This is a genomic window from Achromobacter sp. B7, from assembly GCF_003600685.1.
In the GTDB taxonomy this organism is placed as follows: Bacteria; Pseudomonadota; Gammaproteobacteria; order Burkholderiales; family Burkholderiaceae_B; genus Achromobacter; species Achromobacter spanius_B.
In genome coordinates this window covers 1197574-1254442 of sequence record NZ_CP032084.1, presented here as the reverse complement: position 1 = coordinate 1254442, position 56869 = coordinate 1197574, and the positions used below count along the sequence as shown (strand labels likewise).

Here is a 56869-nt window from a genome sequence, read left to right as displayed (position 1 = left end):
GTCAACGTTGATCGTGTTCAGGTTGCGGAACAGCAGCACCAAAATGGCCAGGCCGATCGCCGCTTCAGCGGCGGCCACGGTCAGGATGAAGAACACGAACACCTGGCCGGCGGTATCGCCGAACCAGCTGGAGAACGCCACGAAGTTCATGTTGACGGCCAGGAGCACGAGCTCGATGGACATCAAGAGAATGATCAGGTTGCGGCGGTTCAGGAAGATGCCGAAGATCCCGATGGCGAACAGGATCGCCCCAAGGATCAGATAGTGAGCCAGCGTCAGCGTCATTGTTTTTCTCCTTCGGGCGCAGCGGCGGCGGCGGACGTTCCGTCACGCTTGGCCTGGGCACGCTCGCTTTGGGCGGGCATGTTGACCATGCGGAAGCGGTCCTTCGAACGGACGCGCACGGCGGCTACCGGGTCGTTGTACTTCACGTCGCGGCGGCGGCGCAGGGTCAGCGCAATCGCGGCGACCATACCCACCAGCAGCAGCGCGGCGCCCACTTCAATGGCGTAGACATACTGCGTGTACATGACTTCGCCAAGCGCGCGAGCGTTGTTGTAGTCGCCGGCAACCGGGGCTTGCGGACCCGAACCGTACCAGGTGGAACCCAGCACGAAGGACATTTCCAGCACCAGCACCAGACCGATCACCAGGCCCAGCGGCAGGTAGGTCTTCATGCCCTGGCGCATGGTGTCCATGCGGATGTCCAGCATCATCACGACGAACAGGAAGAGCACCATCACGGCGCCCACGTACACCAGCACCAGCAGCAAGGCCAGGAATTCAGCGCCCAGCAGCATCCACAGCATGGCTGCGTTGGAGAATGCCAGGATCAGGTGAAGTACGGCGGTGACCGGGCTGCGCGCGGTGATCACGCGGAACGCCGCGATCACCAGCACGGCGGCCAGTATGTAGAAAAGGACAGTGGTAAAAGTCATGGATCAGACCCTGGGCTTCAACGGTAAGGAGCGTCGTCGGCCCGGCGGCGGGCGATGTCGGCTTCGTAGCGATCGCCCACGGCGAGCAGCATGTCTTTGGTGAAATACAGGTCGCCGCGCTTTTCACCGTGGTATTCGTGGATATGGGTTTCCACGATCGAGTCCACGGGGCAGCTTTCTTCACAGAAGCCGCAGAAAATGCACTTGGTCAGATCGATGTCGTAACGCGTGGTGCGGCGGGTGCCGTCCTCGCGCTGGTCCGATTCGATGGTGATCGCCAAGGCCGGGCACACGGCTTCACACAGCTTGCACGCAATGCAGCGCTCTTCCCCGTTGGGGTAGCGGCGCAACGCGTGCAGGCCGCGGAATCGCGCCGACGTCGGCGTTTTTTCCTGCGGGTAACGCAAGGTGACCTTGCGCTTGAAAAAGTACTTGCCCGTCAGGCGCATGCCCTTGAGCAACTCGGTCAGCATCAGGCTGCCGAAGAAATCTTTGATCGCTTCCATATCCTGCCTCTGCCTGGCGGCTTAGCGCCAAATGTTCCAGGGCGTCTGCATCCAGATCGCCACCACGACCAGCCAAACGCCGGTCAGCGGGATGAAGATTTTCCAACCCAAACGCATGATCTGGTCATAGCGGTAGCGCGGGAACGAAGCGCGGAACCACACAAACAACGAGACCACAACGAACGTCTTCAGACCCAGCCAGATCCAACCCGGAATCCAGGTCAGCGGCGCGATGTCGATCGGGGAAGCCCAGCCGCCCAGGAACATGATCGACGCCATGCAGGACAGCAGGATCATGTTGGCGTATTCACCCAGGAAGAACAGGGCGAAAGCCATACCCGAGTACTCGACCATGTGGCCGGCCACGATTTCCGATTCGCCTTCGACGACGTCGAACGGGTGACGGTTGGTTTCAGCCACGATAGCCACGACGTAGATCACGAACAGCGGCAACAGCGGCAGCCAGTTCCAGGACATGAACGTCAGGCCCTTGTCGGCAAACCAGCCGCGGTTCTGAACGTTGACGATCTCGGACATGTTCAGGCTGCCCGACACCAGCAGCACCGTGACAAGCACGAAGCCGATGGCCAATTCGTAGGACAGCATCTGTGCCGAAGCGCGCAGCGCGCCCAGGAACGCGTACTTGGAGTTCGACGCCCAGCCCGCCACGATCACGCCATACACGCCGATCGACGTAATAGCCATGATGTACAGCAGGCCGGCGTTGACGTTGGCCAGCACGACATCAGGACCAAAAGGAATCACGGCCCAGGCAGCCAGCGCGGGCATCAGCGTGACCACGGGGGCCACGACGAACAGCACCTTGTTGGCTTCGCTGGGGACGATGACTTCCTTGGTCAGCAGCTTGAACACGTCGGCAAACGGCTGCAACAGCCCCCTGAACCCGACACGGTTCGGACCCACGCGCACATGCATGGCGCCAATCATCTTGCGTTCCCAGTACGTCAGGTACGCAACGCACAGAATGATCGGCACGGCGATGATCACAATCTTGATGAGGGTCCAGAGGACCATCCAAACCGTCGGGCCCAGCAATTGCTGCCCGTGGCTCTCAAGAACATTAAGCCATTCCATCAGGCACGCTCCACGCTGAGTTGACCGAATGCGCCACCCAGGGCTGCGGTGTTTTCAAAGGCCGCGGAGATGCGCACGGCGCGGTCGGCCACGGCATCGTCCTGCACGGTTTCGAGTTCGACGGCGCCTTCGGCACCGGCCACACGCACCTTGACTCCGGCCCTCAGGCCGAGGCTGGCGAGCGTACGGCCGTTCATGGCGGCGGCGGGCTTGCGGGATGCCGGGGCCGCTTGCAGCGGTTCCGAGCGACGGACCATGGCGTCAGTGCGGTAGATCGGCACATCGGCCACGCGTTCCAGGCCGGTCAGCGCTTGGCCCAGGCCCAGCGGCGCCTTGACGTCGTTGGACAAGCGGCCTTCGATGCCGCCGGCCAGCGCGGCATCGCGCACCGATTCCGACGTTTCATCGTCAAAGCCGGCCAGATGCAGCACGTTGCCCAGCACGCGCAGGACCTTCCAGCCCGGACGCGTCTGACCCATCGGTGCAACCGTGCCCTTGAAGCTTTGGGCCAGGCCTTGCGCGTTGACGAAGGTGCCCGACGTTTCGGTGAACGGCGACACCGGCAGCATGACGTCGGCCCATTCGGCGGCTGCCGAACGGTACGGCGTCAAGGCCACGGCGAACTGCGCGCCGCGCAGCGCGGCGATGGCTTGCTGGCCGTTATCGGCGTCCAGCAGCGGTTCGGCGTGCAACACGATGTAGGCCTTGAGCGGCTCGGCCAGCATGGCAGCGGCGGTCTTGCCGCCCTTGCCCGGAACAGCGCCGGCCAGGTAACCACCGACGGTGTTGCCGCCAGAGGTCAGGAAGCCGAACTTGCCACCGGCCAGGTTCGCCACGGCGCGGCCGTTGGCGGCCAGCGTCGTCGCTTGCGCACTGGCCACGGCCATGTTGCCCAGCAGCACGGCGGTGTTGGCGCCGGAAGCCAGGCTGGCGGCGATGAGCTTGGCGTTTTCGCCCGGGGTGACCGAGGCGAATTCGGCCGGCACGCCTTGTTCCTTGGCTTGCGCCAGGGCAACGGCCACTTCGGCCAGCGCGCGCGGCAGCTCGGACGGCGCCACGGTGATGCGGGCGGCGACGGGCAGCAGGGGATCGTCAGCGGCGCTGTCGACCATCAGGATCTGCGTGCCGCGCTTGGCGGCCTGGCGCAGGCGTTGCGCCATCAGCGGGTGGTCCTTGCGCAGGAACGAGCCGACGACCAGGACGCGGTCCAGGTTGTCGAGTTCAGCGATGGGCATGCCCAGCCACGGTGCGCCGGTCAACGCGGCGTCAAAGGCCGGGTCGGTCTGGCGCAGGCGGAAGTCGATGTTCTCGGAACCCAGCGCGCGGACCAGGCGGCCCAGCAACGCATATTCTTCCGTGGTGGCGTATTCGGAAGCCAAGGCACCGATCTGGCCGGCGCCGAAGCTGTCGCGAACGCGCGACAGGCCTTGCGCCACGGCTTGCAGCGCGTCGGCCCACGAGGCTTCCTGCCACTTGCCGTCGGTGCCCTTGATCATCGGGGCGGTCAGGCGGTCGTCGCTGTTCAGGCCTTCGTACGAGAAGCGGTCGCGGTCGCTGATCCAGCATTCGTTGACGGCGTCGTCTTCGAAAGGCACCACGCGCATGACGCGGTCGCCCTTGACCTGAACCACCAGGTTGGCGCCCAGGCTGTCGTGCGGGCTGACCGAGCGGCGGCGGGCCAATTCCCAGGTACGGGCGCTGTAGCGGAAAGGCTTGGAGGTCAGCGCGCCCACCGGACAGATGTCGATCATGTTGCCCGAGAGCTCGGACTCGATCGAGCGGCCGACGAACGTCGTGATCTCGGAGTGTTCGCCACGGCCCAGCATGCCCAATTCCATGACGCCGGCAATTTCCTGGCCGAAGCGCACGCAGCGGGTGCAGTGGATGCAGCGGGTCATTTCCTCGGCGGAAACCAGCGGACCCAGGTCCTTGTGGAACACGACGCGCTTTTCCTCTTGGTACCGCGAGGAAGAGCCACCGTAGCCCACGGCCAGATCCTGCAACTGGCATTCGCCGCCCTGATCGCAGATCGGGCAGTCGAGGGGGTGATTGATGAGCAAGAATTCCATCACCGACTTCTGAGCGGCGCGAGCCTTTTCAGAGCAGGTGTGGACGACCATGCCGTTGGTCACGGGCGTGGCGCAGGCGGGCAGCGCCTTGGGCGCTTTTTCCACTTCAACCAGGCACATCCGGCAGTTGGCCGCGATGGACAGTTTCTTGTGGTAGCAGAAATGCGGCACGTAAAGCCCGACTTTCTGAGCGGCATGCATGACCATGCTGCCTTCGGGCACTTCGACCTGATTGCCGTCGACGGTTAGTTCAACCATTGCTGTTCCTGAGACCTACAGATATTGCGGGACCACACAAGACTTATGCTCGATGTGGTGCGCGAATTCGTCGCGAAAATGCTTGAGGAAGCCACGGACGGGCATGGCGGCGGCGTCACCCAGGGCGCAGATGGTGCGGCCCATGATGTTGCCTGCCACGTTGTCCAGCAAGTCCAGATCTTCCGGACGGCCGTGACCGTTTTCGATGCGATGCACCATGCGGTAGAGCCAGCCGGTGCCTTCGCGGCACGGCGTGCACTGGCCGCAGCTTTCCTCGAAATAGAAGTACGACAGACGCAGCAGCGACTTCACCATGCAACGCGTTTCGTCCATGACGATCACCGCGCCAGAACCGAGCATCGAGCCGGCCTTGGCGATGGAGTCATAGTCCATCGTGCATTCCATGATGATGTCGGCCGGCAGCACCGGGGCGCTGGACCCGCCAGGGATCACCGCCTTCAGTTTCTTGCCACCGCGCATGCCGCCCGCCAGTTCAAGCAGCGTCGAGAACGGGGTGCCCAGCGGGATCTCGTAGTTGCCGGGCCGTTCGACGTCGCCGGTGATCGAGAACAGCTTGGTGCCGCCGTTGTTCGGCTTGCCGACTTCCAGGTAGGCCTGGCCGCTGTTACGGATGATCCACGGCACAGCCGCGAACGTTTCCGTGTTGTTGATCGTGGTGGGCTTGCCGTACAGGCCGAAGCTGGCCGGGAACGGCGGCTTGAAGCGCGGTTGGCCCTTCTTGCCTTCCAGCGATTCCAGCAGCGCGGTTTCTTCGCCACAGATGTAGGCGCCGTAACCGTGGAACGCATGCAGCTGAAAGCTGTAGTCCGAACCCAGGATCTTGTCGCCCAGGAACCCGGCGGCGCGCGCCTCTTCCAGCGCTTCTTCAAAGCGTTCGTACACTTCGAAGATTTCGCCGTGGATGTAGTTGTAGCCGACGCTGATGCCCATGGCGTAGGCCGCGATCGCCATGCCTTCAATCACGATGTGCGGATTGAAGCGCAGGATGTCGCGGTCCTTGAACGTGCCGGGCTCGCCTTCGTCCGAGTTGCAGACGAGGTACTTCTGGCCGGGGAACGCACGCGGCATGAAGCTCCACTTCAGGCCGGTCGGGAAACCCGCGCCGCCACGGCCGCGCAAGCCCGATGCCTTGACTTCGGCGATCACGTCCTCCGGCTTCATGCCGGTGGTCAGGATCTTCTTCAGGGCTTCGTAGCCGCCGCGCTTGACGTAGTCTTCGAGGCGCCAGTTGGCGCCGTCGACGTCGGCCATGATCTGCGGCTTGATGTGCCGGCCATGCAGGCACATCGAATTGGACAGGTCGTTCAGCGGGTTGGGATCAAGCCCTTGCGCGAACTGCTTGTACAGGTCGGGCGCGTTCATGCCGACTCTCCTTGGACCTTGAGGGCCGCGACCAGCGCGTCCAGCTTCTCGTCCGTCATGCGCACGCACATATGCTTGTTGTTCACGATCAGCACGGGGGAATCGCCGCAAGCGCCCATGCATTCGCCTTCAACCAGCGTGAACTGGCCGTCGGCGGTGGTTTGACGGTAGTCGACACCCAGCTTGCGCTTGAGGTATTCGCCGGCACGGTCGCCATCGCGCAAGGCACAGGGCAGGTTCGTGCAGACGGCGATCTTGTTCTTGCCGACGGGCTTGACGTCGAACATGTTGTAGAACGTGGCGACTTCCTGCACCGCAATGGGCGGGACGCCAATGTAATTGGCCACATCTTCAATGGTTTCGGTAGCCAACCAGCCCTTCTCTTCTTGCGCGATGGCAAGCGAGGCCATGATGGCGGACTGCCGCTGGTCGGCCGGGAACTTCGCGAGTTCTCGGTCGATTTTCTGGTAGGCCTGTTCGGAAAGCAGCATAGTTTGAATCCGGGTTATGCGGGCGTGCTCGTGACTGTCTGGGCGGATCAGCGATCGATCTCGCCGAAAACGATGTCCTGCGTACCAATGATGGTGACGGCGTCGGCGATCATGTGACCGCGCGACATTTCATCCAACGATTGCAGGTGGACAAAGCCGGGGGCCCGAATCTTCAGGCGGTAAGGCTTGTTGGCGCCGTCCGACACCAGATAGATGCCGAACTCGCCCTTGGGATGCTCCACCGAGGCATACGCCTCGCCCGGGGGCACGTGGAAACCTTCGGTGAAGAGCTTGAAGTGGTGAATCAGCTCTTCCATGTTGGTCTTCATGGCGGTGCGCTTGGGCGGGGCGATCTTGTGATTCTCGATCATGACCGGGCCCGGGTTGTTGCGCAGCCACTCCACGCACTGGCGGATGATGCGGTTACTTTCACGCATTTCAGCGATGCGGACCAGATAGCGGTCGTAGCAGTCGCCGTTGACACCCACGGGGATGTCGAAATCGAGCAGATCGTAGACTTCGTAGGGCTGCGTCTTGCGCAAGTCCCAGGCGACGCCGGAGCCGCGCAGCATCGGGCCGGTAAAGCCCAGCGCCTTGGCACGGTCAGGGTCGACCACGCCGATGCCCACCAGGCGCTGCTTCCAGATACGGTTGTCCGTCAGCAGCGTTTCGTACTCGTCGACGCAGCCCGGGAAGCGGTTGGTGAAGTCTTCGATGAAGTCCAGCAGCGAGCCCGAACGCGCGTCATTCATGATGCGCATTTCTTTGTCGCCACGGTATTTGCTGGTGTCGCCGTACTGCGGCATCGTGTCCGGCAAATCGCGGTAGACGCCGCCCGGACGATAGTAGGCCGCGTGCATGCGCGCGCCCGAGACCGCTTCGTAGCAGTCCATCAGGTCTTCGCGCTCACGGAAGGCGTACAGGAACACCGCCATCGCGCCCACGTCCAGCGCGTGCGAACCCAGCGACATCAGGTGGTTCAGCAGACGGGTGATTTCGTCGAACATCACACGGATGTACTGCGCGCGCAGCGGGGCTTCGACGCCCAGCAGCTTTTCGATGGCCATGACGTAGGCGTGCTCGTTGCACATCATGGACACGTAGTCCAGGCGGTCCATGTAGGGCAGCGCCTGGATGTAGGTCTTGTGCTCGGCCAGCTTTTCAGTGGCGCGATGCAGCAGGCCGATGTGCGGGTCGGCGCGCTGGATGACTTCGCCGTCCAGCTCAAGCACCAGGCGCAACACACCGTGCGCGGCCGGATGCTGAGGACCGAAGTTAAGCGTGTAGTTCTTGATTTCTGCCATGATTTAACGCCCCAAGCCGTAGGAGTCTTCGCGGACCACGCGCGGAGTGATCTCGCGCGGATCGATCGTGACCGGCTGGTAAATGACGCGCCGTTGTTCGGGGTCGTAACGCATTTCGACGGTACCGGACAGCGGGAAGTCCTTGCGGAACGGATGGCCGATGAAGCCGTAGTCGGTCAGGATGCGGCGCAGGTCGGGGTGACCTTCGAAGACGATGCCGTACAGGTCGAACGCTTCGCGCTCGAACCAGCCCACGGCCGGCCAGCATTCCATCAGCGACTCCACGATCGGGAATTCGTCATCGGCGGCCCAGGTACGTACACGCAGGCGCCAATTGTGTTCGATCGACAGCAGGTGGATCACCACGGCGAAACGCGCGCGGTGCACCTTGGCGCTGGGTTCCTCGGGCAGCTGGCGCGTGCCGTTGCCCCAGGTCAGGTAGTCGACGCCACAGAGGTCGATACAGGTTTCAAAGCGCAGGCCGGCTTCGGTGCGCAGCTTGTTGCAGACCGAGAACCATTGCTGCGCGGGCACTTCGAGCGTGAGCTCGCCCAACGCCTCGGTCAGCGCAATATCGGCGCCGAGGGTGGTCTGCAAATTGTTTTTCAGGGTTTCGAGCCTGGTCATCATCTTGTACGCTTAGGTGAACCGATACGCTGGTATCGCAGGGCCGGCGGCAAGGGCTGCCGCGGACGGGGCGAGAGATCAGCGCGCAATCGTGTTGGTCAGGCGGATCTTGTTCTGCATTTGCAGCAAGCCGTAGACCAGCGCCTCGGCCGTGGGCGGGCAGCCCGGCACGTAGACGTCTACCGGTACGATGCGGTCGCAGCCACGAACCACCGAATACGAGTAGTGGTAGTAGCCGCCGCCATTGGCACAGGAGCCCATGGACACGACCCAACGCGGCTCGGGCATCTGGTCGTAAACCTTGCGCAGCGCCGGCGCCATCTTGTTGCACAGCGTGCCAGCAACGATCATCAGATCGGACTGACGCGGACTGGGACGGAAGATGATGCCGAACTGGTCCAGGTCATAGCGGGCTGCGCCCGCGTGCATCATCTCAACCGCGCAACAGGCCAGACCGAAGGTCATGGGCCACATGGAGCCGGTCTTCGCCCAATTAAGGAACTTGTCGGCGCTGGTTGTGATGAACCCTTGCTTGAGAATGCCGTCTATAGCCATATTCGTCTCTGATAGCGTGCGGTGAAGAAAAACCCGTGGGGGTTTATTCCCAGTCCAGCGCGCCCTTTTTCCATTCGTAGATGAAGCCGACGGTCAACACGGCTAGGAAAACCATGACCGTCCAGAAACCGACGAGTCCGACTGTGCCTTGGGCGATGGCCCACGGGAACAGGAACGCGATTTCCAGGTCGAAAAGAATGAACAAAATCGCCACCAGGTAGTAGCGCACGTCAAACTTCATGCGGGCGTCTTCGAACGCTTCGAAGCCGCACTCATAGGGCGACAGCTTCTCAGCGTAGGGACGCCGCGGGCCAAGGAGGGAGCCGGCCGTTAGAAGCGCGAACCCGATAAGGGTGGCCACTACGATAAACAGCAGGACGGGAAAATACTGTTGCAGGTTCATTCAGGCGTCCGTCAAATGCGCAAACCTTAGGATTGTAGCATTCGCGTGGTTACTTCCGGCTGAACTCTGTAGCTTGAACAAGGGGTGAAAGACTGCATTCCTCAAATGGAACAATCGCAGTTTTCGGACCAGAAGCGCAAGCATACAGGACTCAGCTGACAAGCTCCCGAGCGTCATAAAAAATCAGAACAAAGCACGAAAAAAAAGCCACCCCGAAGGGTGGCTTTATACGAACGAGCCGCAGCCCGTTCGTTCGCTTGCGCTTTATATCCAGACAGGGCTTGCGCCCTGCATTGGATTAGAAGCGGTGACGGACGCCCACGCCGACGGCGGTCGACTTCAGATCGTCGATGAAGGCGTAGTTCTTGGCGTACGAACCGTAGGCGTACAGGTTGGTGCGCTTGGACAGGTCGTAGGTGTAGCCCAGCGAGTAGACTTGGGTCGACTCATCGCCGCCGGTCAACTTGGTGTTGCTGGGATCAACCATTTGCCACGAACCGAACAGGCTGCTTGCGCCGCCGATCGGGGCGGACAGGCCGACCATGTACGAGTTGGCCTTGAAGCCGTCAGCGAAAGCGTTAGCACCGAAGTTCACGCTGCCGATGTTGGTGTCGACGCCTTGACCAGCGAACCAGCCGTCGGTCGTGCGAGCGTAGGCCAAAGCCAGCTTCACAACTTCGAAGTCGTACGAACCGCCGATGGCGTACTGACGCGGGGTGGCGTCAACCGAAGCCGACGACAGCTTGTTCGAGGCGTTCAGTTGGTCGTACGTCAGGGCGACGTTCAGGGGGCCGTTGACGTAGCGCAGACCGGTCGTGATGGCGCGGGTGTTGTCGGCGGTCTTGAAGCCGGTTTGCGAAGCGTTGGTGTCGTTCACGTTGAACGAGTAGCCGACGCCGAACTGGAAGCCGCTGAACGACGGGGTCTGATACATGACCATGTTGTCGTAGCGGTTCGTGTTGGCGGCGCTCAGAGCCACGCCGATGTTAGCTTGACCGAAGCCAGCGCCGAACGGGTCGATCGAGCCGAAGTACTTCGACGCGATGTTGGTTTGGCGACCGAAGTCCAGTTGACCCCAGCTGTCGCTGGCCAGACCGACGGTGGCTTGACGACCGAACAGGCGGCCGCCTTGAGCGGAGTTGCCGTTACCGGAGTTGAAACCCGATTCCAGTTGGAAAACAGCGCGCAGGCCGTCACCCAGGTCTTCCGAACCACGCAGACCCCAGCGCGAACCGTTCTGGACGCCGTTGATCATGCCGAAACGGCTGCCGTTCGCCGCATCGTTCGGGGCGCCGCTGATCTTGTTGTAGCCGAGGCCCGTGTCGATGATGCCGTACAGGGTGACAGACGTTTCTGCCTGGGCGACACCGGCAAAACCGGCGAGCAGGGCGGCAGCGAGCAGAGTCTTTTTCATTTAAGAAATCTCCGTTGATTTGAGTGACAAGAGCAGCAATCCAGCAAACCAGCCTGCCGCCCCCCTAACTCCGCGAAGGGAAGTTGACGCTATTGCATCAAAAATCGAGGGGACTGGCTATGGTCGGCATCAGAAAAGTGCAGGTTTGCGACACCCCTGTTGGGATCTTGCAACATCGCGAGGATGTCGCTCCAGTGGTGTTAGGGCTAACCCGAGCCCAAACGGGTAAGCACGTATCCATGCGACTTTCAGCCCTGCCCCTAATTATTCGGGGCGTTTTCCCGGCTGTCTTTCAGGCGCCTTTCGGCTCACGCTGCATCCGCTTTGTACACGGATATCGGTTTTCCCCCAATGAACGGGCGTCGTATCGACCGCCGGCACGTTCAATTCCAATAACATTGTTATTACTAAAAATCGTCGATATCATTCCCCCACCCTCTCCCCCACCCTTTCCCGCTTTTTTCTTCTGCCCATGCCCGTTTCCCCTTCCGACCATCCCGAACGCAATGAGCGCAACGAGCGCCTGAACGCGCTGCGGCGACAGATGGTCCTGGATGCCGCGCAGCGCGTCTTCGCGCGCGACGGCCTGGAAAAGACCACGATCCGGGCAATCGCGAAGGAAGCCGGCTGCACCACCGGCGCGATTTACCCCTGGTTTGCCGGCAAGGAAGCGCTTTATGGCGAACTGCTGGACGAGTCGCTGCTGGGCCTGCACGAACATCTGGCTGACGCGGCGGCCTGGCCCGCTTCCGGGGCGGCGCGCAAGACCATTCACGCCTTTTTCGAGTACTACGCCCAGCGGCCGACGGATTTTTCGCTGGGCCTGTACCTGTTCCAGGGGCTGGGGCCGCGCGGCCTGGGCAGGGACATGGACGAAAAGCTCAACGCCCGGCTGCGCCAATGCGTGGACCATATCGGCGCCGCGCTGGCGCGTACCAAGTCCTGGGACCCCGCCACCGTGGCGGTCGAACAGATGAACGTGTTCACCTACCTGATGGGACTGCTGCTGTTGCAGCACACGCATCGCCTGAAATCCCTGGGCCAGCAGGCCGACGCCCTGCTGGACCACTATTGCCTTGCCCTGGAGCAACGATGACCGCCGCCCTACCCGCCACGGACGCCGACGCGCCGCTGATCAGCCTGGCCGACTTTCACATCCTGCTGGCCGACCAGCATCCCTTTTCGCTGCTGTTGGGCATAGACGTCGTGCGCATCGGGCGGGGCACCGCCCGCGCCGTGCTGCCGGCCCGCGAGGCGCACCAGCGGCTGGGCGGCATCGTGGCCGGGCCTATGCTGATGGGGCTGGCCGATCTGGCCATGTACGCCGCCGTGGTCGGCGCCACGGGCCAGACGCACGCGGTCACGGCAAGCCTGACCATCAATTTCCTGCGCAAAAGCCCCGCCGGCGCCATTCATGCCGATGCACGGCTGCTGAAGGTGGGCAGATTGTCCGCCGGCGAAGTCGTCCTGACCGGCGAAGGCTCGGCCGAACCCGTGGCCCATATCGTGAGCACGTGGTCCGTGCCCAAGCCATGAACCTGCGTATCAGCATCGTGGGCATGGGCGACACCGGCACCCTGGCCGCCCGGCGCTTGCTGGAGGCCGAGCCCGACATCGCGCTGACCGTGTACGACCTGGACCCGGAACGCTGCGAACCTTTTCGCGGCTCGGCGACGTTGGCCACTTCCGCGCGCGAAGCCTTGGCGGAATCGGACACGGTCGTGCTGGCGCTACCGCGCGAACGGGAGATTGACCGCACGCTGGAACGCTTCAGTGATGGCGCGGTGACCGCGCCGATCCGGGGCAAGCTGATCGTGGACCTGGCGCCGCCCCCGCCGGAACGCGCGCACCGGTTGGATCGCGCGGTCGCCCTGGCCGGCGGCCGCTATACCAGCATCCCGGGGTTGGTCATCGACGATGCCGGCAGCATGGCGGGCGGTATTGCTGGTGGTATTGCGGGTGGTATTGCGGGCGGCATTGCCGGCAATCCGGCAGGCAACGCGCAGCGCCGGCTGCTACGCCTCTTGTTGTGCCCCGCCTGATCGGCAATAGCGTTCGGCCAGGGCTACGCACAGCGCCAGCCACGCCAGCGTGACGGCAAAGCCTGCCACCACGTCGCTGGCGAAATGCACTTGCAGCAAGATGCGGCTAAGGCCGATGGCCATGATCAGCGCACCCGCCGCCGCCACGCACGGCCAGCGCCACTGGGCCGGCGCCAAGCGCCACACCAGGTAGCAGGCGGTGCCGTAGACCGCCATCGCCGCCGACGCATGGCCGCTGGGAAAGCTCCAGCCCGCCGCTGCCGCGAAGCCGTGATCGTGCACCGGCCGCACGCGTTCAAAGCTGTGCTTGAGCACCCAATTCAGCGCGCCGCCCAAGCCCGTGGCAAGCGCGCAGAACACGGCCAGGCGCCACCACCCTGTCCACAGCAGGTAAAGCGTCATCAACACGCTGAGCACGGTCAGGAAATTGCGGTCGCCCAGGTACGTGAACCACGACAGCAGCCACAGCAGCGACGCGTTCATCGACATGCTCAACGCGTCTGCCAATGCGCCATCGAAGGCCACCACATCGCCCTGGCTATGCACTGCCCACGCCAGCACTCCAAAGATGGCCAACGCCAACATCACGCCTGCCGCGATGGCGCCGCGCCGGGTGTTGGTCGGCCGGCCCGCCACGATACGGACCGTGAACAGCGCCAAGGCGCCCGTCAATAACGGCAACGCAATAAACAATTCCAGGGCATGGGCCGCAGCCCATTGCGCGTACGAATCTGTCATGGCGCGGTCACCGCTCGACCGTGCTGACCAGCGTCTTGTCGACCGGTGCGAACACGTGGGTGGCCTCGGCATAGTCCCAGCGTTCGACATGGCACATCTGCTGGTCGCCCTCGCCTTCTCGCGTGATCACGTTGACGGAATTGGGCACGCTGCCACGCACCCGGCTTGAGCATGCCGTGCCCGCCTGCACGATCCAGCCCGCCGGCTTGCCCGCCGCCGACAGCGGCAGCACATACGGCAAGTGAATATGCCCGCCCAATACCAGATCGATACCCGACTGCGCCCAGGCCGCCAGCGCGCGTTCGCGCCCGTTAAGCAGGTTGGACAGGTCGGATTCCACCTTGGCGCGCACCGGATGATGCGCGACGACCACCCGCAATTGCCCGGGGCGCGCCTGCCGCAGCCGCTGCGCCACGCGCGCGATCTGCGCGTCGGAAATTTCGCCGTCCTTGTGGCGGCGCGGCCGCGTGGTGTTCACGCCGATGGCCAACAGGCCGGCGTTTTCGAACACTGGCTCCAGCACCGCGCCCAGCGCCCGCTTGTAGTTGCCGTAAGGATTCAGCGCGCGTGCAAACACGTTGATGAGCGGTATGTCGTGGTTGCCCGGCACGGCCAGCACGGGCAGCGACAGGCGTTCGATGAACTTGCGCGCCGCTGCGAATTGCCCGCGCCGCGCGCGCTGCGTGATATCGCCGCTTAGCACGACCAGATCCGGGTTCAGAGATCGCGCCAGGTCCAGCGCGGCCTCGACCACAGGTTTGCGCTCGGTGCCGAAATGCGTGTCGGACAGTTGCAATATCCGCGTCATGAGCGATCCAGGTATTGCGAGTCCGCGGGCACCACCAGCGGCAGCCTGTCGTCGGCCACCTTGAATTCCAGCGGCGTGTTCATCCAGGAAATCTCGCCGTCCATCGCGACCTTGACCCGATGGCGCCCCCGGATGCGCACCGTCATGCGATGAAAGCCGAAGCTGATGACGTGCTCGGCCTCGCCCAGGCGGCTGAAAAGGCCACGCACCAGCAGGCCGTAAAGCGCCAGCGTGCCGACCGGTTTAACCGTCATGGCCACCAGCCGGTCACGATCCAGATCCTGGGATTCGATGCCGACGTGTTCCAGCTGCAACTTGTTGTTGCCCACCACCAGCGTCGGTGTGCGCAGATCGCTTACCTGGCCCTTTTCTTCCAGTTGCAGCCGCAATTGACGCGGCGCTCGCAGCAGGGTCACCACGCCCGACCACAACGCCACCAGCCGGCTGCGGCCAAACCGCTGCTTGTAGGCCTCGCGGTCTTCCAGCAGCGTGGGATACAGCCCCAGGCTGGCGTTGACAAGGAACGGCCGGCCGTTCAGCTGGCCGACGCGTACCGGCTCGATATGGCCTTGCAGAAAGCCGCGCAGCGCAACGTCGGTGTCTTGCGAGATACCGTAGGCACGTCCGAAGTAATTGAACGTGCCTTGCGGCAGGATGCCGAACGGCACGCCCTTGCCCAGCACGGTGGCGGCCACCGCGTTCAGCGTACCGTCGCCGCCCGCCGCGATGACGACGCCTTGCTCGTCTTGCGCGCGCTTGACGGCCGACTGCGCCGTTTCGGTAAGGCGGGTGGGGTCGTCCACCGGCATCAGCGTGTAACGCCTGCCCGCTTCATCAAGAATGCCGCGGATAGTGTCTTGCAGGACCTGCGCGTCGCCGCGCCCCGATCCTGTATTGAGGACGATGAATAGCGGCTCTTGTCCCGTCAGGGATTGCGCTTCGGTGCCTGGGCGCTGGTCGGATGAAGTCATGGGAGAAAGATAGCCCATGCCGGTAAAACGCCGCAAGGCGGCATGCACGCCCGGTCCGAATCAACGGGTCTCGCGCGGCCGGGCCCGTTCCCCCAGGATCAACGGCCGATGGCGTACGCCTGCATCAGGCGCGGCGTTGCGGCTGCATGTAGCAGCCCGTCTTCATCGCGCGAGGCCGCCGTCAAGCGGCCAACCGACCACTCCGGCAATTCCTCGATTTGATGACCGCGTTGACGCAGGCCGTCGATCACGTCGGCGCCAAAGCTTGCCTCCAGCGCCAGATGGCCCGGCTTGCGATCACGCGGATAAAACGATGTCGGGAAGTGCATGGTGTGCGACATCGGCAGGTCGATGGCTTCCTGCAAATTCAGCCCGTGATGCACGTGACGCAGGAAGAACAGCAACTGCCATTGTTCCTGCTGATCCCCGCCCGGCGTGCCGAAGGCCAGGTACGGCTTGCCATCGCGCAGCGCCAAAGACGGCGTCAGCGTCGTGCGCGGACGCTTGCCCGGCGCCAGCGTGCCCGGCAAGCCCTCTTCCAGCCAGAACATCTGCGCGCGCGTGTTCAGGCCAAAGCCCAGTTCGGGTATCACCGGCGACGACTGGAACCAGCCACCCGACGGCGTGGCCGAAATCATGTTGCCCCAGCGATCGATCACGTCCACATGCGTCGTGTCGCCGCGCTTGGCCGATGCGCGCATATCGGCCAGCGTGGGCTCGTTGGTGGCGCTGCCAGGCGCGGACACCGGGGACAGGCGTTCCAGCGTGTCCATCACGCGCGCCACCTGCACCTCGAAGCCAGGCACCTGGCCGGGCAAGAGATCGTGCGAGGCCGTCTCGCCGATCAATGCGCGGCGCTCGTCGTTGTAGGCGTCCGACAGCAGGTGCGCCAGCGGCACGTCGATGAAAGCCGGGTCGCCGTAATAGGCTTCGCGGTCGGCGAAAGCCAGCTTCATCGCCTCGGTAACGCGGTGGATGAATTCAACGCTGTTCGGCCCCACGCCCGCCAGGTCCATGTTCTTCAACAACGCCAGCGTTTGCAGGAATACCGGGCCCTGGCTCCAGGCGCCGGCCTTGGCGACCGTGTAGCCGTGGTAGTCGTAGGTCAGCGGCGTGTCGTAGCTGGCCGACCAGCCGGCCAGATCGTCGGCCGTGATGACGCCTCGGTGCGTCGTGCCGCTTTCGTCCATGACGTCGGTATTGCGCGCGAATCGGTCGATTTCCTCGGCGATGAAACCCCGGTAGAAGGCGTCCCGCGCCGCCTCGATCTGGCGTTCGCGGTCAGCGCCCACGCTCTCCGCCTCTTTCAGCACGCGCGTCCACGTGCGCGCCAAGGCCGGATTGCGAAACAGCTTGCGCGCTTCGGGCACCTTGCCGCCGGGCACGTAGACCGCCGCGGTAGTGGGCCAATGGGTTTCAAAGAAATCCTTCAGGCCCGCGATGGTGTTGGAGATGCGCGGCATCAGCGCATGGCCGTGCTCGGCGTAATAGATGGCCGGTTCCAGCACATCGCGCACGCGCATCGTGCCGTGGTCGCGCAGCAGCAGCATCCAGGCGTCGAATGCGCCGGGGATCACGGTGGCCAACAGGCCGTTGCCCGGAATCAGCTTCAGCCCTTCGGCGCGGTATCGCTCAAGCGTGGCCGCCGCCGGCGTCGTGCCCTGCCCGCACAGCACTTCCAGCTTGCCCGTGCGCGCCGAATAGAAGATGGCCGGCACTTCGCCGGCGGGGCCGACCAGATGCGGCTCAACCACTTGCAGCACGAAGGCCGACGCCGCGCAGGCGTCGAACGCGTTGCCGCCGCGTTCCAGCAGCGACATGCCGGCCGCGCTGGCCAGCCAATGGGTAGAGGTCACGACACCAAAGGTGCCAAGGATTTCCGGGCGAGTCGTAAACATGATGCTTCCTGTAGCGGCGGCGCACGCCGCCCGCAAGTAAGAAAAACGGGATCCGATTCCGGATCCCGTCGTTGGCCGCCCGGCTTACTTCTTGGCGACGGTCACGCCCTTCAGGCGGATCAGGCCATCGGGGTAAGGCACAAAGCCTTCAACCTTCTTTTGCACGCCGAAGGTCCACGGCAGATAGAACAGGTAAACGATGGGGCGCTGGTCCTGCATGCTGGTCAGCACCTGGTCGTACAGCGCGCGGCGCTTGGCCGTGTCGGCCTCGCCGCGCGCATCGTTCAGCAGCTTGTCCACGCCTGCGTCGCAGAACTTGCCGTCGTTCAGGTTGCCCTTGCAGCTGACGTATTGATGGATATTGCCGCTGGGATCGACCCGGCCCGACCAACCGCTTTGACCCACTTCAAAGTCGCCGCGCGCCAGCGACGATTGCAACGACGCAAATTCCACCGGACGCAACGTGATGTCGAAGCCGGCTTCGGCACCCATGGCCTGCACCAGTTCGAACACTTGCTGCATGGTCGTATTGTTGCCGAAGGTGATTTCGAACTTCACGCGGTCATAGCCGGCTTCCTTCAACAACGCCTGCGCCTTCTTCGGGTCGCGGCCCTTGTGTTCGAAAGCGGTGTTGTAGGCAAAGCTGGCGGGCGGGAACGGCTGGTAGGCCGGTTGGAACATGCCTTCACCGATCACCTGGTTCAGCACGTCGCGGTCAATGGCCAGGTCCAGCGCCTGACGCACGCGCTTGTCCTTGGCCAGCGGGTTGTTGGCGCGCGCGCCGTTGCCCAGGTTGACCGAGATCGACTGGAAGCCCAGGCCCGTCACCGGAGCAAGGCGCAGGTTGCCGTCGTCCTTGACCGCCTTGGCGTCGCTGGGCGCCACGCGTTCGATGATGTCCAGGTCACCGGCGCGCAGATTGTTCAGGCGCACGGTGTTGTCGGGGATCGGCGTGTAGACCAGACGGTCGAAATGGAAGTTGGCGGCGTCCCAGTACTTGGGAAATTTCTCCAGCACGATGCGGTCGTTCTGCACGCGCTCCTTGAATTGATACGGGCCGGAACACACTGGCTTGCCGCCAGGATCCTTGTCGAAACTGGCCGGCGACATCATCATGCCCGCGCGGTCCGACAGCTGGGACAGCAGCGAGGCGTCGGGCTCGGACAGGGTCAGCACCACGGTGTTGGCATCGGGCGCGTCCACGCTGGCGACGGTGGCCAGTTCGCTCTTGCGGTTGCTGTCCGGCAGCGTGCGGGCACGGTCCAGGTTGGCCTTGACGGCCGCGGCATTGACCGGCGTGCCGTCATGGAACACGGCATCGGTGCGCAGCTTGAACGTCAGCGTTTTGTTGTCCGGGCCGATCGTCCAGGACTGCGCCAACTGGGGCACGATCTTCAGGTCGGGGGTGATGTCGACCAGCTTGTCGCACAGCGAGGCAAAGACGATGCGGCCCACGAAGGTGCGCGCACGCACCGGGTCCAGCACGTCCGGGTCGTCTTGCAGACCGATACGCAGGGTGGACTGGGCTTGCGCCAGACCGCTGGCCAGCATTCCCGCCATGGCCATGGCGAGGCAAAGTTTACGCATGAGTGTTCTCCGTCGTTGCATCTGTGGAATTCTGCGCCAGGCGCGCGGCGATTGTATAGAGCGGCGGCTGTCTGGCTGGTAAACACGGCCCATGACCGGCCGCCTCGCGGACGCCGGGTGGCGGGGAAATCAAGGCAGGCGGCAGGGTGCGGAAAAGTCCACCGCCGCCGTCACGGACTCGCGCAGCCGGGCAACCAGCGGGCGCGCGTCGTCGCGCCGGTACTGGAACGAATACGGCAAGGCGGCCGGCTCGGGGTCGCCTTGCAGCACGCGCAAGCTGCCTTCCGCTTGCAGGGCCTGGGCCCAGTGTTCGGGTATCAGCCCTACCCCGGTGCCTTCGATCAGCAGGCCGACAATGGCCCCCCAGTTGTTGCAGCAGAGCCGTTCGCCCGCGGCATCGCGCCCGGCCAGCCAGTCATCGATGATGCGGGTCGTGCCCGCGCCGGCCGGCAACGTCACCAGCGGCAGGCGGGCCAGCAGCGCGGGCGTCATGCGGGTGTCCGAGCCCAAGGCGGCGGGCGCCGCCGCCCAGGCAAAGCGGGCCTGGCCGATCGGAGTCGAGGCGATATTCGCTCGCGAAGACCGGCCGGCGATGACGGCAAAATCCAGCTCGCCATCGGCCACGCGCTGCTCCAGCACCTGCCCGATGTCCACATACGGCTCCAGCACCAGGTCGGGATAGGCGGCCCGCACCACGCCGATCAGGCGTGGCAGCCAGGTCAGGGCGGTCAATTCGCCCACGCCGAAGCGGCAGCGGCCGCGCAGCCCGGGTGTTTCCGCCATGGACGCCCGCACCTGGTCGGCGGCGGCCAGCAATTCCCGCGCCTGCGGCACAAGGCGCTGGCCGGCGTCGGTCAGCGCGGCCTTATGGCCGCTGCGGTCAAACAACGGCCGGCCCAGCGCGTCCTCAAGTTCGGTGATGCGTTTGGATAGCGACGACACCGACAGGTGCAGCCGTTCAGCGGCCACGGCAAAGCTGGCGCAGGTAGCGGCCCAGTAGAACGCTTCAAGTTGCTTGAGAGTCATGCGCGGATTGTAGGGCGGGCCCTTGCTGGCGCACGCGGTAGGCGCAGCGGCGCGCGCCGCTCAGGATATGTTCTTCGCGATCCACCTGCACGTCCGTGCCCAGCACTTTCCGAAACAGATCCAGTTCGCTGCGGCAAAAGCCCATACAGGCCTTGGCGGCTGAACAGATCGGACAGTGGTTTTCGATAAACAGGAAGTCGGCGCCGTCCTTGCGCAATTCGGCCATATAGCCTTCGGACGAGCGCACCTGCACCAGGCGGTCCAGGCGGGATGGCAGGTCGTGCGCGCCCGCCATCGCGCATTGGTAGCCTTCCAACATGGAGGCCTCGCGCGCCTGGATCAGCTTGTCCACGCCGTCCTCGCCGAACACCTGGCGCACGGCCCCGATCATCTGCACCGTCATTTCGGCGTGCGTGTCGGGAAAGCGGCCATGGCCGGCATCGGTCAGGAACCAGATCTGGGTAGGCCGACCGCGCCCGGCGCTGTGGCTTTCGGAGTCGACCAGCCCGTCTGCATGCAGCCTCGTCATTTGCTGACGCACTGCTTCGGCGGTCACGTCCATGGCCTTGGCGATGACGGCAACCGACTGCGGGCCGCGCGTCTTCAAGGTCATCAACACGCGGTCCGCCGGCTGATGCGGCATCCACGTGACGGGGTGGGACAGGCTGTCGGACATGACGATAACGATACTCCGGGCGTAAGGTTCCTATGGTGCCATGAACTTGGCGGCCCATCAGCGGGTTGCGTCAGCGCCGGCCTTCAGCGCCAACGTCGGGAGGCAACCTCGGGAGCCAACCTCCGGCTCCCACCTCCGGCGCCAAATTCAGCGCCTCAGGTCAGCGCCTCAGGTCAGCGCCTCAGGTCAGCGCCTCAGGTCATCGCCTCAGGTCATCGCCTCACGTCAGCGCCTCACATCGCCGCCTCCGCCTCCCAGCCGCCTCCCAGCGCCTTGTACAGCGCCACCAGCCGGGTATAGGAATCCGTTTCGGCAACCGCCACGGCGTCCTGGGCGCGCAAAAGCGTACGCTGCGCGTCCAGCACCGTCAAATACGGCGCACTCCCCTCGCGATAGCGCAGCTGCGCCAGTTCCGCCGCGCGCCGGCTGTGCGCCGCCGCCTGCGCCAGATTGCCCAAGCGCTGTTGGGTCTGGCCAAACTCGGTCAGCGCCGACTCCAGTTCTTGCACCGCTTGAAGCACCGTTTGCTGGTAGCGCGCCACCACCCCGTCGGCACGGGCGACGGCCGCGCGCTGTCTGGCCAGCGCCGTCGGCAGGTGCAGGGCCGGCCAGTTCACGCCCGATGCCACGCTGAACGCCCGGCTGGACGCCGCGCCGAAATCGGCACCACGTAACGCCACAAAACCCAGGAACCCGCCCAGGTCGATGCGGGGATAAAGCTCCGCCGTGGCTACTCCTATGTCTGCATTGGCGGCGGCCATATTGCGCTCGGCAGCGGCAACGTCCGGCCGACGCGACAGCAGCGCCGCCACGTCCCCGATGGGCAAGCGCGTTGCCAACGGGGTCAGCGGCTTGCCGGCACCCAGTTCAGCCAGTTCAACCGGGCGCAGCCCGGCCAATACCGCCAGCCGATACTGCGCCAGCCGCTTGGCCGTGACTTGCACGGGTACGCTGGCCTGCACGGTTTCCAGTTCGGCCCGCGCGCTGGCCAGATCGCCCTCGTCGCCCCGCCCGGCCTGCACCAGCGCCTGGGTCACACGCAGGCTGTCGCGCTGGCTTTCCAGGTTGGCGCGCGCCACGGCCAGGCGCTGCTCGGCGCCGCGCAGTTCGAAGTAATTGCGGGCAACCTCGGCCGCCACCACGATGCGCGTCTGGGCCAGATCCGCCGCCTGCGCCTGGCTGCGCGCCGCCGCGCCTTCGGCCGCTTGGCGTAGCCGCCCCCACAGGTCCAGTTCCCAGGTGGCGTCAAAACCGGCCCGATAACTTTGGGCCAGGTTGCGCTGGCCGGCCGTGCCCGCGTTGGCCTGCGACAGGCTGCGTTCATAGCGCCCGTCCAGCGTCACGGCGGGCAAGCGATCCAGTTCTTTTTCGTCCAGCACGGCGCGCGACTCCGCCAGGCGAGACTGGGCGATCCGGATGTCGTGATTACGGTTCAAGGCCAAGTCCACCAACTGGTCCAGCTGGGGGTCTTGCAGTTGCTTCCACCAGTCGCGTTGCAGCGCGTCGGACGAAAACAGCGCCTGCTCGGGGCTGGCCAGCACCACCGGCGCGTCTTGCGGGCGTTGGTAGTCGGGGCCCACGGCGCAGCCGGCCAACGCCAGCGCCAGTGCCAGTGTCAGCGTCAGCAGCGTTGATCGCAGCACGGCGCTCGGGCGGCGCGGACGATCGAGTCCAAAGACGAAGGCTGGGCGAATCGCGCGTTCGGGGCCGGCACCGAGGGCCGGGCGGCGCAGCGGTGCGGATGCGGAAACTTCAATCATGGTTGGCTCCTTAATGCGAGATGGCAGCGCGGCCATCTTCGGCTTGCGCCACGGCCAGTTCCCGCGCGCGCGGCGTGTCGCTGGCGGCGCGGTGGTCACGCGCGAGCACGGTGTAGACAGTAGGCAGCACGAACAACGTGAACAACGTGCCCACCAGCAATCCCACCACGATGACCAGGCCCAGGCTGTAACGGCTGTGCGCGCCCGCCCCCGTGGCGAACAGCAACGGGATCAGCCCCATCACCATCGCCGCCGTCGTCATCAGGATGGGACGCAAGCGGATGCGGGCGGCCTGCTCCATTGCCGCGCGCCGGTCGAGCCCGTGGCTGACCTGCATTTCGTTGGCGAATTCCACCATCAGGATGCCGTGCTTGCTGATCAGGCCGATCAGCGTCACCAGCCCGATCTGCGTATAGATGTTCACGGTGGCCATGCCCAGCGCCAGCGGAATCAGCGCGCCGCAGATCGACATCGGCACGCTGACCAGGATGATGAATGGGTCGCGCAGGCTTTCGTACTGCGCGGCCAGCACCAGATAGATGACGATGATGGCGAACAGAAACGTAATCATCAGTGCCGACCCTTCCTGGCTGAACTGGCGCGCATCCGATTGCCAGTCATAGCTGAAGCCGGCGGGCAGGTTTTTTGCCTGCTCCGACAGGAATGTCACCGCGTCGCCCATGGTGACGCCGGGCATCGGGATGGCCTGGAACGTGGCGGCGTTCAACTGGTTGAACTGCGTCAGCGAATTGGGCTCCACGCCCATGGAAACCGACACCAGATTCGACAGGGGCACCTGCGCGCCGCTGGCGCTTTTGACGTGGAACTGCGCCAAGGCCTGTGGCGACATACGCAGATCGCGACGGCTTTGCGGAATGACGTCATACGAGCGCCCGTCCATGCCGAAGCGGTTGACATAGTTTTCGCCCACCAGCACCGCCAGCGTATCGCCGATGTCTTTCATGGTGACGCCCAGGCTGTTGGCCTTGGCGCGGTCCACCGTCAGTTGCACCACCGGGTTGTTGTAGCCCAGGTCGCTGTCCACCACCATGAACAGCCCGCTGGCCCGCGCCGCCTGCTTCAAGCTTTCCATGGCCTCGTAGACGACGCGGTAATCGGCCGCGCTCATCAGCACCATCTGCACGGGCAGGCCGCCCGTGGACCCGGGCAACGACGGCAACTGGAATGCAAAGATGTTGCTGCCTTCTACCTGATTGGCCAGCGATTGCATGTCGGCCTGGATGGCATCGGCGTTGCGCTTGCGGTCTTGCCAGTCCACGAAGTCCACACCGCCGATGCTGTTGGACACGCCGTCCGACCCGTTGATCAGCCAGCGCCCTTTTTGCTCGGGCACGGTCTTCATCACGTCGTCCCACTTCTTGCCGAACTTTTCTACGTAGTCGATATTGGCGTGCTGCGGCGACTTGATGGCGGTCAGCACGGTGGATTGGTCTTCGACCGGCGCCAGCTCGCGCTGCGCGGCGTTGTACAGGAATGGCAGGCTGACGAGCACCGCCACGGCGATCAGCCCCGTCACCCAACGATGCCGCAACGACACGTCCAGCACGCGCCCATAGGCCTTGCCCAGCCGGCCGAACATCCGCTCGGCGTTGCGCGCCATCTTGCCTTCCGACACGTCGCGGTGCAGCAGGAACGAACTCATGACGGGCGACAAGGTCAGCGCAATGACGCCGGACACCACCACCGCGCCGGCCAGCGTAAAGGCAAACTCCTTGAACAGCGACCCCGTCAGCCCGCCCATCAGCCCGATGGGCGCATACACGGCAGCCAGCGTGATGGTCATGGCGATCACCGGCCCGGCAACTTCCCGCGCGCCGATCAACGCCGCGCGCACGGGCGATTTTCCTTCTTCGATGTGGCGATGCACGTTTTCCACAACCACGATGGCGTCGTCCACCACCAGCCCAATGGCCAGCACCATCGCCAGCAAGGTCAGCAGGTTCACGCTGAAGCCGAACAGCGCCATGATGGCCGCCCCGCCCAGCATGGAAAGCGGGATGGTGACCACGGGGATCAGCACCGCGCGCAACGAACCCAGGCAAAGAAAGATCACCACCACGACAATGGCGATGGCTTCCAGCAGCGTCTGCATCACGCCATCGATCGACGCGCTGATAAAGCGGGCCAGCTCGAACGGCACTTGCACGCTGGTGCCCGGCGGCAGGTTCTGCTTGATGTTGGGCAACAGTTCCTGCAAGCGCTTGACGATGACCAGCGGGTTACCCACAGGCGTGGCGTTCAGACCGAAGTAGACGGCGGGTTCGCCGTCCATCAAGCCGCTGGAATCCGTGGATGCCGCGCCCAATTCCACGGTGGCCACGTCGCCCAGCCGCACGATGGCGTCGCCGTCGCGCTTGACGACCAGGTCGCGAAATTGCGCCACATTGACCAGGTCGGTATTGACCTGGATGTTGGACACCACGTACAGGCCCTTGGCCTGGCCCGGCGCTGCCTGCACGTTGTTATCGCGCAGCGCCTGCGCCAGTTCGCCCGCCGAGATACCGCGCGCGGCCATGCGGTCCGGGTCCAGCCAGACGCGCATGGCCAGCTTTTGGCCGCCATACAGTTCCACACTGGCCACGCCGTCAATCGAGGACAGCTGCGGCTGCACCACGCGCGACAAATAATCGGTCAATGCCGCCAGCGACAGCGTCGAACTGGCAAACCCCACATAGGCGACGGCGGTCGCCTCGCCCGCCGACTTGACCAGCACGGGGTCGTACACGTCCTGCGGCAGCCGGTACTTCACCTCGTTGACCTTGGCCATCACCTCGGTCATGGCTTTGTTGGAATCGGCGTTCAACTTCATCCGCACCGTGATCACGCTGCGGCCCTGGGTGGACGAGGACGACAGGTAGTCGATGCCTTCCACCGTCGCGACTGATTGCGCGATGGGCTGCGTGACGAAGCCTTGCATCAGGTCGGGCGAGGCGCCCGGGTATTGGGTGGTGATGGTGATGGTGGTGCTTTCGGTCAGCGGGTACTGCCGCACCGGCAGGCCGCTTAACGCCTTGATGCCCAGCAACAGGATCAGCGTGCTGACCACCAGCGCCAGCACCGGCCGGCGCACGAAAAGATCGGTGAATGTCATGATGCCTCCGCCGGTGCGCCCAACGCGACGGTGTCTGTGCCGGTCACGTCAACGGCCGCGCCGTTGTGTAGGCGAAGCTGGCCCGACGTCACCACCTGATCGCCCGCGTTCAGGCCTTCAGTGACAACGACCCGGCCATGCAGGCGCTCGGCCGTCTTGACGTAGGCTTGCCGCACCGTGGCGGGCGTGGCGGGCGCGGCGGACGCGCCCGGCTTGGGCGGCGTCAGCACGTAGACGGAATCGCCGTAAGCGCTATAGCTGATGGCCGTTTCCGGCACCGTGATCACATCGGGCCGGTCGGGCAGGCGGATGCGGCCGTGCGCGAACATGCCGGCGGCCAGCGCGCCATCGGCGTTGGCCAAGGTCGCCTGCACGCGCACGGTGCGCGATCCCGCGTCCACCTGCGGTTCCACGGTGGTGACCTGGCCGGGAAATTGCCGGTCGGCATACGCATCCACCGTCACCGCCACCGTCTGGCCGGCGCGCACGGCGCCCAGCGCCTGTTCTGGCAGGGTGATATTTGCGTACAGCGTGGAAGCGTCGGTCAGCGACACCAGCGGATCGCCGGCGCGGGCGAATTGGCCCAGATGCACACGGCGCACGCCCAACATGCCGTCGAACGGCGCCTTGACGCGCTTTTGCTCGATCAGCGCCTGTACGCGGCGGATATCGGCGGCGGCCTGGTCGTAATCCGCCTGCGCCTGATCCAGCTGTTCACGCGTGGCCGCCTGTTGCGGCAGTAGCCGGCGCGTGCGTTCCAACAACGCGCGCGCATTGCGGGCCTGCGCCTGCAGCCGCGCCAGCTCGCCGCGTTCCGGCGCGTCGTTCATCTGCACCAGCAGTTGGCCGGCCTTCACCGTTTGGCCTGCCGTGAAAAAAATCTGCGTGACCCGGCCATCCACTTCGGCGGGCACCTGCACCTGGCGCGTGGCCTCTAACGAGCCGATGCCGGTCAGCGCCATCGGAAAGTCCGCCTGCACGGCGGGCGCCACCGCAACCTTGGCCGGCGCCATCGCCCACCCGCCCTGCTGCGGCGCGCGGCCCGCCTTCCACGCCCACCCACCTGCCAACGCCCCCGCCAGCACAAGGGCCCCTACGGCCCAGGCTCCAGATTTCGCCTTCATGATCTTCTCTTTATTAATCCAAGAATACGCTTGGATAATCCTTGATTCGCCCCATTTCGTCAAAGTGGACATTGCAATGCGCCGCATAGCGCGCCGCTATCGGCCTTCAGCGGCGGCACAGGGGCGAAAAAAAAACCGCCAGACAAGGCTGGCGGTTTTCAGGGTTGGCGTGTCGGCCGGGCGGTAGGCGGCCGGCCGACGGTCAGGTGCGGACCATGTGCAGGTAATGGCGATGGCGTTCGTACTGGTCCAGGATGTCGCCGATGACGGCGTCGCGGCTCCAGCCCATGATGTCGTAGTCCTGCCCGCCTTCGCGCAGGTGGACTTCGGCGCGGAAGTACTTGCGTTCTTCTTCGTCGGCCGCTTCGTCCGGCGTCAGGCTGGGGCGCACGAACGCCTCGGGCTGCACGGCATACGAGAAGTCCAGGTGCTCGCCGTGCGAGACCTCAAGAATGGCGCTGCCGTCGGCCTCGACTTCGCGCACTTCTACCGCATAGCCCTGCTTGCGCAGTTCCTCGGCCACGTCGTCCAGCGCAGGCCGCACCACGTCGCTGATAAAGCGCTGCACGTGCGAGCGGCGCGGCATCATCACCATGTTGCGCAGCCGCCGTTCCCACGATTGGCCGCCACGCGCGGGGCGCGACAAGGTCAAGGACTGATAGCGAATGCCGCGCTTGGTGGCGTCCAGTTTCAGCGCCTTGAACAGCCCCCACAGGGACAGCAGCAAGATGATCGAAAACGGCAGCGCGCTGGCGATGGTGGCCGTCTGCAAGGCGGTCAGCCCGTCGGCGAGCAACAGCGCGATGGCAACCGCGCCCATCAGCACCGACCAGAAAATACGCTGCCACACGGGCGTGCGGTCCGACCCGCCCGAGGCCAGCAGGTCAACCACCAGCGCGCCCGAGTCGGCGGAGGTCACGAAAAACACCGCGACCATCGCAATGGCCACCACCGACAGCACGCTGCTCCAGGGCAGATGTTCCAGGAAGGCGAACAGGGCCAGCGACGAATCGGCTTCGACCACCTCGGCCAGGCCCTGCACCTTGTCCACCAGGATCATGTGGATGGCCGTGTCGCCAAACACCGTCATCCAGAACAGGGTGAACCCCGCCGGCACAAGCAGCACGCCGGTGACGAATTCGCGGATGGTGCGCCCGCGCGAGATGCGCGCGATGAACAGGCCCACGAATGGCGACCACGCAATCCACCAGCCCCAGTAGAACAAGGTCCAGCCACCAATCCAGTCGGTGGGCTCGTAGGCATACAGGTTGAAGGTCTTGTTGACGATGTCGGACAGGTACGCGCCCGTGTTCTGCACGAAGGTCTGGAACAGGAACACGGTGGGGCCGACCACCAGCACGAACAGCAGCAACACGGCCGCCAGCACCAGATTGGTCTCGGACAGGATGCGGATGCCCTTGTCCAGACCGCTGGCCACCGACAGCGTGGCCAGGCCGCAAGTGACGACGATGAGGATGATCTGCGTCGTCACCCCGACCGGGACGCCGAACAGGTGGTTCAGCCCGCTGTTGATCTGCGCCACGCCCAGGCCCAGCGACGTCGCCACGCCCAGCACCGTGCCGATGATGGCGAAGATGTCGACGGCATGGCCGATGGGGCCGTGGATGCGGTTGCCGATCAGCGGATACAGGGCCGAACGCAGCGTCAGCGGCAGCCCATGGCGGTAGCTGAAGAACGCCAGGATCAGCGCCACCACCGCATAGATCGCCCACGCATGCAGGCCCCAATGGAAGAACGTGATCTTCATGGCCTCGCGCGCGGCGATGGCCGTGCCGCCCTCGCCGACCGGCGGCGACATGAAGTGCATCACCGGTTCGGCAACCCCGAAGAACATCAGGCCAATGCCCATGCCCGCGGAAAACAGCATCGCAAACCAGGTGAAATTGCGGTAGTCGGGCTCGCTATGGTCCGGCCCGAGCTTGATGTCGCCGTAGCGGCTCAAGGCCAGGAACACCACGGCCAGCAAGATGATGGCCACGACCAGGATGTAGAACCAGCTGACGTTGCCCAGGATCCAGCCTTGCACGGATTCAAAAAGGCTTTGCGCACGCTCGGGCGCAAGAATCGCGAATCCGACCAACAACAGCGTGAAGATCGCCGCCGGGAAGAACACCGGGAGGTTGATGGTGGATGGTCGGGTTTCTGAAGACATGCAGCAGCTCCTTTCGCCCAGGGTTGCGAATTTCGGCGCCGGCCCCCTCAGCCCGACCGTTGCGCCGCGGTTATTACTATCACGGCCGGCATGCGGCTGACAATCTGTATCGGCGATCTGTATCGGTGATTCGTGGCCGCAATGCAGCGGCCCAGGCAAGGCTATCCGACCGAAGTCGGCGCGCCGGGCGGCAAGGCGGCGGGCGCCGCGTCGGGTTGCGAGTCACCAAACACCACCCGCCGGAAAAAACCGGCCAGCACCGCCTCGGTCATTTCCAGGCTCACGCCTTGCGGATCAAAGGCGTAGCTAAATTGCATGCCGTCCGACAGGGCCAGGAGCCCGATCGCCAATTGTTCGGCCGGCATGGGCAGCGGAGTGCCCACATGCGCGGAAAACTGACGGACGTATTCCGTGGTGGCCGCGCGCAATTCGCGCAGGCAATCGGTAAAACCCACACGGAAATCGGGGTCGCGCGCGGCCTGGAGCTTGCCTTCCATCCAGAGCAGGAAGCAATCGTTTTCGCGGTGGTGCGTGCTGTAGTACTGCACGACGCTGGCTTCCATCTGCTGGCGCGTTTCGCCTTCTTCGAAGATGGCCCGCATGTCGGCCATCACTTTTTCGTGATCGCGCCTGAGCAATTGCAGGAAAAGTTCGGTCTTGCTGCCGAAATTGGAATAGAAGGCGCCGCGCGTGTACCCCGCCAGTTCGGCGATGTCCTCGACGCTGGCGGCCACGAAGCCCTTGGTAAGGAATACCGATTGCGCAGCGTCCAGCAGACGCTGACGCGTCTGGTCTCTGCTCTGCTCTCGGGTTAAGCGCACTTTTGACATGGCGGGAGTTTAGCACCGGCCACGATTTCAAATACAGTCTTGTATCCGAATACATATGCGCATTAGAATTCAGCCCGTATCGAGTTTGACTCGCCGATGCCTTCCCCTTTTTCGCCCCTATCGCGCCGCGAGGTATTTCGTGAATTTTCCTGGCTCAAGCCCACAACCGTCGGCGCGCCCCCTTGCCGCAACCGTGACAACGCCCGCTCCGTCCCCATGGACTCGCCGCATCACGCTGCCCACGCTACTGGCGCTGGCGCTGGCCCTCTCGGCCTGCGGCCGCAAAGAAGAACCGGCCCCGGCGCCGCGTCCCGTGGTCGCCATGCCGACGCAGGCGGATGAGCGGCTGCCGGCGTGGACGCTGCCGGGCGAAGTGCAGGCGCGCTACAGCACGCCGCTTTCCTTCCGCGTAGGCGGCAAGATCATTGAGCGGCAGGTTCGGCTGGGCGACAGCGTCGTGCCCGGCCAGGTCGTCGCCAAGCTCGACCCGGCCGACGCCACCAAGAACGCCGCGGCCGCCAAGGCCCAGTTGTCGGCCGCTCAGCATCAACTGGACTACGCCCGCCAACAGTTGGACCGCGACCGCGCCCAAGCGCGCGAAAACCTCATCGCCGCCACCCAGCTGGAACAGACCCGCAACGCCTACGCCTCGGCCCTGGCCCAACGCGATCAGGCCGCCCAGCAGGCCGCGCTGTCGGCCGACCAGCTTAAGTACACGACGTTGCAGGCCGACCATGCGGGCGTCATCACCGCCGAACAGGCCGACACCGGGCAGAACGTGGCGGCCGGCACTCCCGTCTACCAGCTGGCCTGGGCGGGCGACATCGATGCCATTTGCGACGTGCCGGAAAGCGTACTGGCCGGTTTGACGATCGGCCAACGCGCCAACGTGACGCTGGGCCCGCTGCCCGGCCAGAACTTCACGGCCACGCTGCGCGAGATCGCGCCGGCCGCCGACCCGCAAAGCCGCACTTACCGCGTGAAGCTCACGCTGGAATCGCCGTCGCCGCAAGTGCGGCTGGGCATGACGGCCAACATCAGCTTCGACAATCACGGCGCGGCCGACCAGGCCACCTACACCGTGCCCGCCACCGCGCTATTCCATGACGGCAAGGACCCCGCCGTATGGATCGTCAAACCGAAGGAAGACACGCTGGAGCTGCGCCGCGTACAGGTGTTGCGCTTTGACGCGCGCACCGTAACGCTGACCGGCGGCGTGTCGGCGGGTGAACGCGTGGTCTGGCAAGGCGTGCACACCGTGACCGCCGGTGAAAAGGTGCGCCCCGTGGCGCCCCTGCACGCCGAGGACTTCGCATCATGAGCGCACCCGCCGAAGATCCCGGCCACGACCACAAAGAAGGCAAGTTCAACCTGTCGGCCTGGGCGCTGCGCCACCAGCCGCTGGTCATTTTCCTGATCACGCTGGTCACGCTGTTTGGCGTGCTGTCGTATTCCAAGCTGGCCCAGTCCGAAGACCCCCCCTTCACGTTCCGCGTGATGGTCATCAAGACCTTATGGCCGGGCGCGACCGCCAAGCAGGTGCAGGAACAAGTCACCGACCGCATCGGCAAGAAGCTACAGGAGACCGCCAACACGGACTTTCTCCGCAGCTATTCCCGCCCCGGTGAATCGCTGATCTTCTACACCATGAAAGACTCGGCGCCCGCCAACACGGTGGCCGACCAGTGGTATCAGGTGCGCAAGAAGGTCGGCGATATCCAGGCCACGTTGCCGCAAGGCGTGCAAGGCCCGTTCTTCAACGACGAATTCGGCGACGTCTATACCAACATCTACACGCTGCATGGCGACGGCTTTTCGCCCGCGCAACTGCACGATTACGCCGACAATCTGCGCACCGTGCTGCTGCGCGTGCCGGGCGTGGCCAAGGTCGATTACTTTGCCGACCAGGCTGAACACGTGTATGTCGAAATCTCCAATACACAGCTAAGCCGTCTGGGCGTGACGCCTCAGCAGATCGCGCAGGCCATCAACACGCAAAACGCGGTGTCCAGCGCCGGCACCCTGACCACGGCCGACGACCGCATCTTCGTGCGGCCGACGGGACAGTTCGAAAACAGCCGCGCGCTGGCCGACACGCTGATCCGCGTCAACGACAAGTCGATCCGCCTGGGCGACATCGCCACCATCCATCGCGGCTATGACGACCCGCCCACCGAGCAGATGCGCTTTAACGGCAAGCCCGTGCTGGGCATCGGCATCACCATGCAACCGGGCCAGGATGTGGTGCGCCTGGGCGAAGCCCTGGACAAGACCTTTGACAAGCTCAAGGCGCAATTGCCCGCCGGCCTGACGCTGACGGAAGTGTCCAGCATGCCGGACGCGGTATCGGATTCCGTTGACGAATTTCTGCGTTCGGTGGCAGAAGCGGTTGCCATCGTGCTGATCGTCAGCCTGGTGTCGCTGGGCCTGCGCACCGGCATGGTCGTCGTGATTTCGATCCCGGTGGTGCTGGCCATCACCGCGCTGTTCATGGACATGTTCGGCATCGGCCTGCACAAGGTGTCGCTGGGCACCTTGGTGCTGGCGCTGGGCCTGCTGGTGGACGATGCCATCATCGCCGTGGAAATGATGGCGGTGAAGCTGGAACAGGGCTGGAGCCGCGCGCGCGCCGCCGCCTTCGCCTACACCAGCACCGCGTTTCCCATGCTGACCGGCACGCTGGTCACCGTGGCCGGCTTTCTGCCGATCGCGCTGGCCAAGTCCAGCACCGGCGAATACACGCGGTCCATTTTCCAGGTGTCGGCCATTGCGCTGATCACTTCGTGGTTTGCCGCCGTGGTGCTGATTCCGCTTCTGGGCTATCGGCTGCTGCCCGAGCGCAAGCGCGAAGCCCATCAGCCGCACGACCACGAACACGATATCTACAACACCCGCTTCTATCAGCGTCTGCGCGGTTGGGTGGCGTGGTGCGTGGACCGCCGCTTCTGGGTGCTGGCGGGCACGGTGGTGATCTTCGTCGTGGCGATGGCGGGCTTCAAGCTTGTGCCCCAGCAGTTCTTTCCCAGCTCGGACCGTACCGAGCTGATGGTGGACGTGCGGCTGCAAGAGGGTGCGTCGTTCGCGGCCACGCTGCGCCAGGTCGAACGGTTGGAAAAAGCGCTGGAAGGCCGGCCCGAGATCGACCATTCGGTCAGCTTCGTGGGCACCGGCGCGCCGCGCTTCTACCTGCCGCTGGATCAGCAACTGCCCACGCCGAACTTCGGGCAGCTGGTCATCACCGCGCACTCCGTAGAAGAGCGCGAACAGCTGGCCCAGTGGCTTGAGCCCATGCTGCGTGAAAAATTCCCGGCCATACGAACGCGCCTGTCGCGCCTGGAAAACGGCCCGCCCGTCGGCTATCAGGTGCAGTTCCGCGTCAGTGGCGACAAGATCTCGGAAGTGCGCGCGGTGGCGGAAAAGGTCGCCGCCGAAGTGCGCGCCGACACGCGCTCGGTGAACGTGCAATTTGATTGGGACGAACCCTCGGAACGCTCGGTGCGATTCGACATCGACCAGCAAAAAGCGCGCGAGCTGGGTACCAGTGCCAGCGATGTGTCCGACTTTTTGGCGATGACGCTGTCGGGCTACACCGTGACCCAATACCGCGAACGCGACAAGCTGATCAATGTCAGCCTGCGCGCGCCGAAAGAAGAACGCGTGGACCCCGCCCGCATCGCCACGTTGGCCATGCCCACGCCCAATGGCCCCGTGCCCTTGGGCAGCCTGGGCCAGGTGCACTACGACCTGGAATACGGCGTCATCTGGGAACGCGACCGCCAGCCCACCATTACGGTGCAGGCGGATGTGACCAGCGGCGCGCAAGGCATCGACGTCACCCACGCCATCGACAAGAAGCTGGACGCCATCCGCGCGGACCTGCCGGTGGGCTACCGCATTGAAGTGGGCGGCCCGGTCGAGGAAAGCGGCAAGGGGCAATCGTCCATCAACGCGCAAATGCCGCTGATGGCGGTGGCGGTGCTGACGCTGTTGATGGTGCAGCTGCAAAGCTTCTCGCGCGTGCTGATGGTGGTGCTGACCGCGCCGCTGGGCCTGATCGGCGTGGTGGCGGCGTTGCTGCTGTTCGGCAAACCATTCGGCTTCGTGGCCATGCTGGGCGTCATTGCGATGTTCGGCATCATCATGCGCAACTCGGTGATTTTGGTGGACCAGATCGAGCAGGACATCCTGAACGGCCACAAGCGCGTGGACGCCATCGTCGGCGCCACCGCGCGGCGTTTCCGCCCCATCGTGCTGACCGCCGCCGCCGCCGTGCTGGCGTTGATTCCCCTGCTGCGCAGCAACTTCTTCGGCCCGATGGCCACGGCCTTGATGGGCGGCATTACCAGCGCCACGGTGCTGACGCTGTTCTTCCTGCCGGCCTTGTACGCGGCATGGTTCCGCGTGCGCCATGACGAGCGCGACGAGCCCGAAGGCGTGCCGCCCGGCGCCAACGCGGCCGATACGCTGCAACGAGGAGCCTGATGATGAAGCCCCATCCCACGCGTTATTCCAGGCTGCCGCTGGCGCGGACCTTGTTGCGGCCCTTGTTGCGGCCCTTGTTGCGGCCCCTGTTGCGGCCCATGTTGCCGGCTCTGTCGCTGGCCTTGAGCGCCTGCGCGTTCGCCCCGGACAGCAAGCCCCCGGCAACCGCCTCGCCCCCGCAATACGGCGTAGAAGCCCCGCCCCCGCAGGGCGCCACGGCCCAGGGCGTCGCACAGCAATTCGAACAGGGCGCGCGGCCCGTGCCCGAGTGGTGGAAGCGCTATGGTTCCGACGCGCTGAACGCCCTGGTGCAGGAAGGGCTGGCCAACAGCCCGAACCTTGCCGCCGCCGAACGCAACCTGGCTGGCGCGCGCGAACAACTGCGCGCGCAGGTCAATTCATCACTGCTGCCGTCGGTGGACGCGGGCGCAAGCGGCACGCGCAACCGCGCACTGACCATGCCCGATCTGCCCGAGTCCACGGCGCTCTACAACGTGTTCACCGGCCAGATCCAGGCCACTTACGACCTGGACCTGTTCGGCGCGGCGCGTTTCGCCAACGCGTCCCTGGCGGCGCAGGTTGAGCAGCAGGCGTTCCGGCTGGAATCGGCCCGGCGGTCGCTGGCCGGCAATATCGTCACCGGCGCCATCACATCGGCCTCGCTGGCCGAACGCGTGGCGCTGACCGAAAAGCAGGTGGTGCTGCTGCGGCAGGTGGCGCGCGATACGCAACGCCGCTACGAATTGGGCTCCGCTTCGCAAAACGATGCGCTGGACGCCGACCAGGACGCCGCCACGCTGGAAGCCTCGCTGCCTGGCCTGCGCGCGCAATGGCAGGCCACGCGCCACGCGCTGGCCGTGCTGTTGGGCCGCCGCCCGGACCAGGCGCCGGACGACCTGGCATTCAGCACGCTGGCCGTGCCGCCGCAGGTGCCGGTGGTAGTGCCGTCCGAGCTATTGGCGTCGCGCCCCGACATCCTGGTGGCGGACGCCGTGGTGCAGGCCGCGTCGGCCGACGTGGGCGTGGCCACCGCACAGCTGTTCCCCAGCCTGTCGTTGTCCGCGTCGATGGGCAAGGGCGGCTTCAGCTGGCCGGCCGCGCTGTCCGGCGCGGGGTCGATCTGGGCGATTGGCGCGTCCTTGACGCAGCCCATTTTCCACGGCGGCGCCTTGCTGGCCGAGCGCCGCGCCGCTAAAGAACGCTACGAAGCGGCGGTGCTGCAATACAAGCAAACGGTACTGACGGCGTTCCAGGACGTGGCCGACACCCTGGCGCGCCTGGACGCGGACGGGCAGGCACTGGCCTCGGCCGAGGCCTCGCGGCGCGCGGCCGAACAGTCTTACCGCAACACGGCCAGCCGCGTGCGCCTGGGTGCGCTGGCGCCCTATACCGAATACGCGGCCGAACAGCATTACGTGGCCGCGCGCCTGCGCGAACTGGAATACGCCAACGCCCGGCTGACGGAAACGGCGGCGCTGTTCCAGGCCATGGGGTCGCCCACCCGCGCGCCGGAGGTGGCTGCCGGCCAACTCTGAACTGCTTGCTGTTGAACGGACGACGCTGGCCCCCGCGATGGATTCGCGGGGGCTTTTTCATGCCGGTTCGCGCAAGCGTCCCTGCTGTGGCACTCGCTGTGGCACCCGCTGTGGCAAGCGCTGTGGCACCCGCTTTATCACCCCCTGTGGCAAGCGCTTTGGCAACCGTCGCGCCGTGGGGATCTTCGCCCGCATTGGGTAAACCCTGAGCAATATTGGCGCCAAAATAAGCTAACATTTTTGCAGCTTGCTTCCCTGCCTTTTTCCCCTTCCACCTCCCCGACCCCACGGCGCGCGGCGCCGCCTCCCCGTCCATGACCCAGATTTCCCAATTTCCTTTCGTATCGGTTTCCGGCACTCCCGAGGCCCGCGGCCGTTCCTACGGCCAGCAAGCTGCCGCGCGCGTGCGCAAAAGCGCCGCCATGTATGGCCAGACGCTGGTCGACCTGGGCTACGACGCCATGGCGCGCACCGAGCTGATCGCCCATTTCGCGCGCGAGATCGAAGCCTTTGCGCCGCACTATCTGGAAGAGATGCGCGGCATCGCCGCGGGCGCCGACGTGCCCTTCGAAGACATCGTGATGGTCAACGCACGCACGGAAGTGGTGGCCAAGGCGCGCGCCGAAAAGAAGAAGGCGGCCGAACTGGAACCCGGCGACGGCTGCACCGGCGCGTTGATCCTGCCCACGCGTTCGGCCAACGGCAACCTGATCCATGGGCAGAATTGGGACTGGCGCGCGGAATGCGCCGAGACGGCCATCGTGCTGCGCGTGCGCAGCGACAACGGCCCGGACATCCTGACGTTCGTCGAAGCCGGTGGCCTGGCCCGCAGCGGATTGAACAGCGCGGGCGTATCCATTACCGCCAACTATCTGGAGTCCGACCGCGACTTCCGCCAACTGGGCGTGCCGCTGTCGCTGATTCGTCGCAAGGTGCTGGAGCAGCAGCATTTCGCGCTGGCGATCAAGGCCGTGGCCACAACCGCCAAGTCCTGCTCGAACAACATCATGCTGGGCATGGCGGCTGGGTTTGGCGTGGACTACGAATGCACCACCGATGAAGCCTTCCCCATCTATCCGGGCAGCGACGACCTGATCGTGCACGCCAACCACTGGGTCAGCGAAGTGGCCTTGTCCAAGCTGCGCGACACCGGCCGCGCCAGCACGCCCGAAAGCGCGTACCGCGACTGGCGCGTACGCCGCCTGCTGAACGAGAAAACGGACTTGACGCGCGAGGACCTCAAGCGCGCGCTGTTCGATGATTTTGGCGCGCCCTATTCCGTGTGCCGTCCGCCGCGCCCCGGCAGCCACGACAATCTTTCCGCCACGGTCGCCATGGTGGTCATGGAGCCGGCCGTCGGCCTGATGGAAGTGGCGCCCCTGCCCGCGCTGAATCGTACGTTTACCCGCTATAGCCTGACCGCCGAACCCGAACTGCTGGCCGCGGCCTGATCTCTGGCGCGCTGGCGCAACCGAAGGAAGTTCCAATGAAAAACCCCAATCTTGGCGCCGCGGTTGCGCTGGCGCTTGCCGGGCTGTCCGGCGCCGCCGGCCCCGTCAGCGCGCAGCCCGCCCCGCCGCTGCGCATTTCGATGACCGCCGACATCCGTTCCACCGAACCCGGCGTCAACCGCGACAGCAACAGCGACGCGGTCGTCATGCACATTGTTGAAGGGCTGGTGGCCTATGGCGAAGACGCCGAGGTGCGCCCGCTGCTGGCCAAATCGGTGGACATCAGCCCCGACGGCAAGACCTACACATTTACCTTGCGCGATGGCGTGACGTTTCACAACGGCAAGCCGATGACATCGGCCGACGTGCTCTGGAGCTGGCAGCACTACACCGCCGCGAATTCCGGCTGGCGCTGCGCCAGCGAATTCGATGGGCGCGGCAGCGTCAAGGTCACCCGCGTCGAGGCGCCCGATGCGCGTACCGTCGTCTATCACCTGGACAAGCCCACCAGCCTGTTCCTGGCATCGCTGGCGCGCATCGACTGCGGCGGCACCGGCATACTTTCGCGAGATTCAGTGGGCGCGGACGGCGCCTGGATCAAACCCATCGGCACCGGCCCTTTCGAGCTGGCCGAATGGAAGCGCGGCGAATACATCCGCCTGACCAGGTTCGCCGGCTACGCCAACCTGGACGGCAAGCGCGACGGCTACACCGGGTCCAAGCGCCCCCTGGTGGACGAAGTGCGCTTCATGATCGTGCCCGACGACTCCACCGCCAAAGCCGCCTTGCAACGCGGCAATATCGACATCATTGAAGACGTCTCCAACAACGACGTGCCGGTGCTGCAAAACACGCCGAACGTGAAGGTGGCCTATGCGCCGGTGATGAGCATGACGGCGCTGTTGTTGCAGACCAAAGACCCCGTGCTGGCCAACCCCAAGTTACGCCTCGCGCTGGCCCATGCCATCGACTACAAGCAGCTGGCGGCCGCCGTTACCGAAGGCCTGGCGCAGCCCAACAATTCCATCGTGCCGCTGGTGTCGCCTTACTACGATGCCGCGCAAAAGCAGGGGTGGGACTACGATCCGGCGCGGGCGGCCAAGCTGTTGCAAGAGGCCGGCTACAAGGGGCAGCCGCTGACGATTCTGACCACCAAGCGCTATCCGCAGTCGTATAACTCGGCCGTGATCGTGCAGGCGATGCTGCAAGCCGTGGGCATCAATGCGCAGTTGTCCGTTGTTGAATGGGCCACGCAGCTGGACCGCTATAACGCGGGCACCTACCAGATGATGACGTTCCCGTATTCGGCGCGCCTGGATGCGGCGTTGAACTACGAGATGGTGACGGGCGACAAGGCCAAGCAGCCGCGCAAAGTGTGGGACAACGCTGACGCCCTGAAGCTGGTGGAAGCTGCCTCGGTGGATTCCGACCGGGCCAAGCGACAGGCTTCATTTGATCAGCTGCACAAGCTGTTCCTGGCCGATGTGCCCAGCATCCCGCTCTACAACGGGCTGGACATCGGCGCGTTTCGCAGCAACATCAAGGGCTACCAGCCTTGGGCGGTGAAAAAGCCGCGCGCGTGGGAAGTCGAACGCGTCGGGCCATAACGCTACGCACGGATGGGGCGGCGCAGCAAGGCCGTAGCGCCGCGCCGCCTGCCCGTTATCAGGGGCCTACGCCCTTAATGGGCGCCGGCCCCTGCCCCGCTTACTTGGCGCCGACCACCTTGGTCTCCCAGGCGCGCGGCTTGCCTTCCCATACCGAGAACCCCGCGACGCGCTTATTCGTTGCCCACGCGTCGGCGCCGTTATACAGCATCAGCATCGGCGTCTGTTCCAGCATCAGCGCATGCAGCTGATCGAACATCGCCTGCCGCTTGGCCGGGTCGGACTCCAGGAAACTTTCGTCGATCAACTTCTGCGCCGCCGGGTCATCCCAGACCTTGCGCGGCTGCTTGGTCTTGTCGCCCGAGAACTGCTCGAAGCTTAACGAGGGGTCCAACCGCGACGAAAACGAGAACGAGCTGATCTGGTATTTGCCGGTGTTGTAGCGGTCCAGCTGCGTCGCCCATTCCAGCACTTCGATCTTGGCGTTGATACCCACCGACTGCATCATCGCCTGCGCGATCACCGCCACCTGGTAGCTGGGCACGTGGGCGCGCTTGTTGGCATAGATCACCACCGGCTCGCCCTTGTAGCCCGCTTCTTTCAGCAGCTGCTGCGCCCGCGCCGGGTCGTACTTGTAGCCCTTCTTCTCGGCGTCCTTGTAGTAGGCCGAGCCCGCGTAGACCGCGGAATTGTTCAATTGGCCCAGCCCTTCCGACGCGGCCGCCACCACCTGCGGAATGTCCAGCGAAGCAGCAATCGCCTGCCGCATCTTCACGTTCTTGAGCACCGGGTCCTGCGTCTGGAACAACAACACATGCTTGACGGCGTCATGCGGGCTGAACACGGTCAGCGTCTTCACGCTTTTCAGTTCGCCGACGTCGGTGTTGGTGATCTGGCTGGCGTCAATGGCGCCGGACATCAGCCCGGCCTTGGACGTGGACGGGTCCGGCACCACCAGGAACTTCACCTCGTCCACCAGCGGGCGCTTCGATCCCACGTACCCATCCGGCTTCTCGCCCGAGGGCGACACGTAGTCCTTGAACGCGGTCAGCAGCGTGTATTCGCCGCGCTTCCATTCCTTGAACATGTACGGGCCGGTGCCGATCGGCTTGACCCACGAGCCGTCCGCCGCCACCGAGTCCCTGGAAATAATGGCGGTCATGCCGCAGTCCGTGCGCGCCAGGAAATCCAGGAACACCGCCGACTTGCGGTCCACCTTCATCACCACGGTCTTCGCATCCGGCGCGGTTACCTCGGTGACCTTCAGGCCATTGCGGCCGTCGAAGTCGCTGCGGCAGCGCCAGTCCGTCTTGGCATCCATGTAGCGCTGCCAGCTCCACAGCACATCCGCCGAGGTCAGCGGGGCGCCGTTATGGAATTTGACGCCGTCGCGCAATGTGAACGTATAGGTCAACCCGTCCGGCGACAAATCGACCGATTTGGCCAGCAATGGGCCAACGGTGCCGTCTTCGCGGTAGCCGACCAGCCCTTCAACAATATTGAGCACCACGCCGTCGGTCGTGTTGTCGCGGTTGACACCCGGATTAGTCGAGCGGATGTCGGCCGGTTGCGCGATGGTCAGCACGGCGGCGTGGACCGGAACGGCGGTGGCGGCAAGCGCCAGGGAGAGCGCAAGCGCTCTGGGTACGAAATGGTGATGCATGCAGAAGACTCCCCGGCGTGCGGCGCAGATGTCACGCGTATTTTTGGCGCCAAAATAATCTGCTAATTATGGCGGCTCTGGCTTGTGCCGCCATACGGGGTATCCCTGAAGCAAAGCCAAGGGCAAAAAAAAATGGCGGCCCCTTCGCAGGAAGGGCCGCCGCGATTCACGCCGCCGCAAGCAAACAGTTCAGCAGACAGCGATCAAGAAATATCCTGCCCGACGTGCTGCGAGATGATTTTCTGCAACCGCTTCACATCGCGCGCTTCCAGCGCATCCACCATGTCGAAGTGTTCACGCGCCGAGATTTCGATGCGCGATCGCGTCACCCATTCCTTGGCCGGCGCAGCGGGGCCGCGCGCCCGCGTGTCCTGGATCAACGCGGCCAGTTCGCGGTTGCGGCACATGTCGTACATGGCCGCGTGAAACGCCAGGTTGACCTCGTACTGTTCCAACAAGGTGCCGTCTTGCAGCAGCTTGGCGAAACGTTCGGCCAGCGTGCGCAGCGCGCGCACCTTGGCGGCGGTGACGTTCGGCATCAAGTCCGCGGCCGCGCCGCTTTCCAGCAGGATGCGGATATCGCGGATCTGGTGATGCACGTCCGGGTCCATCGCGTAGACGTGATAGCCCCGGTTCGGGATGTGCGCAATCAGCCGCTTGGCGGCCAATTGGTCCAGCGCCCGCCGCACGTCCAAACGCTTGGCGTCATAGCGCTCTTGCAGGTCGATCTGTTTCAACCAGGCGCCAGGACCATACACGCCCGACTGAATATCATGGGCAATACGGTCGACCAGGCCGGGTTGCGTCGCTGCCGTTTTCGGCATGGACCACTCCCGTCTATCAATTCCAAAGCGCGTATTTTAGGCGTAAGTCCTTGCAGGGAAAGCGGGGAGTTCCCCGCCCGCCATCAGGCGATGGCGCGCATGGGTTCCTGCCCGTCCAGACGCCACCGCAGCCGCACGCCGCCGCTTTCGGTTGATTCCAGGGCGGGAATGGCTTGCAACAGGCTGCGCGTGTAGTCCTCTTGCGGGCGGTCGAAGACCGCGTCGCGCGAGCCTTGCTCCACAATCGCCCCGTTGCGCATGACCACCACGCGGTCCGCCACCTGTTCTACCACGCCCAGGTCGTGGCTGATGAACAGACACGAAAACCCGTGGCGTTCCTGCAAATCGGCAAACAGGTCCAGCACCTGCGCACGCACCGTCACGTCCAGCGCCGACACGGGTTCATCGGCAATCACGAACGCCGGCCGGCGCACGATAGCGCGGGCAATGGCCACGCGCTGGCGCTGGCCGCCCGACATTTCGTGCGGAAAGCGCTTGGCGTATTCCGACCCCAGGCCCACTTCGGCCAGCACCTCGTCCACGCGGCGGCGCTTGTCCGCCGCCGACAGGTCGCCCACCATGCGCAGGCCCTCGCCCACCAGCTGGCCGATGGTCATGCGCGGGTCCAGCGACGAATACGGGTCCTGGAACACCATCTGGCAGTTCAGGCGATAGTCGCGCCATGCCGCCGAGCGGCGATCCACCGGCTGGTTGCGAAACAGGATCTGGCCGGACGTAGGCGCAAGCAGCCCGGCAATGGCGCGGCCCAAGGTGGTCTTGCCCGAGCCCGATCCGCCCACCACGGCCACCACTTCGCGCGGCTTGACGTGCAGGTCGATGCCGTCCAGCGCGCGCTTGGCGCCGGTGCGCGAGAACAGGCGCTGATGGCCCGCGTAGTCCACCACCAGGTTCCTGACTTCAACAATGGGCGCTTCCTGCGTCAGCTTGCGGGCCGGCAGGCGGCGCGGCATGGCGTCCAGCAGCTTGCGCGTGTAGGGGTGCCGCGGGCGTTCCAGGATGCTCGCGGTCGTGCCGGCTTCCAGCACTTTGCCGTGCTGCATGACAACCATGCGTTCGGTGTAGCGCGCCACCATCGGCAGGTCGTGGCTGATCATCAGCACCGCCGTGTTGTGTTCGCGGGTCAGGTCCACCATCAGTTCCAGCACGTCGCGTTGCACCACGGCGTCCAGCGCGGTGGTGGGCTCGTCGGCGATCAGCAGCGCTGGCTCCAGCAACATTACCGAGGCCAGCATCATGCGCTGGCGCATGCCGCCGGAAAACTCGTGCGGCCAAGCGTCCATCGCCCCTTTGGGGTCGCTGATGCCCACGCGGCGCAGCATTTCAAGAATACGCTCGCGGCGTTGCGCGGGCGACATCGCGCGGCGATGCAGTTTCAAGCCTTCGTCCAGTTGCCGGCCGATGGGCATGGACGGGTTCAGCGACGTCATGGGTTCCTGGAACACCATGCCGATGCGCGCGCCGCGCAGCTTGCGCAGCACTGCCGCGTCGACCTGGGTGACGTCCACGCCTTCGAACAGGATGGCGCCGCCCGCTACCACCAGCGGCGCGGGCGTCAGGCCCATGATGGCGCGCGCGGCTTGCGTCTTGCCGCTGCCCGACTCGCCCACGATGCCGACCATTTCGCCCGGGGCAACGTCAAACGACACCCCGCTGACGATCTCGCGGCCGCCCTGCCCGACGGTCAGCGTCAGGTTCGATACGGATACCAGTGCGCTCATTGCACGCCCCTCATGCGGGGGTCGAGACGGTCTCGCACCGCGTCGCCCAACAGGTTGATGCCCAGCAGCGCCAGCGCGATGGCCAGGCCGGGAAGAATGGACAGATAGGACGCCTGCGCCATGAACGGGCGCGCGGCGGCCAGCATATTGCCCCAGGTGGGCGCGGGCGGCGGCACCCCCAGGCCCAGGAAGGAGAGCGCGCTTTCGGCCAGGATCACCCAGCCGAACATCGACGTGGCCAGCACCGTCAGGGGCGCAACGCAGTTGGGCAGCACGTGTCGGAACATCGTGTAGAGCTCGGAATTGCCCAGCACGCGGGACGATTCGATGAACTCTTTTTCACGCAGCGACAACACCGTGCCGCGCACGATGCGCGTTACCGACGGCGTGTACGCCAGGCCCAGCGCCAGGATGATGCCGTACTTGTTCGCGCCCACCACGGCCAGCAGCCCCAACGCCAGCAACAGGCCGGGAAAGGCCAGCAGCGCATTGTTGAAGGCCATGATGATGCGGTCGGTCCAGCCGCGCACAAAGCCGGTCAACGTGCCGATGGCGGTGCCCACGACGATGGCGAAGGTCACCGTCAACAGGCTGATCCACACACTGCTTGATGCGCCGGCCAACAAGCGCGAAAGCTCGTCGCGGCCGAACTCGTCGGTGCCCAGCAGGAAGTCGCCGCCGGGCGGCTTCAGGCGCGAGATGAAGTTGATCTTCAGCGGGTCATGCGGCGTCCAGAAAGTGCCCATCAGCGCCGCGACGATCATCGCCCCGACGATCAGGCCACCCAGGAGCGCGTTGGCGGGAATTCGCCTTTTCGGAATTCGCGTTTTCATTCGGCGGTTACTCTCGGGTCGAAGAGGGGATAGCACAGGTCGATCAGCAGGTTCACCACCACGTAGACCACGCCCACGAACAACAAACAGCCCTGGATGACGGGGTAGTCGCGCGCAAAGATGGAATCGACCAGCAGACGCCCCAGCCCGGGGATGGTGAATACCGTTTCCACCACGGCGATGCCGCCCAGCAGATTGCCCAGCACCAGGCCGATCAGCGTCCAGGTCGGGCCGAACGCGTTGCGAAACGCGTGGCGCATCAGCACGGCGGATTCGGACAGCCCCTTGGCGCGCGCGTGGGTGATGTAATCCAGCCTCAGCACTTCCAGCGTGCTGGCGCGCGCCATGCGCATCAGCACACCGATCTCGTGCAAAAACAAGGTCAGGATCGGCATGGCCAGGTACAGCAGGCCGGCCTTCCAGTCTTCCCCGATCGACACATAGCCCACCACGGGCAGCCACTGCAATTTCAGGCCGAAGAAGATCAACAGCAGCAGGCCGAGCCAGAACGTCGGGATCGACACCAGCAGCGTGGCCGAGCCCACCAGGAACAGGTCGGGCCATTTGTTCTGCTTCCAGGCGGCGATCATGCCGGCCGGCACCGCGACCAGTGCGGCGAACACCACGGCCACCAGCACCACGCGGCCGCTGATCAGGAAGCGGTCCCACACCAGCGCCAGCACGGGCTGCCCGGTGTTGATGGACGCCCCCAGGTCACCGTGCAGCATGTTGCCGAACCAGATGCCGAACTGGGTCAGCCAGGTCTGGTCCAGGCCCAGCCGCGCCCGCAGGTCCGCCAGCGCGGCCGGCGTTGCCAAGTCGCCCAGCAGTAGTTGGGCGGGGTCGCCCGGGATCAGCCGGATCATCACGAACACCGCCACCGCCACGATCAGCAGGGTCGGCACAGCCATGACAATTCGGGATAGCGCGAAACGCAGCATGGCCCTCTCCTATTCCTGGACGCGACGGCGCGGGCGGCCAAGGCGCCCGGCTTGCGCGATTTCAGTTTTCTGCATTGCGCCGCTTGCGCAGCGCGCGCGCCAGAAAGTCCTGCACGTGGCCGACACACTTCAGGCCGTCGTGCGGCACGTTGTCCACCAGGTCCAACACGGCTTTCACTCCGGCCGATTCGAATGAGCGGCGCAGCGATTCCAACCGTTCGGGGCGCGTCTTGCCGGCGTCATTGGCGCCGGCCATGAAGAACTTGCCCCCTTCGCGGTGCGTGATTTCCCACGTTTCCAGGTCCGCCTTGCCGACAATCATGTGCACCGCCACCTGCTTGAGCGCTTCGATGTCCACACCCTTGCCAAAGCGCGTTTCGGCATCGCGCACGCCCACCCACCAGTCCTGGCTGGGGTCCAGCAGCGTCACCGAGCCCGGTGCGCCAATCGACACGGCCCACAGGCGTTCGGGATGCAGGTAGGCAAAGCGGTTCACGAATTGGCCGCCGCCGGAATAGCCGAACAGGCCGAACTTGTCGAAGCGCATGCCGAACTTCTCGCCCACTTCGGCCACCATGTCCAACAGGATCTGGTCGTAGCGGATGTCGCCTTCACGCAGTTGCTTGAAGCCGTCGCGGTTACCGTCGCCCAGCGGTCCCACCGGAAACAGCGGGCACAGCACGATGCAGTCGTTCCAGCGGGCGAACTCCGAGAAGGCGTCGCGGTATTCCACAAAGGCGCGGCCCGTGCCGTGCATGATGACGACGAGTTCCATGGGGTGCCTGGCCGTGTCGATATGCGGCGGCACGTACATGCAATAGGAAAAACGCGGGTCGGTGCGCGCGGCGAACACCGTGCTGTGGCCCAGGTCGTAGATGGCCCGAGCCATGGCGGCGTCGGGAGTCAGAGCGATAGCTGCGTTGGACTGCATGATTTCCTCATCTCCATGGCCGTTACACGCGGGCGCATGGTGGCTGCCAGATCGAAATAATGATCACATAAATTGGCGCCAATTTTAGGAGGATGCGGTTCAAGGCAACAAGGCAGGGGATTCCCTAGGCTTGGAGGCGGCGCGCCGGTTTGCAATCCCGGCGATCGCGCGGGTGGCGACTGGCGGCTGGCGGCTGGCGCTGGCGCTGGCGCGTGGCGCGTGGCGCGTGGCGCGTGGCACGTGGCACGTGGCGGCAGCGCGGGCGCCACGCGCCCGGCACGCTGCCTTCGCCGCGTCAGGTCAGTGCTTTTTGAAGATCCGCTTGACGGCGGTGACCACGCCCAGCACCACGGCGCCGGCCACCACGCCAAACAGTGCGTTCAGCATGGTGGACGTCAGCGCCTGCACCATGGCGCCCCCGCCGATAGCGGCCGCGGCGTGTTCGACGGCCGCGTGCACGGGGGGAATGCCGTGCGTGAGAATGGCGCCGCCCACCATGAACATGGCCGCGGTGCCTACCACCGACAAGGTCTTCATCAGATACGGCGCCGCGCCGACGATGCCGCGCCCCAGCCATGCCACGGCTTGCGCGCGCTTTTGGCTCAGGTGCAGGCCCAGGTCGTCCAGCTTGACGATGCCGGCCACCAGGCCATAGACGCCTATCGTCATGGCGATGGCAATGATCGACAACACGGCCACCTGGCGCGTGAAGTCGGCGCCGGCCACCGCGCCCAGGCTGATCACGATGATTTCCGCCGACAGGATGAAGTCGGTTCGCACCGCGCCCTTGATCTTGCTGCGTTCGAACGCCACCATATCCACCGACTCGTCCTGCAAGGCCTGGGCACGCGCGGCGTGGCTGCCTTCGTCGGACTCGTCATGCGGCAGAAACTTGTGCGCCAGTTTTTCAACGCCCTCAAAGCAGAGAAAAGCGCCACCCAGCATCAGCAGCGGCGTCACCAACCACGGCACGAACGCGCTGATCAGCAGCGCCGACGGCACCAGGATCAGCTTGTTGATGAACGATCCCTTGGCCACTGCCCACACCACAGGCAGTTCCCGGTTGACCGGCACGCCGGTTACTTGCTGGGCGTTCAGCGCCAGGTCGTCGCCCAGCACGCCGGCGGTTTTCTTGGCCGCCACCTTGGTCATCACCGACACGTCATCCAGAATGGTGGCGATGTCATCGAACAATGCGAAGAAACTGCTACCGGCCATCAAGCATCCCCTGTGCTTTTTAGGTGTTCAGAGTTTACAGGCGGCCGTACAAATGAAAAGGCCGCCCATTGGGGCGGCCGGTCGGCAAGCGGGCAGCGTCGCACTGCGGGGAATCAAGATGGCCGGGCATGGGCGTCAACGACAAGCCGTCCGTGGTTGATCGCCGCATCCACCGCCATGCCGGGGCTGGATACAAACCCGCCCGATTCAAACAGCGGTACGGCGTGATGTTCGTTGAGCTGGTCGCGGTCAGCGGCCAATTCCACTGCCACGGTAGCCGTAAATGCCGGGCTGCCGGTGCCGCCAACGACGATCCGCGACACGTTCGCGGTAAGCCGATAGCCCTTGTAAACCATATTATTGTGAAACATATAACCCCCTAATTGGAAAAAAGGCCCAATGGGCCTTTATTCACAGAGCGCGGATTTGAGTGGCGTGAGGGCCCTTGGCGCCCTGTGCGGTCACGTAGCTGACGCGCTGGTTTTCGACCAGCACTTTATGTCCGTCGCTCACGATTTCCGAGAAGTGTGCAAATAAATCCTTGCCGCCGTTCTCGGGCATGATGAAGCCAAATCCTTTTGCGTCGTTAAACCACTTCACGATTCCGGTTTCCATAATCTCATTCCTTTAAATGCGGGCACTGCCCGCGAAGATGAGCCTATCAAGGAAAGGACAGCGAACAATGTAGCGCCACGTGGGCAGCAAGACCGGACGAAAATCACGATGCTCGAAAAGCTTCAATCCCACTATGGGTGCAGCGGTCGGCAAAGTCAATTAGCGTTTCCAATTACTGGATTCATCCCGCGCGCGTTGAATAATGCTCGATTAACGACAAAATGATGCCAACGGTTAGCCGCGTATTAAGCGGCTTTTTCCCCCATGGGCACATCGGCAAATACGCGCGAACGATAAAGCGCGTATGCTCGCGCCATGGTGCTTTGAACGTGCGTTGCCTCGCCGTATCGCCATACAGGAGTATGGCCTTGCGTCATCATTGCCCGCGCACCGCGCACATTTGCTCGCCTGCGGAATTTTCCGCGTGCAAAATCGCCACCGGCTCAGCTCGCACAATTGTGCGAATCGTGAATCCCGCGTGAGCGCCATCAAAAAGTCGATCGCCCGATTCGCCAACGCCTTCGTCAAGCTGCTTCCGTCCGCGCCGCCGCCCCGGGGCAACCCTGCGCAGCGCGACGGCCAGCGCAATGTGGCTCGCGACCATGCCGCGGTGTCCTCGCCGTGGCGCATTTACCGAATCTATGCACGCCCCGGGCATCTGCTGATGCGCAACGAACAAGGCCGCATTCTTGATCTGGGCGTCATGAAGGGCGAAGAGCCCAACCTGACTTACCGCCTGTTCGCGCGCGACCTGCAAGGCAAGGGTTTCGCCACGCGCACGCTGCTGCTGGACGACATCGCGCGCCGCATCGAAGCCGGCGAAGTCAGCACGGAACTCTTGGACCTGTCCGACTGGGACCAGCCACTGGGCGCCGACCTGGACCGAGGCACCCACACCGACGTGTCGATGAAGCTGGGCCGCTAGGCCGCCAGGCCGGCACGCGCCCTGCCCGGCGCGCCCGCTTATTTCTTCAGCTGCGCTTCCACGCACATATTGATGACGCCGTTGACCAGCTTTTCGATGCGGTCACGCTCGGGACCTTTTTCGTCCGTGACCAGCATGCGATCATACGCGGTGTAGTCCTTGATCGGCACCGACTTCTGCAAACCGTCCAGCACGCAGCTGCAATACGTTGCCGAACGCGCGTCCACATCCGGCAGCGCCCCGGCGCTTTTCTTAAAGCCTTCCACGCACGAGCTATAGGTCACAAGGCGTATGCCTTCGGGGTACTCGTTCTTCTTGCCACAACCGGCAAGCCCCGCCAATACCACAACCCCCGCCACTGCCCACCCCATACGCCGCATGAACCGCCCCTGTTGAACTATTGAACGGCGTGCATTTTGGCATAGGGCTGTCATTACACCAGGACCTGTTTGTCCCTGTTGGCGACCTTTTCAACTTTCCGATGTGTATGGTACGCATCATGGACAGCCGCGAAATCATCAGACAGCTCCGCCTGGCGGGTTGGGTCTACCGCAACGCGAGAGGCTTGCAACACATTTATGTCCACCCGCCAAAGCCCGGACATATCAGCGTGCCCCATCCGAAAAAGGATTTGGGAATCGGCTTGGTCGCCAAGCTGCTGACGCAGGCAGGACTGAAGTAGACCGCTCGCGGCGCTACGGCTGGCGCCTTTGGTTTCTTCAAGGTTTACCAAGGAAACTCATGAAATACCCCATCGCCATAGAGCCCGGCAGCGACACGCAAGCGTGGGGCGTGGTCGTACCGGATCTGCCTGGCTGCTATTCCGCATCCGACACGGGCATTGACGATGCCATCGAAAATGCCAAAGAAGCGATAGCGCTCTGGATAGAAACAGCACTGGACACTGGCGCCGCCGTGCCACCGCCAGGAAGCATCGCGGCTCATCAAGCCAATCCGGAATTCGCCGGGTGGGTCTGGGCCATAGTCGACATCGACCCCGCCGTGATGGACGACACGATCGAACGCGTCAATATCACGCTGCCGCGCCGCATCCTGGCCAGAATCGATGCGAAGGCGCGCGCCGCCGGCGAAAGCCGATCGGGCTACATCGCGCAGCTGGCCTTGACGCACTAAGCCCGGTCACGCCCGGGCCAGACTTGCAAGCTGGCCCGACCGGGGCTGTCCGGCGCGCGGGCCAACGTCAACTCAACTCATATAAACGCCGCCGTTGATGGCGTAGTTGGCGCCCGTTACGAAGGCGGCCTCGTCCGAGGCCAGCCAGGCGCACAGGCCCGCCAGGTCCTGCGCGGTGCCAAGCCGGCCGACGGGCACGCTTTCGATGATGCGGTCCAGCAGCGCCGGCGGAAATGCCTTGACGGTGTCGTCGGCGATGAAGCCGGGCGACACCAGGTTTACCGTCACGCCGCGCGCCGCCACTTCCTGGGCCAGCGATCGCGTGAAGCCGATCACCGCGCCTTTGGCGGTGGCAGTGTTGATTTGCCCGATCTGGCCTTTTTCCGCGGCGACCGAGCCGATGTTGATGACGCGCCCCCAGCCCCGGTCCGCCATGCTGTCGACCACCTGCTTGGTGCTGTTGAACAGCGTGTCCAGGTTGCTGCGCAAAACGGCTGCCCAGTCGGCATAGCTCATCTGGCGAAAGCGCATGTCCAGCATCGAGCCGGCGTTGTTGACCAGCACGTCGATCTCGCCGACTTCGCGCCGCACCTTGGCAAACGCCGCTTCGGTGGATGCCCAGTCCGTGGCGTCGCCCTCGGACGCCACGAAGTCATACCCCAGGGACTTCTGCTCTTTCAACCAGCTATCGCGGCGCGATGAACGCGGTCCGCAGCCGGCCACCACGCGGTGTCCGGCGCGATGCAGCGCCTGGCAGATCGCGGTGCCCGTGTGGCCCATTCCGCTGGTGACATAAGCGATACGCAAAGCCATGACCTTCCTTTATCAACGTGCGGCGTGCGCCGCGAATCAGCCGACCGATCCCATCAACGGGAACAGGCCGAACGCCAGGGCGGCAGCCAGCATCACCATGCAGACCAGGGTGGCCCACTTGAGCGCATAGCGCTGGTGATCGCCGAATTCCACGCCCGCCAGGCCCACCAGCAGGTAGGTGGACGGCACCAGCGGGCTAAGCAAATGCACCGGCTGGCCAATGAGGGACGCCCGCGCCATTTCCACTGCCGAAATGCCATAGCCCTGCGCGGCTTCGCTCAGGATGGGCAGCACGCCGAAGTAGAAGGCATCGTTCGACATGAAAAACGTGAACGGCAGGCTGACCAGCGCGGTAATGCCCGCCAGATAGGGACCCATCGCGTCCGGGATCACGGCCAGCAGGCTGCGGGACATGGCTTCCACCATGCCCGTGCCGGACAGGATCCCCGTGAAGATCCCCGCCGCGAAAATCAGCGACACCACCGACAGCACATTGCCCGCATGCTGCGCAACGCGGCGGCGCTGCTCGGCCAGGTTCGGATAGTTGATGATCAGCGCAATCGCAAACGCAATCATGAACAGCACCGGCAGCGGCAGGATGTTCATCACCAGGCTGACCATCAGCGCCAGCGTCAACCCGGCATTCACCCACAGCAGCTTGGGGCGGCGCAGGTCGTGATCGACTTCAATCTCGGGCAGGTTCTTGGGGCCATCCTCGTCATAGCCGGCATGCAGCGAGGCGCCGTCCGGCAGCGACAGCACGCCCAGGCGGCGCCGTTCTTTCAGACCCAGGAAGAACGCCAGCATCAGCAGCGACACGATGGCCACGCCCATCACCGGCACCAGCGGAATGAAGATATCGCCCGCGTCCACGTGCAAGGCGCTGGCGGCGCGCGCCGTCGGCCCGCCCCACGGCGTCAGGTTCATGATGCCGCTGGCCAGCATCGCCAGGCAGGTCATGGACAACCCGTTCATCTTCAGGCGGCGGTACAGGGGCAACATCGACGCCACCACGATCATGTAGGTGGTCGAGCCGTCGCCGTCCAGCGAAATCACCAGCGCCAGCACCGTGGTGCCCACCACGATTTTCAACGGGTCGCCCTTCACGGCGCGCAGGATGCGGCCGACGATGGGGTCGAACAGCCCCGCATCGATCATCACCCCGAAGTACAGGATGGCAAACATCAGCATCACGCCGGTGGGCGCGATCTTGCGAATACCGTCCAGCATCATCTTGTCGATGCCGGCGCCAAAGCCGCCCAGCAACGCAAAAATAATAGGGACAAGGATAAGGGCGACCAACGGCGACAGGCGCTTGGTCATGATCAGCGTCATGAACGTGATCACCATGCCGAAGCCAAGCAGGGTCAGAAGCATGAGGGGGTATCTCCGACTAATCGTTGTTATGTTTGACGCTGCCTCCAGCAAGGGAGGCAGGAGCCGAAGACTAGGAATAAAAGCTGTCTGGAACCTGTCGTTTTTTGAAATCCGACGCCGTGTTTCAACCCGCCGCCCCACGCCGGCGAAGCCCGAAAATCGGCCGGCTCCGGGCAGCTACAATCGGCCGATGCGCATCCTGGTAATCGAAGACGACGAGGATCTGGCCGACGCCCTTGTCCGCCGGTTGCGCCGTCTTGGCCACGCCGTGGACCTGCAACGCGACGGGCTTAGCGCCGATGGCGTGCTGCAATACGAAACCTTCGATCTCGTCATCCTGGACATCGGCCTGCCGCGCATGTCGGGCTTTGACATCCTGCACCGGCTGCGCGACCGTGGCAGCAAGACGCCGGTATTGGCGTTGACCGCCCGCATCGACATCGAAGACCGGGTTCACGCCCTGGATACCGGCGCCGACGACTACCTGGCCAAGCCGTTTGATTTCCGCGAACTGGAAGCCCGCTGCCGCGCCCTGCTGCGCCGCCCCATTGCGCAGGCCACGGGCGTGCAGCGCTTTGGCGAGCTTGTCATCGACAGCGCCGCGCGCCACGTGTCGCTGGCCGGACAGCGCCTCGACCTGCCCAAGCGCGAATACAGCCTGCTGGAGATCCTGTTGGCCGGGATGAACCGCGCCGTCAGCAAAACAGAAATCGCCAACAAGCTGTTCGCCTTCGATGACGATGCCGCGCCCAACGCCATCGAGGTCTACATCGCCCGCCTGCGCCGCAAGCTGGAAGGGTCGCCGCTACGCATCGAAACGCAGCGCGGCACGGGTTACCTGCTGACCTCGACAACGCCGCCGGACAGCCCCTCGCCCCACTCGCAGCAGGATTGACCGTGCAGCCTGGCCGCATTTCAGTCCGCCGCCGCCTGCTCGCCATGCTGTTGGGCTTGTTTGCCGTCGGCCTGGCCGCACTGTATCTGCTGGTGCGCGGCTACGCCCAGCAAACCGCCGACACCACTTACGATCAACTGCTGCGCGCCTCGGTCCTGTCCATGGCCGACAGCCTGCAGCTGGTGCAGGGCGAATGGCAGATGGACATGCCCTATGCCGCCCTGGCCTTGCTGGAGCAGGCCCCGCGCGACCGGGTGTTCTATCGCGTTGCGACCGGCGCCGGGTCCCTGGTTTCCGGTTATGCCGACCTGCCCGCCGCGCCCGAGCGTACCGAGGCGGCCGATACGCCGCAGCTGTACACGTCCCGCTACCAGGGCGAGCCCGTGCGCGTCGCGTGGATGGAACGCAAGATCGCCGGCCCGCGCAACGCCGAGGCCGCCGTGATTCAGGTGGCGCAAACGCGCGAAGCGCGCAACGCATTGGCCGACAGCATCTTGTGGCAAGGCACCCTGGCGCTGATCGGGTTCACCGGTGCGGCGCTGGCGCTGGCCTATTGGGGGCTACGGCGTTCCTTGTCGCCCATCCAGCGCATCGAACGGGAACTGGCCGCGCGCAGCGCGTCCGACCTGCATCCCATCGCGGCGCCCGTGCCCGAAGAGCTGGACACGCTGGTGCAATCGCTGGACGGCTTCATGGCGCGCCTGTCCGACAACCTGGACACGCTGCGCCTGTTCATCGCCGAAGCCGCGCACCAGTTGCGCACGCCGCTTGCCGCGCTACACGCCCAAATGGAAGTGGCACTGGACGAAGAAGACCCAGGCGAGCAGCGCCGCAGCCTGTTGGCGGTGCTGCGCAACGCCGAAAAGCTGTCGCGGCTGGTCAACCAGCTGCTTAGCGACGCCAGCGTCATCCACCGCAGCAACGTCAAGCAGTTCCAGCCCGTGGACCTGGCCGAGCTGCTGCGCCAAGCGACTTACGACACCGTGCCGCAAGCCGATCCCATTCCCGATGTGCGCCTGCACCTGCCTGCCGCCGGCGCAAGCCCGGCACCGCGCGTCCCGGGCGACAGCCTGATGCTGCGCGAAGCCTTCAAGAACCTGATCGACAACGCGCTGCGCCACGGATCGGTTGGCAAGGGGGATGCAGACGTAGCGCGGGGCGAGGAGGGGGACGGCAGCATCGACGTATCCAAAGACGGCCACATCGAAGGGCGCATAGAAAGCCGCATCGAAGGCCGCATCGAAGACTCCGCCCACGACCACATCGACATCACGCTGGACCAACATGGCAGCGGCTGGCGCGTCACCGTTGCCGACCACGGGCCGGGCATCCCACCCGCCCTGGCCAACACCGCTTTCGAACGTTTCGCCCGCGGCCCCACCCCCCGCACGCCCGGCGCGGGGCTGGGCCTGTCCATCGTCAAACGCGTCGTCGACATCCATCACGGCACGCTCAGCCTCAGCAACCGCGTGGGCGGCGGCCTGGAGGCGGTGATCGTCTTGCCGGCGGAGCGTCGCGATGCGTGACGCACGTACCTGGCACTGGGCCAAAAGGCTGCTTGGCGCGGCCGCCCTGCTGCTGCTCAGCGGGGCTCATGCCGCCACGCAGGCCGCCGAAGTCAGCCGCGACGGCCTTACGCTGGGGCCGGCCGACAGCAGGCAGGTGCTGGTGCTGCACGCGTCCAACAGCGTGCAGGTCTTCAAGGGCGTGCTGGAAGACTTCAGCCAGATGAACCCTGGCATCCGGCTGGAATACACCGAACTATCCACGCAGCAGCTTTACCAGGACACGGTGGATCGCGCCAAAGAAGACGCCTTGACCAAGCGCGGCCCCGATCTGATCATCAGCAGCGCGATGGATTTGCAGACCAAGCTTGTGAACGACGGCTACGCCCAAGCCCATGTCTCGCCGCACACCCGCGCCCTGCCCGCCTGGGCGAACTGGCGCGACGAGGTGTTCAGCATTGGCACCGATCCCATCGTCATGGTCTACAACACCGACAAGCTGGATGCCGCGCGCGCCCCGCACACGCGCCGCGAGCTGCTGTCCCTGTTGCAAGCGCCCGACCGGCCGTTGGCGAAAAGCATATCGACGTACGACGTGCAAGGCAGCGGCATCGGCTATCTGGCCGCCACGCAGGACACGCGGCTGGACAGCATGGCGGGCGCACTGCTGGCCGCGTTCGGCCGCAACGGCGTCACTACGCATCAGTCCACCGAAGACGCGCTGGACAAGCTGGAGCGCGGCGAGGTTACGCTGGCGTACAACCTGCTGGAATCCTATACGCGCCACCGCATCGACCAGGGCGCCAGGCTTGCCATCATCTACCCGCAGGACTACACGCTGATGCTGTCGCGGTCCGCCATCATTCCGAAACAGGCGCCGCGCGGTGACCTGGGTGCGTTGCTGCTGGACTACCTGCTTTCGCCGCGGGGGCAGGAGATGCTGGCCAAGCAATCCGGCATGCGGCCCGTCAACGCGTCGGTCATCGCCGAAGCGGGCGTGCGCCCCATGGCGCTGGGCGTCGGGCTGCTGGTGTACCTGGATGCGCTGAAAAAACGCCACTTCCTGGATCTCTGGCGCGCGGCCATCCTCGCGCCCACCGACGCGCGCTGAACGCCTGGTGATGGAACTGACCCGGTGCGCTTGCACCGTTGGCGCGGGCAGGCCGTCGCCACGGCCACGCAGGCACATGGAATTTTCCCACTATCGCAAATTCGCGAGCATAATTTCCGTTGGGGCCAACGGCATCCGGCTGCTTTCTCCAACGCCGTCCCCGCACTGATCCGGTTTCCGCCAGCGCATCGCCGCTGCGCGATGGCAAGGCAGCACCGTACCGGCTCCCGTAGCCGCGCCCGTTTTCGCACCTGTAGCCGCACCCGTAGCCGCGCCGCGCAGCCGCCCCCTGGTGGTACGCAGCAACGCCTTTGCGATTCAGCCCCGTTGGAGACACCATGGTCGAGCATCAGCTAGCCTTCACGCGCGCGATGGACGCCGTACAACACCTGGCCGATCCCAACCCCCCCTGGCAAGACATTCTGCGCACCGCGCGCGATCTGGTAGGCGCGGACAGCGGCACGTTGATCGTCTTTGACGCGCGCAACCATCTTTCAAACCTGTCCGCGATCGGTTTCTCGGACGCCTGCTTTGCCGACTACCAGGGGCACTACTACCGTCACGACGTGCTGGAGCGCGATTCGCGTCACGCCCCGGCCGGCACCTGGCTGGACACCGCGCGCATGTATAGCCGTTCGCAGCTGCAACGCACCGAGTTTTACGCCGACTTCATGCTTAAGCACCGCATGGCGCAAATCCTGTCGCTGATCGTCGAATCCAACGCCGTGCTGCACGCATCGATCGGGTTCCAGCGTTCCACGGTCGATCCCAAGGCCAGCGAACGCTTGCAGTCCGGCAATTTCGGCCAATATTTCCGCACCCTGCAAAGCCAGTTGGGTCAACGGGAAAAAGCGTTGTCCATTGGTTGGAAGTCAGTGGAAAGCGCGTTCTCGGAAGTCAACGAGGCGGTGCTGCTCATCAACCAGGACGGCATGGTGAACAAGATGTCGGCGCTTGCCCGGCAGCTGCTGGACGAGGCGCGCGGCTGGCGGGTCCAGGGCGGCAAGCTGCGCCACGCCGATTCCAAATGCCAGCGTCTGTTCGACGCCCACTGCGCCGCGGCGTTTCGCGATGGCCATTCCCGCTCGCTAGCCACCACCACGGGCTGGGGCGAATTTCATTGGATGGACATCAGCGTCGCGCCCGATTCATTGAGCCTGATCGGCGGCCGCCTGCTGCTGGCCCGGCTGCGCCGCAAAAGCGCGTTCGCCATGCCCGACGTCGACAAGCTGGAGTCCGTGTTCGGCATCACCCACGCCGAAGCCGCCGTGCTGGCGGGCCTGGCGGCCGGCCACAGCGTCGAAGAAATCGCCACGCTGCGCCAGTCGTCGGTGCTGACGGTGCGCAAGCAGGTCGCGTCCCTGCTCAACAAGATGGAATGCAGCCGGCAGGCGGAACTCGTCAGGCTGGCTTCACTGCTGTAACGCGCCACGCCCGCCCGGTAGCCGTCCGGTCGGCCCGAGCAGGCGTAATCAATCTTGG

Annotated in this window: 51 protein-coding genes (1 of these 51 cut by a window edge); 15 read left to right on the top strand and 36 right to left on the bottom strand. The window is 64.7% G+C overall.

The window, feature by feature from the left end; translation table 11 throughout:
* From nuoK to DVB37_RS05575, 12 genes are all read right to left on the bottom strand, one after another.
* On the bottom strand, nt 1-285 hold the 5' portion of the coding sequence (gene nuoK, locus DVB37_RS05630; protein WP_006217969.1) for an NADH-quinone oxidoreductase subunit NuoK. 24 nt of this gene lie to the left of the window's left edge; 285 of the gene's 309 nt are visible here — the first part of the coding sequence; the start codon lies at nt 283-285; its stop codon lies beyond the left edge, outside the window.
* Complete coding sequence (locus DVB37_RS05625; protein ID WP_120154225.1) at nt 282-938, bottom strand: NADH-quinone oxidoreductase subunit J; 657 nt, start codon at nt 936-938, stop codon at nt 282-284. The genes nuoK and DVB37_RS05625 overlap by 4 nt, the downstream gene beginning before the upstream one ends.
* 17 nt (nt 939-955) lie before the next feature.
* On the bottom strand, nt 956-1444 hold the full coding sequence (gene nuoI, locus DVB37_RS05620) for an NADH-quinone oxidoreductase subunit NuoI (RefSeq protein WP_006217967.1): 489 nt from the start codon (nt 1442-1444) through the stop codon (nt 956-958).
* A 21-nt stretch (nt 1445-1465) separates the two neighbouring features.
* A complete protein-coding gene (gene nuoH, locus DVB37_RS05615) occupies nt 1466-2539 on the bottom strand; it encodes an NADH-quinone oxidoreductase subunit NuoH (RefSeq protein WP_046802542.1) in 1074 nt (357 codons plus the stop codon).
* On the bottom strand, nt 2539-4866 hold the full coding sequence (gene nuoG / locus DVB37_RS05610) for an NADH-quinone oxidoreductase subunit NuoG (RefSeq protein WP_120154223.1): 2328 nt from the start codon (nt 4864-4866) through the stop codon (nt 2539-2541). The genes nuoH and nuoG overlap by 1 nt, the downstream gene beginning before the upstream one ends.
* Nucleotides 4867-4881: 15 nt before the next feature.
* Nucleotides 4882-6249 carry an NADH-quinone oxidoreductase subunit NuoF gene (gene nuoF / locus DVB37_RS05605; RefSeq protein ID WP_046802540.1) on the bottom strand — a complete coding sequence of 456 codons (1368 nt, stop codon included), beginning with the start codon at nt 6247-6249 and terminating at the stop codon, nt 4882-4884.
* Nucleotides 6246-6740, bottom strand: coding sequence for an NADH-quinone oxidoreductase subunit NuoE (gene nuoE, locus DVB37_RS05600; protein ID WP_006217963.1), 495 nt, complete (start codon nt 6738-6740; stop codon nt 6246-6248). The genes nuoF and nuoE overlap by 4 nt, the downstream gene beginning before the upstream one ends.
* Before the next feature lie 47 nt (nt 6741-6787).
* Nucleotides 6788-8044 carry an NADH-quinone oxidoreductase subunit D gene (locus DVB37_RS05595; protein WP_046802539.1) on the bottom strand — a complete coding sequence of 419 codons (1257 nt, stop codon included), beginning with the start codon at nt 8042-8044 and terminating at the stop codon, nt 6788-6790.
* A 3-nt stretch (nt 8045-8047) separates the two neighbouring features.
* Nucleotides 8048-8674: an NADH-quinone oxidoreductase subunit C gene (locus DVB37_RS05590; RefSeq protein WP_120154221.1), complete on the bottom strand. Its 627-nt coding sequence runs from the start codon at nt 8672-8674 to the stop codon at nt 8048-8050.
* A gap of 75 nt (nt 8675-8749) precedes the next feature.
* A complete protein-coding gene (locus tag DVB37_RS05585; RefSeq protein WP_006217960.1) occupies nt 8750-9226 on the bottom strand; it encodes an NADH-quinone oxidoreductase subunit B family protein in 477 nt (158 codons plus the stop codon).
* A gap of 43 nt (nt 9227-9269) precedes the next feature.
* Nucleotides 9270-9629 (bottom strand): NADH-quinone oxidoreductase subunit A, encoded by a 360-nt coding sequence (locus DVB37_RS05580; protein ID WP_006217959.1) that lies wholly within the window; start codon nt 9627-9629, stop codon nt 9270-9272.
* A 298-nt stretch (nt 9630-9927) separates the two neighbouring features.
* Nucleotides 9928-11043, bottom strand: a complete 1116-nt coding sequence (locus DVB37_RS05575; RefSeq protein WP_104142964.1) for a porin — start codon at nt 11041-11043, stop codon at nt 9928-9930.
* A 472-nt stretch (nt 11044-11515) separates the two neighbouring features.
* On the opposite strand from DVB37_RS05575, the gene DVB37_RS05570 reads away from it, so the two are divergent.
* The 3 genes from DVB37_RS05570 to DVB37_RS05560 are packed head-to-tail and all read left to right on the top strand — an operon-like array spanning nt 11516 to nt 13085.
* The gene (locus DVB37_RS05570) at nt 11516-12139 is read left to right on the top strand and encodes a TetR/AcrR family transcriptional regulator (RefSeq protein WP_120154219.1); all 624 of its coding nucleotides are present in this window, start codon (nt 11516-11518) and stop codon (nt 12137-12139) included.
* Complete coding sequence (locus DVB37_RS05565; RefSeq protein WP_046802535.1) at nt 12136-12579, top strand: PaaI family thioesterase; 444 nt, start codon at nt 12136-12138, stop codon at nt 12577-12579. The genes DVB37_RS05570 and DVB37_RS05565 overlap by 4 nt, the downstream gene beginning before the upstream one ends.
* A complete protein-coding gene (locus DVB37_RS05560; protein WP_240434044.1) occupies nt 12576-13085 on the top strand; it encodes an NAD(P)-binding domain-containing protein in 510 nt (169 codons plus the stop codon). The genes DVB37_RS05565 and DVB37_RS05560 overlap by 4 nt, the downstream gene beginning before the upstream one ends.
* Here DVB37_RS05560 and DVB37_RS05555 read toward each other — a convergent pair.
* From DVB37_RS05555 to DVB37_RS05500, 12 genes are all read right to left on the bottom strand, one after another.
* The gene (locus DVB37_RS05555) at nt 13059-13823 is read right to left on the bottom strand and encodes a phosphatase PAP2 family protein (protein WP_120154217.1); all 765 of its coding nucleotides are present in this window, start codon (nt 13821-13823) and stop codon (nt 13059-13061) included. The genes DVB37_RS05560 and DVB37_RS05555 overlap by 27 nt on opposite strands.
* 7 nt (nt 13824-13830) lie before the next feature.
* Nucleotides 13831-14631, bottom strand: coding sequence for a metallophosphoesterase (locus DVB37_RS05550; protein WP_046802533.1), 801 nt, complete (start codon nt 14629-14631; stop codon nt 13831-13833).
* Nucleotides 14628-15602: a diacylglycerol kinase family protein gene (locus DVB37_RS05545; RefSeq protein WP_162941164.1), complete on the bottom strand. Its 975-nt coding sequence runs from the start codon at nt 15600-15602 to the stop codon at nt 14628-14630. The genes DVB37_RS05550 and DVB37_RS05545 overlap by 4 nt, the downstream gene beginning before the upstream one ends.
* A gap of 98 nt (nt 15603-15700) precedes the next feature.
* A complete protein-coding gene (locus DVB37_RS05540; RefSeq protein ID WP_120154215.1) occupies nt 15701-17500 on the bottom strand; it encodes a gamma-glutamyltransferase family protein in 1800 nt (599 codons plus the stop codon).
* Between the two features lie 84 nt (nt 17501-17584).
* Nucleotides 17585-19087 (bottom strand): ABC transporter substrate-binding protein, encoded by a 1503-nt coding sequence (locus DVB37_RS05535; protein WP_104142956.1) that lies wholly within the window; start codon nt 19085-19087, stop codon nt 17585-17587.
* Nucleotides 19088-19216: 129 nt separating this feature from the next.
* Nucleotides 19217-20113, bottom strand: a complete 897-nt coding sequence (locus tag DVB37_RS05530; protein ID WP_046802530.1) for a LysR family transcriptional regulator — start codon at nt 20111-20113, stop codon at nt 19217-19219.
* Complete coding sequence (locus DVB37_RS05525; RefSeq protein ID WP_120154213.1) at nt 20094-20789, bottom strand: metalloregulator ArsR/SmtB family transcription factor; 696 nt, start codon at nt 20787-20789, stop codon at nt 20094-20096. The genes DVB37_RS05530 and DVB37_RS05525 overlap by 20 nt, the downstream gene beginning before the upstream one ends.
* Before the next feature lie 233 nt (nt 20790-21022).
* Nucleotides 21023-22549, bottom strand: coding sequence for an efflux transporter outer membrane subunit (locus DVB37_RS05520; protein WP_240434043.1), 1527 nt, complete (start codon nt 22547-22549; stop codon nt 21023-21025).
* A 10-nt stretch (nt 22550-22559) separates the two neighbouring features.
* Nucleotides 22560-25661: a MexW/MexI family multidrug efflux RND transporter permease subunit gene (locus tag DVB37_RS05515; RefSeq protein ID WP_120154211.1), complete on the bottom strand. Its 3102-nt coding sequence runs from the start codon at nt 25659-25661 to the stop codon at nt 22560-22562.
* The gene (locus DVB37_RS05510) at nt 25658-26785 is read right to left on the bottom strand and encodes an efflux RND transporter periplasmic adaptor subunit (RefSeq protein ID WP_120154209.1); all 1128 of its coding nucleotides are present in this window, start codon (nt 26783-26785) and stop codon (nt 25658-25660) included. Before DVB37_RS05510 ends, DVB37_RS05515 begins: the two co-directional genes overlap by 4 nt.
* Nucleotides 26786-26987: 202 nt before the next feature.
* Nucleotides 26988-28958, bottom strand: coding sequence for a choline BCCT transporter BetT (locus DVB37_RS05505; RefSeq protein ID WP_120154207.1), 1971 nt, complete (start codon nt 28956-28958; stop codon nt 26988-26990).
* A 161-nt stretch (nt 28959-29119) separates the two neighbouring features.
* Complete coding sequence (locus DVB37_RS05500; protein WP_046802525.1) at nt 29120-29788, bottom strand: TetR/AcrR family transcriptional regulator; 669 nt, start codon at nt 29786-29788, stop codon at nt 29120-29122.
* Nucleotides 29789-29981: 193 nt separating this feature from the next.
* On the opposite strand from DVB37_RS05500, the gene DVB37_RS05495 reads away from it, so the two are divergent.
* The 5 genes from DVB37_RS05495 (at nt 29982) to DVB37_RS05475 (ending at nt 38863) form a co-directional block, all read left to right on the top strand.
* Entirely contained in the window at nt 29982-31109 is a 1128-nt protein-coding gene (locus DVB37_RS05495; RefSeq protein ID WP_162941163.1) for an efflux RND transporter periplasmic adaptor subunit, read from the top strand.
* On the top strand, nt 31106-34270 hold the full coding sequence (locus tag DVB37_RS05490) for an efflux RND transporter permease subunit (protein WP_120154205.1): 3165 nt from the start codon (nt 31106-31108) through the stop codon (nt 34268-34270). The genes DVB37_RS05495 and DVB37_RS05490 overlap by 4 nt, the downstream gene beginning before the upstream one ends.
* A 98-nt stretch (nt 34271-34368) precedes the next feature.
* On the top strand, nt 34369-35805 hold the full coding sequence (locus tag DVB37_RS05485) for an efflux transporter outer membrane subunit (protein WP_120157396.1): 1437 nt from the start codon (nt 34369-34371) through the stop codon (nt 35803-35805).
* A 314-nt stretch (nt 35806-36119) separates the two neighbouring features.
* Nucleotides 36120-37256, top strand: coding sequence for a C45 family peptidase (locus tag DVB37_RS05480; RefSeq protein ID WP_120154203.1), 1137 nt, complete (start codon nt 36120-36122; stop codon nt 37254-37256).
* Nucleotides 37257-37291: 35 nt separating this feature from the next.
* On the top strand, nt 37292-38863 hold the full coding sequence (locus DVB37_RS05475) for an ABC transporter substrate-binding protein (protein ID WP_120154201.1): 1572 nt from the start codon (nt 37292-37294) through the stop codon (nt 38861-38863).
* A gap of 100 nt (nt 38864-38963) precedes the next feature.
* Here DVB37_RS05475 and DVB37_RS05470 read toward each other — a convergent pair whose 3' ends face one another.
* The 9 genes from DVB37_RS05470 to DVB37_RS05430 all read right to left on the bottom strand — a co-directional run bounded on the left by DVB37_RS05470 (nt 38964) and on the right by DVB37_RS05430 (nt 47627).
* Nucleotides 38964-40526: an ABC transporter substrate-binding protein gene (locus tag DVB37_RS05470; RefSeq protein WP_120154199.1), complete on the bottom strand. Its 1563-nt coding sequence runs from the start codon at nt 40524-40526 to the stop codon at nt 38964-38966.
* Between the two features lie 203 nt (nt 40527-40729).
* The gene (locus DVB37_RS05465; protein WP_104142941.1) at nt 40730-41350 is read right to left on the bottom strand and encodes a GntR family transcriptional regulator; all 621 of its coding nucleotides are present in this window, start codon (nt 41348-41350) and stop codon (nt 40730-40732) included.
* A gap of 83 nt (nt 41351-41433) precedes the next feature.
* Nucleotides 41434-43089, bottom strand: coding sequence for an ABC transporter ATP-binding protein (locus tag DVB37_RS05460; protein WP_120154197.1), 1656 nt, complete (start codon nt 43087-43089; stop codon nt 41434-41436).
* Nucleotides 43086-43922 carry an ABC transporter permease gene (locus tag DVB37_RS05455; RefSeq protein WP_104142938.1) on the bottom strand — a complete coding sequence of 279 codons (837 nt, stop codon included), beginning with the start codon at nt 43920-43922 and terminating at the stop codon, nt 43086-43088. The genes DVB37_RS05460 and DVB37_RS05455 overlap by 4 nt, the downstream gene beginning before the upstream one ends.
* Nucleotides 43919-44863 (bottom strand): ABC transporter permease, encoded by a 945-nt coding sequence (locus DVB37_RS05450; RefSeq protein WP_120154195.1) that lies wholly within the window; start codon nt 44861-44863, stop codon nt 43919-43921. Before DVB37_RS05450 ends, DVB37_RS05455 begins: the two co-directional genes overlap by 4 nt.
* Before the next feature lie 61 nt (nt 44864-44924).
* Nucleotides 44925-45794, bottom strand: a complete 870-nt coding sequence (locus DVB37_RS05445) for a hydrolase (RefSeq protein ID WP_104142935.1) — start codon at nt 45792-45794, stop codon at nt 44925-44927.
* Between the two features lie 300 nt (nt 45795-46094).
* Complete coding sequence (locus DVB37_RS05440; RefSeq protein ID WP_120154193.1) at nt 46095-47012, bottom strand: DUF808 domain-containing protein; 918 nt, start codon at nt 47010-47012, stop codon at nt 46095-46097.
* Between the two features lie 113 nt (nt 47013-47125).
* Nucleotides 47126-47383, bottom strand: a complete 258-nt coding sequence (locus tag DVB37_RS05435) for a hypothetical protein (RefSeq protein ID WP_046802513.1) — start codon at nt 47381-47383, stop codon at nt 47126-47128.
* Between the two features lie 40 nt (nt 47384-47423).
* Entirely contained in the window at nt 47424-47627 is a 204-nt protein-coding gene (locus DVB37_RS05430; RefSeq protein ID WP_006217928.1) for a cold-shock protein, read from the bottom strand.
* 478 nt (nt 47628-48105) lie between these two features.
* Here DVB37_RS05430 and DVB37_RS05425 point away from each other — a divergent pair, with 478 nt between their 5' ends.
* Nucleotides 48106-48552, top strand: coding sequence for a hypothetical protein (locus tag DVB37_RS05425; protein WP_104142933.1), 447 nt, complete (start codon nt 48106-48108; stop codon nt 48550-48552).
* 38 nt (nt 48553-48590) lie between these two features.
* Here DVB37_RS05425 and DVB37_RS05420 read toward each other — a convergent pair whose 3' ends face one another.
* Entirely contained in the window at nt 48591-48932 is a 342-nt protein-coding gene (locus DVB37_RS05420; protein ID WP_046802511.1) for a hypothetical protein, read from the bottom strand.
* Nucleotides 48933-49051: 119 nt separating this feature from the next.
* Between DVB37_RS05420 and DVB37_RS05415 the strand changes: the two genes are divergently transcribed.
* Nucleotides 49052-49234: a type II toxin-antitoxin system HicA family toxin gene (locus DVB37_RS05415; RefSeq protein ID WP_120157395.1), complete on the top strand. Its 183-nt coding sequence runs from the start codon at nt 49052-49054 to the stop codon at nt 49232-49234.
* A 59-nt stretch (nt 49235-49293) separates the two neighbouring features.
* On the top strand, nt 49294-49686 hold the full coding sequence (locus tag DVB37_RS05410; RefSeq protein WP_104142930.1) for a type II toxin-antitoxin system HicB family antitoxin: 393 nt from the start codon (nt 49294-49296) through the stop codon (nt 49684-49686).
* A gap of 72 nt (nt 49687-49758) precedes the next feature.
* Here DVB37_RS05410 and DVB37_RS05405 read toward each other — a convergent pair whose 3' ends face one another.
* On the bottom strand, nt 49759-50499 hold the full coding sequence (locus DVB37_RS05405; protein WP_104142929.1) for an SDR family oxidoreductase: 741 nt from the start codon (nt 50497-50499) through the stop codon (nt 49759-49761).
* Nucleotides 50500-50535: 36 nt separating this feature from the next.
* Nucleotides 50536-51876 carry a CitMHS family transporter gene (locus DVB37_RS05400; RefSeq protein ID WP_120154191.1) on the bottom strand — a complete coding sequence of 447 codons (1341 nt, stop codon included), beginning with the start codon at nt 51874-51876 and terminating at the stop codon, nt 50536-50538.
* A 190-nt stretch (nt 51877-52066) separates the two neighbouring features.
* Here DVB37_RS05400 and DVB37_RS05395 point away from each other — a divergent pair, with 190 nt between their 5' ends.
* From DVB37_RS05395 to DVB37_RS05380, 4 genes are all read left to right on the top strand, one after another.
* Nucleotides 52067-52771, top strand: coding sequence for a response regulator transcription factor (locus tag DVB37_RS05395; RefSeq protein WP_120154189.1), 705 nt, complete (start codon nt 52067-52069; stop codon nt 52769-52771).
* 2 nt (nt 52772-52773) lie between these two features.
* The gene (locus DVB37_RS05390; protein ID WP_120157394.1) at nt 52774-54297 is read left to right on the top strand and encodes a sensor histidine kinase; all 1524 of its coding nucleotides are present in this window, start codon (nt 52774-52776) and stop codon (nt 54295-54297) included.
* Complete coding sequence (locus tag DVB37_RS05385) at nt 54290-55387, top strand: ABC transporter substrate-binding protein (RefSeq protein WP_120154186.1); 1098 nt, start codon at nt 54290-54292, stop codon at nt 55385-55387. The genes DVB37_RS05390 and DVB37_RS05385 overlap by 8 nt, the downstream gene beginning before the upstream one ends.
* Before the next feature lie 338 nt (nt 55388-55725).
* Nucleotides 55726-56811, top strand: coding sequence for a LuxR C-terminal-related transcriptional regulator (locus DVB37_RS05380; RefSeq protein ID WP_104142922.1), 1086 nt, complete (start codon nt 55726-55728; stop codon nt 56809-56811).
* Nucleotides 56812-56869 lie beyond the last annotated feature (58 nt).

Coding starts and splice junctions, on each gene's coding strand:
- DVB37_RS05625 (WP_120154225.1), bottom strand. CDS start 938: ATGACTTTTACCACTGTCCTTTTCTACATACTGGCCGCCGTGCTGGTG.
- DVB37_RS05460 (WP_120154197.1), bottom strand. CDS start 43,089: ATGAGCGCACTGGTATCCGTATCGAACCTGACGCTGACCGTCGGGCAG.
- DVB37_RS05440 (WP_120154193.1), bottom strand. CDS start 47,012: ATGGCCGGTAGCAGTTTCTTCGCATTGTTCGATGACATCGCCACCATT.
- DVB37_RS05515 (WP_120154211.1), bottom strand. CDS start 25,661: ATGACATTCACCGATCTTTTCGTGCGCCGGCCGGTGCTGGCGCTGGTG.
- nuoH (WP_046802542.1), bottom strand. CDS start 2,539: ATGGAATGGCTTAATGTTCTTGAGAGCCACGGGCAGCAATTGCTGGGC.
- DVB37_RS05410 (WP_104142930.1), top strand. CDS start 49,294: ATGAAATACCCCATCGCCATAGAGCCCGGCAGCGACACGCAAGCGTGG.
- DVB37_RS05470 (WP_120154199.1), bottom strand. CDS start 40,526: ATGCATCACCATTTCGTACCCAGAGCGCTTGCGCTCTCCCTGGCGCTT.
- DVB37_RS05540 (WP_120154215.1), bottom strand. CDS start 17,500: ATGTTTACGACTCGCCCGGAAATCCTTGGCACCTTTGGTGTCGTGACC.
- DVB37_RS05525 (WP_120154213.1), bottom strand. CDS start 20,789: ATGTCCGACAGCCTGTCCCACCCCGTCACGTGGATGCCGCATCAGCCG.
- nuoE (WP_006217963.1), bottom strand. CDS start 6,740: ATGCTGCTTTCCGAACAGGCCTACCAGAAAATCGACCGAGAACTCGCG.
- DVB37_RS05420 (WP_046802511.1), bottom strand. CDS start 48,932: ATGCGGCGTATGGGGTGGGCAGTGGCGGGGGTTGTGGTATTGGCGGGG.
- DVB37_RS05455 (WP_104142938.1), bottom strand. CDS start 43,922: ATGAAAACGCGAATTCCGAAAAGGCGAATTCCCGCCAACGCGCTCCTG.
- DVB37_RS05415 (WP_120157395.1), top strand. CDS start 49,052: ATGGACAGCCGCGAAATCATCAGACAGCTCCGCCTGGCGGGTTGGGTC.
- nuoF (WP_046802540.1), bottom strand. CDS start 6,249: ATGAACGCGCCCGACCTGTACAAGCAGTTCGCGCAAGGGCTTGATCCC.
- DVB37_RS05510 (WP_120154209.1), bottom strand. CDS start 26,785: ATGAAGGCGAAATCTGGAGCCTGGGCCGTAGGGGCCCTTGTGCTGGCG.
- DVB37_RS05465 (WP_104142941.1), bottom strand. CDS start 41,350: ATGCCGAAAACGGCAGCGACGCAACCCGGCCTGGTCGACCGTATTGCC.
- DVB37_RS05595 (WP_046802539.1), bottom strand. CDS start 8,044: ATGGCAGAAATCAAGAACTACACGCTTAACTTCGGTCCTCAGCATCCG.
- DVB37_RS05500 (WP_046802525.1), bottom strand. CDS start 29,788: ATGTCAAAAGTGCGCTTAACCCGAGAGCAGAGCAGAGACCAGACGCGT.
- DVB37_RS05550 (WP_046802533.1), bottom strand. CDS start 14,631: ATGACGCGGATATTGCAACTGTCCGACACGCATTTCGGCACCGAGCGC.
- DVB37_RS05450 (WP_120154195.1), bottom strand. CDS start 44,863: ATGCTGCGTTTCGCGCTATCCCGAATTGTCATGGCTGTGCCGACCCTG.
- nuoG (WP_120154223.1), bottom strand. CDS start 4,866: ATGGTTGAACTAACCGTCGACGGCAATCAGGTCGAAGTGCCCGAAGGC.
- DVB37_RS05475 (WP_120154201.1), top strand. CDS start 37,292: ATGAAAAACCCCAATCTTGGCGCCGCGGTTGCGCTGGCGCTTGCCGGG.
- DVB37_RS05545 (WP_162941164.1), bottom strand. CDS start 15,602: ATGACTTCATCCGACCAGCGCCCAGGCACCGAAGCGCAATCCCTGACG.
- DVB37_RS05580 (WP_006217959.1), bottom strand. CDS start 9,629: ATGAACCTGCAACAGTATTTTCCCGTCCTGCTGTTTATCGTAGTGGCC.
- DVB37_RS05555 (WP_120154217.1), bottom strand. CDS start 13,823: ATGACAGATTCGTACGCGCAATGGGCTGCGGCCCATGCCCTGGAATTG.
- DVB37_RS05400 (WP_120154191.1), bottom strand. CDS start 51,876: ATGCTTCTGACCCTGCTTGGCTTCGGCATGGTGATCACGTTCATGACG.
- DVB37_RS05445 (WP_104142935.1), bottom strand. CDS start 45,794: ATGCAGTCCAACGCAGCTATCGCTCTGACTCCCGACGCCGCCATGGCT.
- DVB37_RS05575 (WP_104142964.1), bottom strand. CDS start 11,043: ATGAAAAAGACTCTGCTCGCTGCCGCCCTGCTCGCCGGTTTTGCCGGT.
- DVB37_RS05405 (WP_104142929.1), bottom strand. CDS start 50,499: ATGGCTTTGCGTATCGCTTATGTCACCAGCGGAATGGGCCACACGGGC.
- DVB37_RS05530 (WP_046802530.1), bottom strand. CDS start 20,113: ATGACTCTCAAGCAACTTGAAGCGTTCTACTGGGCCGCTACCTGCGCC.
- DVB37_RS05520 (WP_240434043.1), bottom strand. CDS start 22,549: ATGATTGAAGTTTCCGCATCCGCACCGCTGCGCCGCCCGGCCCTCGGT.
- DVB37_RS05585 (WP_006217960.1), bottom strand. CDS start 9,226: ATGGCTATAGACGGCATTCTCAAGCAAGGGTTCATCACAACCAGCGCC.
- DVB37_RS05380 (WP_104142922.1), top strand. CDS start 55,726: ATGGTCGAGCATCAGCTAGCCTTCACGCGCGCGATGGACGCCGTACAA.
- DVB37_RS05590 (WP_120154221.1), bottom strand. CDS start 8,674: ATGATGACCAGGCTCGAAACCCTGAAAAACAATTTGCAGACCACCCTC.
- DVB37_RS05565 (WP_046802535.1), top strand. CDS start 12,136: ATGACCGCCGCCCTACCCGCCACGGACGCCGACGCGCCGCTGATCAGC.
- DVB37_RS05480 (WP_120154203.1), top strand. CDS start 36,120: ATGACCCAGATTTCCCAATTTCCTTTCGTATCGGTTTCCGGCACTCCC.
- nuoI (WP_006217967.1), bottom strand. CDS start 1,444: ATGGAAGCGATCAAAGATTTCTTCGGCAGCCTGATGCTGACCGAGTTG.
- DVB37_RS05485 (WP_120157396.1), top strand. CDS start 34,369: ATGTTGCCGGCTCTGTCGCTGGCCTTGAGCGCCTGCGCGTTCGCCCCG.
- DVB37_RS05430 (WP_006217928.1), bottom strand. CDS start 47,627: ATGGAAACCGGAATCGTGAAGTGGTTTAACGACGCAAAAGGATTTGGC.
- DVB37_RS05435 (WP_046802513.1), bottom strand. CDS start 47,383: ATGTTTCACAATAATATGGTTTACAAGGGCTATCGGCTTACCGCGAAC.
- DVB37_RS05505 (WP_120154207.1), bottom strand. CDS start 28,958: ATGTCTTCAGAAACCCGACCATCCACCATCAACCTCCCGGTGTTCTTC.
- DVB37_RS05385 (WP_120154186.1), top strand. CDS start 54,290: ATGCGTGACGCACGTACCTGGCACTGGGCCAAAAGGCTGCTTGGCGCG.
- DVB37_RS05570 (WP_120154219.1), top strand. CDS start 11,516: ATGCCCGTTTCCCCTTCCGACCATCCCGAACGCAATGAGCGCAACGAG.
- DVB37_RS05490 (WP_120154205.1), top strand. CDS start 31,106: ATGAGCGCACCCGCCGAAGATCCCGGCCACGACCACAAAGAAGGCAAG.
- DVB37_RS05560 (WP_240434044.1), top strand. CDS start 12,576: ATGAACCTGCGTATCAGCATCGTGGGCATGGGCGACACCGGCACCCTG.
- DVB37_RS05535 (WP_104142956.1), bottom strand. CDS start 19,087: ATGCGTAAACTTTGCCTCGCCATGGCCATGGCGGGAATGCTGGCCAGC.
- DVB37_RS05395 (WP_120154189.1), top strand. CDS start 52,067: ATGCGCATCCTGGTAATCGAAGACGACGAGGATCTGGCCGACGCCCTT.